This window comes from Erwinia persicina, assembly GCF_019844095.1.
Taxonomy (GTDB): domain Bacteria; phylum Pseudomonadota; class Gammaproteobacteria; order Enterobacterales; family Enterobacteriaceae; genus Erwinia; species Erwinia persicina.
Genome location: NZ_CP082141.1, coordinates 1,033,765 through 1,090,982 on the forward strand (window position 1 = coordinate 1,033,765; position 57,218 = coordinate 1,090,982).

Consider the following 57,218-nt stretch of genomic DNA (forward strand, 5'->3'; position numbering starts at 1 on the left):
CACCCACATGGCATATCGCCCAGGTGATCATCAACCGCCATCAAAGCGATCTTGATCCTTACCGGCTGGCGGAAGAAAAAACGGCGCTGCTCAAAACCATGCTGTATGACAGCGTGCAGCCGCTCCCGCTGGTGGAAGTGGTCAGAGCGTACAAAGGGCGTCGCCCGATGGCGGTGGGCACCGGCAGTGAGCATTCAGTGGCCGTCGGACTGTTACAGCACCTTGGGCTCCTCAGTTATTTTGATGCCATTGTCGCAGCAGATGATGTTAAACGTCATAAGCCAGAACCTGATACATTCCTGCGTTGCGCTGAGTTAATCGGCGTAACGCCTGCACGCTGTGTGGTGTTCGAGGATGCTGACTATGGTCTTCAGGCCGCCTGCGCAGCCGGCATGGATGCCGTGGATGTCAGACGGCTGTGAGTGAATGGCTCGCTTACGGTTCGATGTTTGCCAGTAGTTTTCTGAGTGCCACGTTATTGCCTGGCAGTTCAGAAGCCTTACTGGTGGGATTACTGCTGGCAGGAAAGGTTTCTGTCAGTTTGGTTGTCCTGATTGCCGCGCTGGGGAATACGCTGGGCGGTGTGACCAACATCATAGTGGGTCGCCTGCTTCCCGTAAAAAGTCAGGGGCGATGGCACAACACAGCAACGGCGTGGCTGCACCGATTCGGGCCTGCTGCGCTGCTTTTTAGCTGGTTACCCGTGTTGGGTGACCTGCTGTGCGTTCTTGCTGGCTGGCTGCGTTTCGCCTGGCTACCGACGGTGATCTTTCTCGCTATCGGTAAAACCTTGCGTTATGTGCTGCTGGCAGCCGCAACACTACAGGGCATGGAATGGTGGCATTGATTCGCTTTAAGGCGGCGCTGCGATTAACATTATGCTGAACAATAATAAATTTTTCTCTGAGCGGGAGGTCAATTTGATCCCGGACGTATCACAGGCGCTTTCCTGGCTGGAAGCTCATCCTGACGCACTTAAAGGTATTGGTCGCGGTATAGAGCGCGAAACGCTGCGCGTTATGCCGGATGGGCACCTTGCCACTACCGGACACCCGGCTTCTCTTGGTTCCGCTTTGACCCATAAGTGGATTACCACGGACTTTGCAGAAGCACTGCTGGAATTTATCACACCGGTCGATCAGGATATTGATCATCTGCTGGCATTTTTACGCGATATCCACCGCCACGTTGCCCGTGAACTGGGGGAGGAGCGTATGTGGCCGATGAGCATGCCGTGCATGATGGATCCCAATCAGGATATCGAACTGGCACAGTATGGCCGTTCCAATATCGGTCAGATGAAGACGTTGTATCGCCAGGGGCTGAAAAACCGTTATGGCGCACTGATGCAGATTATCTCTGGCGTACACTACAACTTCTCGCTTCCGCTCTCTTTCTGGCAGGCGTGGGCAGGGGTCAAAGACGCTGAGAGCGGTAAAGAGGCCATTTCAGATGGCTATCTGCGCCTGATCCGCAACTATTATCGTTTTGGCTGGGTGATCCCTTATCTTTTCGGCGCGTCTCCAGCCATCTGCTCCTCTTTCCTGCAGGGCAAGGAGAGCGCACTGCCGTTTGAACGTAGCGATAAGGGAATGTTATCACTGCCTTATGCCACCTCGTTACGTCTCAGCGACCTTGGGTATACCAATAAATCCCAGAGCAACCTCGGCATTACCTTCAATAATCTTCCTGACTACATTACCGGTCTGAAAGCGGCGATTAAAACGCCTTCTGAAGAGTTTGCGGCAATGGGCGTCAAAGATGAGCTGGGGAACTGGTTACAGTTGAATACGAATGTGCTGCAGATTGAGAATGAGCTGTACGCACCTATCCGGCCCAAGCGTGTCACCCGTTCCGGGGAAGCGCCTTCTGACGCGTTACAGCGCGGGGGCATTGAATATATTGAAGTTCGCTCACTGGACATTAATCCGTTTTCTCCGATTGGCGTCGATGCCAATCAGGTACGCTTCCTCGACCTGTTCCTGATCTGGTGTACGCTGGCGGATGCCCCGGAGATGAACAGTGCAGAGCTGGCCTGTACGCGTAAGAACTGGAACCGGGTGATCCTTGAAGGACGCAAGCCAGGCCAGACCATCGGCATGGGATGTGAAGAATCTCAGCATCTGCTGGTGGATGTGGGCAAGGCCCTGTTCAGCGATCTGCGCCGTGTGGCGGAAACGCTCGACAGCCAGAGCGATGAGCACCATTATCAGGACGTGTGTGACCGTCTCGTGGCGTCATTTGACGATCCCGACCTGACCTACTCTGCGCGATTCCTGCAGACGCTGAAAGAGAACGGCATCGGTGGTGCCGGTCTGGCGCTGGCAGAACAGTATCGTGCTCAGTTAAGCGAAGAGTCTTATGAGGTGCTGACGGAACAGCAGTTTAGCGATGAAGCGCAGCGTTCTAAGGTGAGTCAGCAGGATATCGAAGAAAGTGATACGCTTGACCTGGAAACCTTTTTGCAAGGTAAGCGTTAAGCGGCACAAAAGAAAAAGGCCACATTACTGTGGCCCAAATTACATCTCTGTTGTCAGGGATGAGATGATGATAACAAATGCGCGTCTTTCATATATTCAGACGTACAGAGTTTGAAAAAGTTTCATCGGTTCAAAAATAAATTCATTAGTTGAGGTAACAAGTATGCCATTGCTGGATAGCTTTACCGTCGATCACACCATCATGGCCGCTCCCGCTGTGCGCGTAGCCAAAACCATGAAGACCCCTGCTGGTGATACCATCACCGTATTCGATCTGCGTTTCTGCCGCCCGAATATCGAGATCCTGACCGAGCGTGGTATCCATACGCTGGAGCATCTGTTCGCAGGCTTTATGCGCGATCACCTGAATGGTGACGGCGTGGAAATCATTGATATCTCCCCAATGGGCTGCCGTACCGGTTTCTATATGAGCCTGATTGGTACGCCGGACGAGCAGCGTGTGGCAAAAGCATGGAAGGCCGCGATGGCTGACGTGCTGAAGGTAAAAAACCAGAGTGATATCCCCGAGCTGAATATTTATCAGTGTGGGACCTGCGAAATGCATTCACTGGATGAAGCGCAGGATATCGCGCGCAACATCATCGACAACGACATTCGCGTTAACCGTAACGATGAACTGGCGCTGCCGAAAGAGAAGCTGAAAGAGCTGCACATCTAGTTGATGTGTCTGGTTGATCGAAAAAAGGCCGGCCCCGACGGTATGCAGGGGCCGGCCTTTTTTTAACCTTCTGAACACTTTCCGCTTACGACCCCACTGATTCCTTCAGCGACGTCTGCGGGGTGATGCGAACCTGCTTAATCATGTTGTCCTGCACGTCGAGAATGTCGACGGCGTAATGATCGATTTGCACCGTGGTGTTGGCCAGCGGGATATCCTGTAACGCTTCCAGAATCATACCGTTAATGGTGCGGGCTTCTTCTTCCGGCAGCGTCCAGTTAAAGGCTTTGTTCAGCTCACGCACGTTAGCGCTGCCTTCAATTAACACCGAACCGTCATTCTGCGGCATCACCTCTTCAGCCAGCGAAGGGGACATTGAAGTCGTAAAATCACCGACAATCTCTTCCAGAATATCTTCAATGGTTACCAGCCCTTTAATATCACCGTATTCGTCGATCACCAGGCCCACTTTTTCCTTATTGCGCTGGAATTTAACCAGTTGCACGTTAAGCGGTGTCCCTTCAGGCACGAAGTAAATCTCATCTGCCGCCCGCAGCATCACCTCTTTGGTGAACTCTTTTTTCTCGGTCATCAGGCGATAGGCTTCGCGCACGCGCAGCATACTCATGGCATTGTCGAGAGAGTCACGGTAAAGCACAATGCGGCCGTGTGGGGAGTGAGTTAACTGGCGCACAATAGACTTCCAGTCGTCGTTGATGTTGATGCCGACAATTTCGTTACGCGGCACCATGATGTCATCAACGTTGACTTTTTCCAGGTCGAGCACGGACAGCAGCATATCCTGATTACGGCGTGACATCAGTGAGCGCGACTCGTAAACAATCGTACGTAGCTCCTCTTTGCTCAATGCGGCACTGGCTGCGCCATCGCTTCTAATCCCTACCATGCGCATCAGCATGCGGGTAATGGTGTTCAGCAACCACACAAGTGGCATCATCACCACCTGCAGCGGTCCCAGCAGGAAACTGCTGGGGAAGGCCACTTTCTCCGGGTAGAGTGCGGCAATTGTTTTCGGCAGTACCTCAGCGAAAACCAGCACGAGGAAGGTCAGAATACCGGTAGCAATCGCCACGCCGGCATCGCCATACAACCGCATTCCGACAATGGTCCCCAGCGCGGAAGCCAGGATGTTGACCAGGTTATTACCAATCAGCACCAGGCTAATCAGGCGGTCAGGACGACGCAGTAATTTTTCGACACGACGGGCGGCACGGTCGCCATTTTTGGCCTGGTGGCGCAGTTTATAGCGATTGAGGGTCATCATGCCGGTTTCTGAACCGGAGAAGTACGCTGACACCAAAATCATAATGACCAGCGTAACGATGAGGGTCGTGGTTGAAACGTGTTCCAAGGGAGGTCCTTGTGGTGGTCAATCAGGAGGAAAGAAAATGCTGCAACATGCGGCTACCGAAATAGGCCATGGTCAGTAAAAAGGCACCGCCACAGTTAAACCACACCACGCGGCGACCGCGCCAGCCTTCATGGTAGTGGCCCCACAGCAGCACAATGTAGAGGAACCAGGCCAGAATAGAGAGCACGGCTTTGTCGATATTCTCACGACTGAACAGATCCTGCATATAGAACAGGCCGGTACAGAGCACCAGCGTCAGCAGTACGACGCCTATCTGCGTGATATGGAACATTTTACGTTCAATGGTCATCAGCGGAGGGATATCGTTGTTGAACGCCAGCTTCTTATTCTTCAACAGCCAGTCAATCCAGGCAAGCTGTAAGGCGTACAGCGCGGCAATAATCAGCGTGGCATAAGCAAAGAGCGCAAGGCCAATATGCACCATCATACCCGGCGTGGTTTCCAGGTGCGTGATAAAAGCATTCGGTACGAACGTGGCAAAAGCCAGATTGATCAGTGCAAAACTGTAAACGACAGGTAACAATATCCAGCCACGGTTGCGCGAGGCAACGATGGTCATAATGGCGCAAATCAGCAGACTTACCAGCGAACCGATGTTAAGCAGGCTCAGATTTTGCCCGCCGTCCGGTCCAAAAATACGCTGTTCCAGCGCCACCGCATGGCACACCAGGGCCACAACGGCAGACAGAACCGCCAGTCGACGCCAGGTGCTGTTTTTCCGCAGCAGGCTGGGAACGATAAGTGCAAGGCTGAATGAGTAGGCAAGTAGCGCCAGAATCGCAATGACAGACATAGATTTCGTCAGGTACAGACCAGATGAGAAAAAAGTCAGTATAGCGCCAGCGGCTGCTGGCTCCAAACGATCTCATCGCATATGGCTGAGATCCCGCCATCTCTATGTTATAATCCGCGCCATTGTGTCGCTGAGGCGGCCTCTCATTACGTTGAGCGAGAGACGATGTTTGATAATTTAACCGACAGACTGTCGCAGAGCCTGCGCAATATCAGTGGCCGCGGGCGTCTGACAGAAGACAATATTAAAGACACGCTGCGCGAAGTTCGCATGGCGTTGCTGGAAGCAGACGTTGCGCTGCCGGTCGTTCGTGACTTCATTGGGCGCGTTAAAGAACGCGCAGTGGGTCATGAAGTAAACAAAAGTCTGACCCCAGGTCAGGAGTTCGTCAAGATCGTCAAAAACGAGCTGGTTGCCGCGATGGGGGAAGAGAACAACACTCTGAACCTGGCCGCTCAGCCGCCAGCCGTGGTGCTGATGGCCGGTTTGCAGGGGGCGGGTAAAACTACCAGCGTCGGCAAACTGGGGAAATTCCTGCGTGAAAAGCACAAGAAAAAAGTGCTGGTGGTGTCCGCCGACGTCTATCGCCCGGCGGCGATTAAACAGCTGGAAACCCTGGCCGAGCAGGTAGGGGTTGATTTTTGTCCGTCAGACCTCAGCCAGAAGCCGGTCGATATCGTTAAAAGCGCGCTGCAACAGGCGAAGCTGAAATTCTACGATGTGCTGCTGGTGGATACCGCCGGTCGACTGCACGTTGATGAAGCGATGATGGACGAGATCAAACAGATCCACGCCGCGATTAATCCGGTGGAAACGCTGTTTGTGGTCGATGCCATGACGGGGCAGGATGCCGCCAATACGGCGAAAGCGTTCAATGAAGCGCTGCCGCTGACAGGGGTGGTTCTGACCAAGGTTGACGGTGATGCCCGTGGTGGTGCAGCGCTGTCGATTCGTCATATTACCGGTAAGCCGATTAAATTTATGGGTATCGGTGAAAAGACCGAAGCCCTCGAACCGTTCTATCCGGACCGTATTGCCTCGCGTATCCTTGGCATGGGCGACATGCTGTCGCTGATTGAAGATATCGAAAGCAAGGTCGACCGTGCTCAGGCAGAAAAGCTGGCCAGCAAGCTGAAGAAGGGGGATGGCTTCGATCTGAACGACTTCCTCGACCAGCTGAAGCAGATGCGTAACATGGGCGGTATGGCCAGCCTGATGGGCAAACTGCCGGGCATGGGGCAACTGCCGGATAACGTTAAATCGCAGATGGATGACAAAGTGCTGGTGCGAATGGAAGCGATGATTAACTCAATGACGCGTAAAGAGCGCGAAAAACCTGAGATTATCAAAGGCTCCCGCAAGCGCCGCATTGCCACAGGTTCAGGTATGCAGGTGCAGGACGTTAACCGCTTATTGAAGCAGTTCGACGACATGCAGCGCATGATGAAGAAGATGAAGAAGGGCGGTATGGCGAAGATGATGCGCGGTATGAAAGGTATGATGCCGCCGGGCTTCCCAGGCCGTTAAGCCAGCCGGAAAACCACTCAGGCGAATTAGATTGCTTTTTGCGCCAAAATGAGTAAAATTTTCGGGCTTTTTATATTGCATCCGGGCCCCGTTCCCTCAATGGGGCCCGGCTGTTTTATTAACTAAAGAGGATGTTATGGTAACAATTCGTTTGGCACGTCACGGCGCTAAAAAGCGTCCGTTTTATCAGGTAGTCGTAACCGACAGCCGTAATGCTCGCAACGGTCGCTTCATCGAGCGCGTTGGTTTCTTCAACCCGATCGCTTCAGGTCAGGCTGAACCACTGCGTCTGGATCTGGACCGCATTGAGCACTGGGTTGGCCAGGGCGCTACTCTGTCTGATCGCGTTAACGCGCTGATCAAACAAGCTAAGAAAGCAGCTTAATCTGTCACGGTGGTCAACATGAGCAAGCAACTCACCTCGCAGCCTCCCGCTAACCCGTTAATTCTGGGGAAGATGGGCTCGGCTTACGGTATTCGTGGTTGGCTCAAAGTGTTTTCCTCCACCGAAGACGCCGAAAGCATTTTTGACTATCAGCCGTGGTTTATCCAGCGGGCGGGTCAATGGCAGCTTGTCGAGCTGGAAGGCTGGAAGCGCCACAATCAGGACATGATCATCAAAGTCAAAGGCATTGACGATCGTGATGCTGCGGGTCTGCTGACGAATTGCGAAATTGTCGTGGGCTCAGAGCAACTGCCGGAACTGGATAGCGGTGACTACTACTGGAAAGACCTTATGGGCTGCCAGGTGGTGACCACTGAAGGTTACGAACTGGGTAAAGTCATCGATATGATGGAAACCGGTTCGAACGACGTTCTCGTCGTGAAGGCAAACCTGAAGGATGCATTTGGTGCGCAGGAGCGGCTAATTCCGTTCCTCGATGAACAGGTTATCAAGAATGTCGATCTCACTACTCGTACCATTAAAGTAGATTGGGATCCTGGTTTTTGAGCTCCGAACAAAACGGTAATACTCCGGCGCAAAGTATGTGGATTGGCATAATCAGCCTGTTTCCTGAAATGTTTCGCGCAATTACCGAATACGGAGTAACTGGTCGGGCAGTAAAAAATGGCCTGCTCAACATTCAGAGCTGGAGTCCTCGTGACTTCGCTCATGACCGGCACCGTACCGTGGATGAACGTCCTTACGGCGGCGGACCGGGAATGTTAATGATGGTTCAACCCTTACGGGATGCCATCCACGCAGCAAAAGCGGCGGCAGGAGAAGGGGCCCGGGTGATTTATCTGTCACCTCAGGGGCGCAAACTCGATCAAGATGGGGTTTGTGAGCTGGCGACCCACCAGAAGTTAATTCTGGTCTGTGGTCGCTATGAAGGGATTGATGAGCGTGTAATCAAAACCGAAATCGATGAAGAATGGTCGATTGGAGATTACGTACTCAGCGGTGGCGAGCTGCCAGCGATGACGCTGATTGACTCAGTATCCCGGTTTATTCCGGGGGTACTGGGAAAACAGGCCTCAGCCGAAGAAGATTCATTTTCTGACGGTTTGCTGGATTGCCCCCACTACACCCGCCCTGAAGTGTTAGAAGGGATGGAAGTACCGCCAGTTTTACTGTCGGGCAACCATGCTGATATTCGCCGGTGGCGCCTGAAACAGTCGCTGGGCCGTACCTGGCTTAGAAGACCTGAACTTCTGGAAAACCTGGCTCTGACTGAAGAGCAAGCAAAGTTGCTGGCTGAGTTCCAACGGGAACACACCCAGGCAACAAAACGATGATACGGTTGAACGGCCATAGCGCTTAGTTCACCTTAACTATCAGTTTACCCAGGATAAGAGATTTAATTATGAGCAACATTATTAAGCAGATCGAACAAGAACAGTTGAAACAGGACGTACCTTCATTCCGTCCGGGTGATTCCGTGGAAGTGAAAGTATGGGTCGTTGAAGGTGCTAAAAAGCGTCTGCAGGCATTCGAGGGCGTGGTTATCGCTATTCGTAACCGCGGTCTGCACTCTGCATTCACTGTTCGCAAAATTTCTAACGGCGAAGGCGTAGAGCGTGTATTCCAGACTCACTCCCCGGTAATCGACACGATTACTGTGAAACGTCGTGGTGCTGTGCGTAAAGCCAAACTGTACTACCTGCGTGAGCGTACTGGTAAGTCTGCACGTATCAAAGAACGTCTGGGCGCTTAAGCGACATCTGATAGTTAATAGCAATAAAGGGGCTGACCAGCAGGTCGGCCCCTTTTTTTATCCTTTTTTGGCCGACAGCATACCTGAATGACACATCCTGCCTCCTGCCTGCCGCTAAAAAAAATTAAAAGCCGTTTGCCGCTGATTTTTAAGCTGATCTAAAACAAAATCCGCGTATGTTTGAGTCATCCCTCTCTTTCCAGGAGTTCTTTTTGCTATGCGTTCTTCGCCCAGCCCTTCCACCGGCGTGTCGATGAAAATTGCCGGTGCCCTGACCTCAACGCTGATGATGGCCTGTGTCAAAGGACTTGATGGCGGTATTCCGGTCGGAGAAGTGATCTTCTTTCGTTCCTTCGTGGCACTCATCCCGCTGTTTATCTGGCTGTGGTGCCAGGGGAATATTCTGGACGGCATCCGCACGCGTAACGTAAAAGGACATTTTATACGCGGGCTGGCGGGGACGGGCGGGCTGTACTTTAGCTATCTGGCCCTGATCTATATCTCCCTGACCGACGTCACGGCAATCAACTATGCGGCTCCACTGTTTACCGTCATCATGGCGGCGATCTTTCTGCGGGAGAAAGTTAAATATCACCGCTGGGTCGCGGTAATCGCCGGGTTTGCGGGGATCCTGGTGATGCTGTCCGGCCAGCTGTTCTTTTCTTCCGGGGGGGCTTTCACCACGATAAGCTGGCTGTCGACGCTGGGCATGGTGCTGGCCCTGATGGCAGCAGTCTGTATTGCCACAGCCTCCATCCAGATACGCTATCTCAACGGTATTGAAAAGCCGGGGGCTATTGCCTTCTGGTTTGCTATCACCACCACGCTGACCTCGTTGCTCACGCTGTGGTTCGGCTGGTCAGTACCCAGTGGCAGGCAACTGCTGTTACTGCTGGGCTGTGGCCTGTTAGGCGGCATCACCCAGATATTACTGACGCTGAGCCTGAAATACGCAGATGCCTCCCTGCTGGCCCCGTTTGACTACAGTACGCTGCTCTGGTCAGTGTTTATCGGTTATCTGTTCTGGGATACGCTGCCGGAGTCTGCCACCATAATTGGCGCAGGTCTGGTGGTTACCGGCGGTATCATCTCAATGTATTTTGAACGGCGTCAGCGTCGGGCGATCACGCCGTTGAATGTCAGCGGCTAACGACCTGCATCAATAGCGATAAGGCGGGGCTGGCCATGAGGCCGGCATTATTACTTTTTTCAACATGATGACGAATGTTTCACAGGATGTTAGGATATTTCTTAACTTAAGAGAGGGAATACCCGGATGACAGGGCCAGAGTGGGGGCCGGGGCTGCAGAGGTTTCATGGCGAAAAGATATGTACTGCTACTGTCGATCCTGCTGGGTGTCATCAGTTTACCGCTAAGAAGTGAAATGTCGTCTGTAAAGCCAGAGGGGGCTTCTGCGTCTGACGTACGCCAGACGGTAGCGGGGATGATCAGTTATACCCGCTGGCCCCACCTGAACGGCTTACCCCGGTTATGTGTTTTCCGTTCCGCTCACTATGCTTCAGTGCTGATCAGCGCCTCTGTCCAGCATCCCCCCGCTGTATGGAATGCGGTTCAGGTCGATGATGTTCAGCAGGCGCTGACCTCACAGTGTGATGTCCTCTATTTTGGTCGTGAATCCTCACATCAGCAGGTTGAACTGATTAACAGCTATCAGCCACGTCCCCTGCTGACCATTGCCGAACAAACCCCTGATTGCGCAGTCGGTAGCGCATTCTGCCTCAAGTTTATTAACCACCGCGTCAGTTTCTCGGTCAATCTCGACTCACTGGGTCGAAGCGGCGTTCGGGTGCATCCCGATGTATTAATGCTGGCCTCTTCAGGGAGTGAAAGACATGGATAAATTTTCAGCAGAGAAGAGCAGGCCCAGCTTTCGTAAAATGCTGGCACGTATCAGTGTGATCAGCGCAGTGACGACGATGATTGTCGCGTGGCTGTTCATCTCTGCCACCTCAATGCTGTCGTTTCGCCAGTACGCCGACAAGAACCTGCAGCTGCTGGCCTACACCGTCAGCCACAGTCTGGAAGCTGCGGTCGTCTTTGGTGATGGCAACGCGGCGATGGAAACGCTGGTGGAACTGGGTAAGCAGGGACAGTTCTCTTCGGCTATTGTGGCAGACAGTAAAGGTAAGGTACTGGCGCACTGGGGGCAGGATAATGAGCACTCGCTGCGTGCCGATCCGCTGGCCCGGCTGGTCTCTGGCTGGCTGTTCCCGAAACCCGTTCAGCAACCGATCCTGCATAACGGGGCGGAAATCGGCACTATCACGCTGACCGGAGAAGACGCCACCGTGACCGATTTTGTTTATCGTTCCCTAAGCGTACTGACCCTCTGCCTGCTGCTCGCCTCGGTAGTGGCATTTCTGCTGACCCGTCATCTGTTCAGTGGCCTTATCGCCGCCCTAAGAAACATGACGGGCGTGGTGCATGACATTCGTGCGACGCGTAATTTCTCTCAACGGGTTCCCCCGTCAAAAATCGATGAGCTGCACGTTTTTGGTGAGGATTTTAACAGCCTGTTAAATGAGATTGAAAAATGGCAGCGGCGTGAGAAAAAGGAGCGCGACTCACTGCTGAAACGTGCGTTACACGACCCCCTTACCGGATTGGCAAATCGCTCAGCTTTCCGCAGCGCGCTGGACAGCGTGCTCAGTGACAGTGAGCGCAAAACGCATACCGCACTGCTGTTTATGGATGGCGATAATTTCAAAGACATCAACGACACCTGGGGGCACGCTGCCGGGGATGAAGTGTTGATGGCGATAGCAGGGCGGCTGCTTGAGTGCGCGGCTAATACCTATCTGGTATGCCGCTTTGGTGGAGATGAGTTTGCCATGATCCTCGATGAGGTGAATCACCATGAGGATATAGAGAAGGTGATTGATACCATCAATATGCGGATGGACGAGCCAATCGTTCTTAACTCCGGTGAGTCTGTCGTTATGACGTTAAGTATTGGTTACGCGGTGGCCAGTCAGGCGGCAACGGCAGAAGACATTATGGACGCAGCCGATCGCAGCATGTATCTGGAAAAACAGCAGCACCATCAGCGTGCGGCTGGCTAATAAGAATCAGGAGAAAGACGATGAAGATATTACGCATGATGGCCGGCGTGCTGTTGGCGCTGGTGCTGGCGGGGTGCCAGACTGCGCCGCCGGGTAAATTTACGGCAGATCAGATCAGCGCTATGCGCGCCCAGGGCTTTACCGAAGTCCCGGAGGGGTGGATGCTGGGGATCTCGGAAAAAATTCTGTTTGGTAAAAACAAGGCTGAACTGACGCCGGAAAGTGTGGCAACCGTTCAGCACATGGCAAAAATGCTGTCTGCCAGTGGCCTGCATCATGCCCGTCTTGATGGCCATACCGATAACTATGGTGACGAGAAGTACAATGAGGCACTTTCGCTGAAGCGGGCCAATGCGGTGGCCGATGCATGGGCCAGCGGGGCCGGCGTGCCGCGCAGCAATATCACCACGCGCGGCCTGGGTGCCCGTGATCCGGTGCGAAGCAATAAGACCTCGCAGGGCCGTGCGGAAAACCGTCGGGTCGCGGTGGTTATCAGCGCTCCCTGACGCTGACGTTGTCATGCCGTTCGCTGGCTGACCGGATACGCCGGCGAGCGGGATGATTAGCTAGCGGCGCGGAGCAGTTCGACGACCAGCGGGGAAAGTTCGTTGCGTAAGGCAGCCCGTTCGGACTGGAACAGGGTGGCAGCATAAAATTTGTGATCTGGCAGTTCAACTGCCCGGACATCCCCCTCCCGATCGTAAGCGGTGATCCGCAGCGGATAACGTTTAAGGTCGGCCACAAAATCCGCATTCACCCCATAGTTACAGTGATATCCTTCACTGATCTCCGTCCTTCCGTAAGCCCGCGCCAGCAGCGTGTCCGGCTCAATGACGATATCGCCGTTTTTTTCAACCAGTGAACAGGTTAATGGCGCAATCACCAGGCGGCCACCGCTGTCAGTTTCAGCATGTCCGGCATCGCTCCAGCCCATCACATTGCGTGCATATTCCACAATGGCGTACTGGAACCCGCCACAGGAGCCCAGAAACGGGATATTGTTTTCACGGGCGTAGCGAAGGGTAAGGAAGGCCCCGTCATCATTGTTATAAGGGCTGCCGGGGATCAGCCAGAAAGCATCATAATCCAGCAAAGCGTGACGGTCGGTAATCGCTGCGGTCGGCAGCCAGTGTGGCGTGACATCAAGGTTTAGGAAATGTGCAGCAAGCGTGATGGCTTTAGGGATGGCCTGATGCGAAACGGCATCGGCGCGGTAGTCACCAACCAGAGCTAAACGAACCATGGGTATGTCCTGTGCAGGTAAAAAAGGATGCTACTGCACTGCGGCAATGCTGGCAAGACGCCAGCGTTATTCGTATGCTGGAAAATTGCCACTGCAAGGAGAACGATGTGACGCAGAGAACCAATCAGTACGGCCAACCCGTCGGCGAGCCATTGCCTTACTGGCAGCCTGTTCCCGTCCCGCAAGCCACCATGATGGTCGGGCTTTATTGCCGGCTGGAACCTCTTGATACCGCACGACACGGTGAAGATCTTTATACCGCCTTTGCCTCTGCCCCCGACGACAGTGACTGGACATGGCTGACGGAAGACCGTCCCGCCTCACTGCCTGCCTTTCAGGTCTGGCTCAGTCAGCGTGCGGCAGAGTCCGGGTTTGTGACCTTTACCATTATCTGCGCAAAGCGCAACAAACCGGTTGGGCTGGTGTCGTATTTACGGATTGATCCGGCCAATGGATCGCTGGAGATCGGCGGAGTGACCTGGTCTCCCCTGATGAAACGCACGGTAACAGGCACCGAGGCCCTGTGGCTGATGCTCAATAATACCTTTACCCTTGGCTATCGCCGCTGTGAATGGAAGTGTGATGCTCTCAATGCGCCTTCGCGGCAGGCGGCACTCCGTCTCGGCTTTACTTACGAGGGAACCTTCCGTCAGGTGATGGTGCGTAAGGGACGTTCACGGGATTCCCACTGGTTTTCTATCATCGACAGCGAATGGCCGGCGGTTAACCAGGCGCTCACCCGGTGGCTGTCTGCGGAGAATATCGATGCCAGCGGACAGCAGCGCCAGTCACTGGGAACCCTGATGCGGGCGCTGAAGCCGGTAGATGGCGGTATTGACCGGCCCGCTGTCTAATACAATCAGGCCGTAACGAAGGGCCGCCAGCTCTGCGCCAACGCTGGTGGCCACCGCACGACTGGCGATATTACTCTCTGCCGCCAGAATTTCGATAACATCGATGTCAGGCTGTTTAAAGGCTTCTTCAGCGATCTGCCGCACAGCCTGACGGGCAATGCCTTTACGCTGTTCGCTGCTGCGTACCCAATAGCCCAGTGCGGCCGGAATGCCTGGCCCCGTACTGTAGCGCAGACCTACCCCGCCCAACAGATGGCCATCTCCGGCAAACAGGCCTGACTCACTGGCGACCCCCTGACGACGCTGCCAGTGCGTGTAGCTGAACCACCGACGGGCTTCGTCCGGCGTATAACCCTCATGGGCCCAGACCATCCAGGGTTTCAGACTTTCTACGGATTCCCGCACGGCGTCAGCAAAGGGCACGGCATCGGCATGTTCAAAAGGTCGTACGATGATTTCCATTGCTCTCTCCGGTGGCAGTTCACAGGCCGGAATTATAGATCGTTCCGGCACTTCAGGCAGTGCTAACTGGGTAAGTGAAGCCAGAGTGATATTGAGTGTAATTTTTTATTTACACATTCACTTGTGGTGGTGTTGTTATGTTTTTTGTTATCTATATGTTTTTTATATAATTAATTGATATTTTATCGGTTGTAATTTTTGGTGGTAATAAAAGTGTACAACTTGTGATTGTGTTATGTACGTATTCTGGTACAGTTATCAGCAACCTCAATGAGGATCCCTTTTAAACGAATCACCCAGGATAACGATCATGCAAAAAGATGCGCTGAATAACGTTCATATCGCTGACGAACAGATTCTGATTACCCCGGAAGAGCTGAAAAAACAGTTTCCGCTGAACAGCGTACTGGAAGGGCAGATTGCCGCTTCACGCCAGACCATTTCTGACATTATCAGCGGGAAAGACCACCGTCTGCTGGTGGTCTGCGGTCCCTGCTCAATTCACGATCCTGAGGCCGCGCTCGCCTATGCCCGCGACTTAAAAGCTCTTGCGGACCAGGTTGACGATCAGCTTTACATCGTGATGCGCGTCTATTTTGAAAAGCCACGGACGACGGTGGGCTGGAAAGGGCTGATCAACGATCCGCATATGGATAACACCTTCGATATGGAAGCCGGTCTGCATATGGCGCGTCAGCTACTGTTGAAACTGGTCGAAATGGGACTGCCCCTGGCTACAGAGGCGCTGGATCCTAACAGCCCGCAATACCTTGGCGACCTGTTCAGCTGGTCAGCGATTGGTGCGCGGACAACGGAATCGCAGACACACCGTGAAATGGCTTCCGGTCTGTCTATGCCGGTGGGCTTCAAAAACGGTACCGATGGCAGCCTGGGCACCGCGATCAACGCGATGCGCGCAGCAGCAATGCCGCACCGTTTTGTGGGGATTAACCAGGCAGGGCAGGTATGCCTGCTGCAAACACAGGGTAATCCGGACGGACACGTGATCCTTCGCGGTGGGAAAAGCCCGAATTACGGCCCGAACGATGTGGCGCAGTGTGAAAAAGAAATGCAGCAGGCGGGACTCCGTCCTTCCTTGATGATAGATTGCAGTCATGGCAATTCTAACAAAGATTTCCGTCGCCAGTCCGGCGTGGCTGAGTCTGCCGTAGCGCAGATCAAAGATGGTAACCGTTCCATTATTGGCCTGATGCTGGAAAGCAATATCCACGAAGGCAACCAGTCTTCCGAGCAGCCGCGTAGTGATATGCGCTACGGCGTTTCCGTGACCGATGCGTGCATCAACTGGGAAACGACTGAACACCTGCTGCGTGATATTCATCAGGATTTGACCGGGGTACTGGCGGCGCGTCTGTCGCAAGAGGGTTAATGAGTTATGGTGGCTGAACTGACCGCACTACGCGATCAAATCGATGTAGTGGACAAAGCGCTGCTGGACCTGCTGGCAAAACGGCTGGCGCTGGTGGCCGAAGTGGGCGAAGTCAAAAGCCGCTACGGATTACCGATTTACGTCCCTGAGCGTGAGGCTACTATGCTGGCATCGCGCCGGGCAGAGGCTGAAAAGCTGGGTGTCCCCCCGGATCTCATTGAGGATGTGCTGCGCCGCGTGATGCGGGAATCCTACACCAGCGAAAATGATAAAGGCTTTAAAACGCTTTGTCCTGAACTGCGTCCGGTGGTGATTGTAGGCGGTAAAGGACAGATGGGACGCCTCTTTGAAAAGATGCTCACGCTGTCCGGTTATCAGGTGCAGATCCTCGATAAAGGGGACTGGGATAACGCGGAAGCGATGCTGTCCAACGCGGGTATGGTGATTATCAGTGTGCCAATCCATCTGACCGAGCAGGTGATCGGTCAGCTGCCGCCGCTGCCGCAGGACTGTATTCTGGTTGATCTGGCATCGGTAAAAAACAAACCGCTGCAGGCGATGCTGGCGGCTCACGCCGGACCTGTTCTGGGATTACATCCGATGTTCGGTCCGGATAGCGGCAGCCTGGCAAAGCAGGTTGTGGTGTGGTGCGATGGGCGTCAGCCGGAAGCCTATCAGTGGTTCCTGGAGCAGATTCAGGTGTGGGGCGCACGCCTGCACCGCATCAGCGCAGTGGAGCACGATCAGAACATGGCGTTTATTCAGGCGCTGCGTCACTTCGCGACTTTCGCTTATGGCCTGCATCTGGCGGAGGAAAATGTACAGCTCGATCAGCTGCTGGCACTCTCGTCACCGATCTACCGGCTGGAGCTGGCAATGGTCGGACGGCTGTTTGCACAGGATCCTCAGCTGTATGCGGATATCATCATGTCGTCAGAAAATAATCTGGCGCTGATCAAACGCTACTATCAGCGCTTTGGTGAGGCGATTAAGCTGCTTGAGCAGGGCGATAAGCAGGCGTTTATCGACAGCTTCCGCCGTGTGGAGCACTGGTTTGGTGACCATGCTCAACGTTTCCAGGCAGAAAGCCGTACGCTGCTGCGCCAGGCAAACGACAGCAGAGCATAAGTGTTATGTATGCCCAGCTGTCACGGGCTGACCCAAACAGAAGGTCAGCCCGTGACAGCACCAAATCCCGCCGCGACGAAAATCTTTTGCCCCGCATGCGTTAACAACATCTCGGCCAGTTTTTTCCCGGCAGGGCGGCACACGGCATAACCATAGTCAGCCCGCGTCTGCCATTCAGCAGGGATGAACACGGTGCTGATGCCGTCTGCTGCCTGCAGCATCTGCGCATAGCTTTGATAGCCAATAAAAATATCTGCCTGGCCCGACTGAATGATCCACTGTGACGCCCGTTTACCCGGCGGGACGGGCGATGACTTTTCTCCCCCAACAAGCGTCAGTGCCCGTTGCTTTAACTGTTCACCCAGTGTGGCATATTGCCGCTCAATACGATCGAACAGCAGCCAGGTATAATCACCGCACGGATCGCATCCCGGCGTTGAGGTTGCAATGCGCAGCGCCGGGTTGCCCAGCAGTTCGAGCCAGGGGGCGGGAGGGATGCGGTGAGAAACGCTCAGGCACAACAGATTGTGGCAACATACTCCGACATCCTGTGCCCGCCCGGCCCGCTTTAGCGCCAGCGGGTGCATCATGCTGGCGGAGACGAAAAGATCGCATTGTTCACCCCGTTCAATGCGCTGGCGCAGTAAACCTGCCGGACCAAACTGCGTCACGATGCCCGCCGGATAATGATGCTGGAACGCACTGATGATGGCAGGCCAGACGTCACGCAGGCTGCCTGCTGCCAGCACCTGTAAAGGGGGCATCAGTTGCCGCCGCGATAGTGTGTGCGGTAAAAACGCTGATACCACTGGTCTGCCTGCTGCTGCATATCAATATCGGCAAATCTCGCCGGATAGAGTTTCTTCGCCATCCACAGTTCACCCAGTGCCATGGCTTCCGGCATCGGATATCCCCAGGCCTTAGCATATTCCGGCATCAGATAAACCCGATGGTTTTTAACGGCATCCACGGCCTGCCAGGCGGGCTGCTGTGCGATCTCGTCAATCACCCGTGGATAGCGATCCTGCACAAAAATGACCTGTGGGTTCCATGCCAGAATCTGCTCCATGGAAACCTGCTTATAGCCTTTGACCGTGGCGGCGGCGACGTTGATCGCGCCAGCATGGGCCATCATCAGACCGGTATATTTACCGGTACCGTAGGTCGTCAGGTCAGGGTTGGCCATATACACGCGAACGCGCGCTTTGCCGGGGATATCCTGCAGCCGGCGGGCTACCTGCTGGCGCTGGCTGAACGTGGCGGTAATCAGTTTTTCTGCCTGCGGTTGCTGACCCACCACGTCCCCGATCAGACGAATGCCCTGCGCAATACCCTCATTATAGGCTTGCTCTTCGTTTTTCAGCTGTGGGTTGAGCTGTCTCGCCTGTTGCGTATCGCTGCGCAGAGAGATGGCAACCACCGCGATGCCCAGGCTCTGGATCTGATCGATCATCTCCTGTGGTGCATAATTGGTGACAAAGACCACCTGGGGATGCAGGGCTACCAGCTTTTCCAGATCCACATGAGTAAGATCGCCCAGTGTGGGCAGGGTATTGAGTTCGGGGACCAGCCGGCTATAGTCATCGCCAAGCTGTTGTTTCCAGTTGCTGAGGATACCCACTATCTTATCTGTCGCATTCAGCTCTACCAGCAGGTTTAACGTCTGATGTTGCAGAACCACGACCCGATCGACCCGATCGGGAAGGGCTACCTGCCTGCCCAGCTGGTCGGTCACCTGCCTGGAAGCCTGGACGGAAAAGGTCATAAAGACGCTAAGGAGTAATGCAGGATAAAAGCGGGTGAGGGGGGTCATAAGCGTTGCCCGAGTATCGTTATATATCTAATGATATAGCGATAGGTGCATCAGCGTAAATATTTCTCTGCGGGAAAGGCGAAAACCGCCAGCGTTAAAGCACTGGCGGACAAAACTTACTGCGGATCGACTGCGACAACATTCTCGCTGGGATAGCAGCCGAGTACTTTGAGGGAACGGGTCATTGGCGTCAGTTCACGCAGCGCCTGCTGCACGTCTTCGGTATTCAGGTTGCCCTGGAAATCGATATAGAACATCTCCTGCCACGGATTGCCGTTAATCGGACGTGATTCCAGTTTACTCATGGTCAGGTTGTGCTTACGCAGTACCAGCAGGGCCTCAACCAGCGCACCTGCCTGCTGACCTGTGGCCATAATCAGCGTGGTTTTCGCCGGAACCTGCAATGACACCTCAACCGGCTTGCGCGCCAGCACGATGAAGCGGGTAATATTCTGACGCTGATTGGCCAGATTGCGTTCCAGCACCTGCAAACCGTACAGTTCACCGCCTGCTTCGCTGCCCAGTGCGGCCACCTTCGGTGAATTCATCGCCGCCACTCTTTCCATCGCAGCGGCGGTACTTTCGGTGTACTCAATTTTCCAGTGCGGGTAGCGGTTAATAAACTGGCTGCACTGCTGGAACGGCTGCGGATGGCTGTACACCGTTTCAATCTCCTGCAGCGTGGTTTGACCGGTGACCAGCACACAGTGATCGATAGGCAGGGTGATCTCGCCGACAATGGACAGGCTGGTGTGCTGCAGCAGGTCATAGACATCGTTTATCGATCCCGAAGTCGTGTTCTCTACGGGTAATACGGCATAGTCTGCCAGCCCGGTTTCTACCTGATTAAAGATATCGTGAAACTTCAGGCAGCCACTCTCAATAAAATTATCAAAATGGCGTGCAGCGTAGTGACGTGAGGCCAGATGCGAATACGAGCCTTTTGGCCCGAGGAAGGCGATACGCGCGGAGTGAGGGTTGGTGTTGTTCAGATGCTTTTGCAGCAGCGCCTGCTGCGTCAGCACGGAGTCTTCAATGATTAGTTGAAAGAGACGTGTGATGTAATGTGCATCCAGCTTGTGGCTTTTACCCAGCGTGATCAGGTGTTCAAGCAGGTCTCGTTCCCGGTCGATGTCGCGTACGGGGCGATGCGTGGCCATTTTGGCCTCGGCAACTTCAACGGCCAGTGCGCGGCGGCGAGCCAGCAGTGACAACAGCTCTTCGTCCAGTGCGCTGATCTTACCGCGCAGAGCCAGCAAAGGATTTTCGGGATTCATATTTGCTACCTGTCAGATGTGGCTAAAAAAAAAGCCTCCCGCTGGGGAGGCTTTATTGTTCGTCTTCGCATTGCTTCTTACACGACGAATAGCCTCCCGGTCAGGGGAAGGTAAAGAAGGTAAAAAAGAATGCGAAGAAAAACGAAGATTGTTTCATTAGGCTATCCATGATGTCAGAGGGGATAAAGTAACCGCTGCAATTTCATTCTGTCAATAAAAAACGCGCCCTGAGGCGCGTTATCACTGTTTTAGCAGATTACTCTTCGTCAGTTTCAACCACACTGAGATCTTTAACACTGGCAGAGGCGCGACGCGCTTCACCCTTATGCTGAACCTTGTTCAGCTGACGTTCCAGTTTGTTAATCAGATCGTTGATTGCCGTGTACATATCTTCATGCTTGGCGCTGGCGACCAGCGGGCCGTTTGGCGTGTTAATGTTGGCATCGGCAACAAATTCTTTCGGCTCTTTTGACAGAACGATGTGCGGGTTAATCAGATGAGTTTGCCACTTTTCAAGCTTGGCGAGACGGTCTTCGACATGTTGGCGGATAGCCGGAGTGATGTCCATTTGCTTACTGGTAATGTTCAGAACCATAGTGCTTACCTCTCTGTCATTTCCGTCTTGGTGAACCCAGCATACCGCGAAAAGGGTAAAAAAGTGTGATCAAAATCACGTTATTTTGTCACTTTTTGTCAAGGACAAGAAAAGTGTGAGGCGGAAGGATAAATCGGACTCTGAGGGTTGTCGGGGGGCGTTTTCAATGGCATTGTTGACCGGTTGAACTGACTGGAAATGGAGGGCCACATCCGTTTCCAGGCCAAAAAAAGGCAGCCCGCAGGCTGCCTTTTTTATGACTTCAGACTTAAGCCTGATTGGCGGCGATGATTTTTGCCACGCGATCGGCCTCAGCATTTAACTGCAGCTGACGGTAAGCATTTTCCATCAGTGGCAGTGCGTTTCGTGTAGCCTGTGTATCCGGGTAATCTTTCAGCATTTGTTCCACGCGGTTAACCACAGCGACATATGCCTCACGTTTAGTGTAGAATTCCGCCACAGACAGTTCGTATTTCGCCAGACGATCTTTCAGGAACACCAGGCGTTTGCGTGCATCCGTCGCATACTGGCTGTTTGGATAGCCACGCAGCAGCTGCGAGAAGTCTTTAAAGGCATCACGCGCATGGGTGGGATCGCGGTCTGAACGGTCTATACCAAAAAAGCCCTGCAGTGCACTGTCATCCAGCGCCATATCCGTCAGACCACGCATATAGATTACGTAGTCCACGTTTGGATGCGTAGGATTCAGACGCATAAAGCGGTCAATGGCGGCTTGCGCCAGTGGCAAATCGGCATTTTTATAGTAAGCGTAGATCAGGTCTAGCTGAACTTGCTGGGAGTAAGGGCCGAATGGATAGCGGTTATCGAGCGCTTCCAGTTGCGTTATTGCTCCTTTAAAGTTACCGTCCTGCAGTTTTTGCTGGGCAGTGGCATAGATCTCGGAAGGCGGGCTGTCAGGCACCACATCCTTGGAGCCGGAACATCCAGCTAATGCCAGGCTCAACGTGGCTGCAGCCACCAGATATTTCATACGCGTCATGACGATTTGCTTATCCTCAGAGTGTTATTCAGGAAGCTGTCCGTTAAGCTTCCGGTAGTGACCAGGTACGATAGCACATTATATTAAACGGCATCGCCGTGAAAACCCAACGTTAACGAAGAAGCTGTTTATTTATGGCACAACAAGTAAAACTCAATGCAACGGTATCCGAATCGCAACTCGGACAACGGTTAGATCAGGCTTTGGCCGAATTGTTCCCTGATTATTCCCGTTCTCGCATAAAAGAATGGATCCTCGACCGCCGCATCACCGTCAATGGTGCAATAATCGACAAACCGAAAGAAAAAGTGCTCGGCGGTGAGCAAATTACTCTCGATGCTGAAATTGATGAAGAAGCCCGCTGGGAAGCCCAGGACATTGCCCTGAATATCGTCTACGAAGATGACGATATTCTGGTGATCAATAAACCGCGCGACCTGGTCGTACATCCGGGGGCCGGTAATCCTGACGGCACGGTGCTGAATGCACTGCTGCACCATTTCCCGGCGATTGCCGATGTGCCTCGTGCCGGTATTGTGCACCGTCTGGATAAAGACACCACGGGCCTGATGGTAGTGGCAAAAACGGTACCGGCGCAGACGCACCTGGTGGAGTCGCTGCAGCTGCGCGAGTTTACCCGTGAATATGAAGCCGTTGCTATTGGTCGCATGACGGCGGGCGGTACGGTCGATCAGCCCATCAGCCGCCATTCGACGAAGCGTACTCACATGGCAGTACACCCGATGGGCAAACCGGCCACCACGCACTACCGTATTATGGAGCACTTCCGTGCCCATACGCGGCTGCGTCTGCGGCTGGAAACCGGACGTACGCACCAGATCCGTGTGCATATGTCGCATATCAATCATCCGCTGGTGGGTGACCCGCTTTATGGCGGCCGTCCTCGCCCACCAAAAGGGGCCTCCGAAGCCTTTATCAGCACTTTGCGTGGTTTCGACCGTCAGGCTTTACATGCCACGATGCTGCGTCTCTATCACCCGATCACCGGGATTGAGATGGAATGGCATGCGCCTCTGCCTCAGGACATGGTTGAGTTGATCAATGCCCTGAAGGCCGATACCGAAGAGTTCAAAGAGCAGCTGGACTGGTAATGAGCCTGATTATTCCCGGCTGGCAGGTTCCGGCCAGCGTGCGAGCGTGCAGCAGCACACGTCAGGGGGGCGTAAGCCAGGCTCCCTGGGAAAGCCTCAACCTCGGCGCGCACGTGGGCGACGACGAGCAGCATGTGCAGACCAACCGTCAGCGCCTGCTGGAGCTTGGCGATCTGCCCTCCATGCCGCAGTGGCTGGAGCAGGTACATGGCACAGAGGTGCTGACACTGGACTGGAAGGTCCCGCCATCACTGCGGGCGGATGCGGCTTATAGCCGGACGCCGGGTGTGGTTTGTGCCGTGATGACCGCCGACTGTCTTCCGGTATTGTTCTGTTCCCAGGACGGTCAGGAAGTCGCCGCTGCTCATGCCGGCTGGCGGGGGCTGTGTAATGGGGTACTCGAAGAGACATTAAATGCTTTTTCTGCCCCTCCCTCACAGATTTTTGCCTGGCTGGGCCCCGCAATAGGCGCAGAAGCATTTGAGGTCGGACAGGAAGTCCGCGAGGCCTTTATCGCACAAAATCCAGGCGACTCAGTGGCTTTCCGCCCGGCGGGTGAAAAGTTTTATGCCGATTTATCGCTGTTGGCAAAACATCGTCTTCAGGTCTGCGGAGTGCGTCACGTCTGGGATGCTGGCCAGTGTACCTATACACAGCCTGAGCAATTTTTCTCCTTCCGACGCGATGGCGTCACTGGCCGTATGGCAAGTTTGATCTGGCTGATATAACCTAGCGCCATAAGACGGTCCGGATTGATGTTTTTTTCTCCAAAATGTCAGGCCATTAACCTTGAAAAATTTGAGGGATGACCTCATTTAATCTCCAGTAGCAATTTGACCTGATAGGGGGAAATTATGCGTCTGGATCGTCTTACTAACAAATTCCAACTGGCACTCGCCGACGCTCAGTCACTGGCTCTTGGCCGCGACAACCAATTTATCGAACCTCTGCATCTGATGAGCGCACTGCTTAATCAGGAAGGCGGATCCGTTCGTCCATTACTCACGACCGCAGGCCTTGACGTTGCATCACTGCGCACCGGCATTGAACAGGCCCTGAGCCGTTTACCGCAGGTGGAAGGCAGCGATGGTGATGTTCAGCCTTCTGCCGACTTAGTGCGGGTACTTAACCTGTGCGACAAGTTGGCCCAAAAGCGGGGCGATAATTTTATTTCATCAGAACTGTTCGTTCTGGCGGCGCTCGACTCCCGTGGTTCGCTGGCTGACCTGTTAAAGTCTGCCGGTGCCACCAGTGACAAACTGAGCAAAGCCATTGAGCAGATGCGGGGAGGAGACAGCGTGAACGACCAGGGAGCAGAAGATCAGCGGCAGGCACTGAAAAAATACACCATCGATCTGACTGAACGGGCGGAGCTGGGTAAGCTGGACCCGGTCATCGGGCGTGACGAAGAGATCCGCCGTACCATTCAGGTGCTGCAACGCCGTACTAAAAACAACCCGGTACTGATCGGTGAGCCTGGCGTGGGTAAAACGGCCATTGTCGAAGGCCTCGCGCAGCGCATCATCAACGGAGAAGTGCCTGAAGGGCTGAAAGGCCGTCGTGTGCTGGCGCTTGATATGGGGGCGCTGGTCGCCGGGGCGAAATATCGCGGTGAATTTGAAGAGCGCCTGAAAGGGGTGCTGAGCGACCTGTCTAAGCAGGAAGGCAACGTCATTCTGTTTATTGACGAGCTGCATACAATGGTCGGTGCAGGTAAGGCCGATGGGGCAATGGATGCCGGTAATATGCTGAAGCCAGCGCTGGCGCGAGGAGAGCTGCACTGTGTGGGCGCGACCACGCTGGATGAGTATCGTCAGTATATAGAGAAGGATGCTGCGCTGGAGCGGCGTTTCCAGAAGGTCTTCGTTGCTGAACCGACTGTGGAAGATACCATCGCGATCCTGCGTGGCTTAAAAGAACGTTATGAGCTGCATCACCATGTGCAGATCACTGACCCGGCGATTGTGGCGGCGGCGACGCTCTCTCACCGCTACATTGCCGACCGTAAGTTACCGGACAAGGCGATTGACCTGATTGATGAGGCCGCGTCCAGCATTCGTATGCAGATTGACTCGAAGCCGGAATCACTGGACAGATTAGAGCGTCGTATTATTCAGCTGAAGCTGGAACAGCAGGCGCTGAAGAAAGAGTCTGACGATGCAAGTATCAAACGGCTGGAGATGCTGGAAACCGAACTGAACCAGAAAGAGCGTGAATACTCTGAGCTGGAAGAAGAGTGGAAAGCAGAAAAAGCGGAACTGTCTGGCACCCAGCATATTAAAGCCGAGCTGGAGCAGGCGAAGCTGGCAATGGAACAGGCGCGTCGTCAGGGCGATCTCGGGCAGATGTCTGAGCTGCAGTACGGAAAAATTCCGGAGCTGGAAAAACAGCTGGCGGCGGCCACGCAGAATGAAGGCAAGACGATGCGACTGCTGCGTAACCGCGTAACGGACGTCGAGATTGCCGGTGTGCTGGCGCGCTGGACTGGGATCCCTGTCGACCGGATGATGGAAGGTGAGCGCGACAAACTACTGCGTATGGAGGAGGAGCTGCACACCCGGGTGATTGGGCAGAATGAAGCGGTGGAAGCGGTATCGAATGCGATTCGCCGCAGCCGTGCCGGACTGGCCGATCCTAACCGCCCGATTGGGTCATTCCTGTTCCTCGGCCCGACGGGGGTGGGTAAAACAGAGCTCTGTAAAGCGCTGGCTAACTTTATGTTCGACAGTGACGACGCGATGGTGCGTATCGACATGTCCGAATTTATGGAAAAACATTCGGTATCGCGTCTTGTCGGGGCACCTCCTGGCTATGTCGGATATGAAGAAGGCGGTTATCTGACTGAGGCGGTTCGCCGTCGCCCTTATTCTGTCATCCTGCTGGATGAGGTAGAGAAGGCGCATCCGGATGTGTTTAACATCCTGCTGCAGGTGCTGGACGATGGTCGTCTTACTGACGGGCAGGGCAGAACGGTCGACTTCCGTAATACGGTCGTGATAATGACCTCGAATCTGGGTTCAGACTTAATCCAGGAGCGCTTCGGTGCGTTGAGCTACGGCGATATGAAAGAGATGGTGCTGTCAGTCGTCAGTCAGAACTTCCGTCCGGAGTTTATCAACCGTATTGATGAGCTGGTGGTGTTCCATCCGCTGGGTGAACAGCATATTGCTTCTATTGCCCGCATCCAGCTGGCTCGCCTGTATCAGCGACTGGAAGATCGTGGCTATGCTCTGCATATCTCCGAAGAGGCGCTGAAGAAACTGGGCGAAAATGGTTATGACCCGGTCTATGGGGCAAGGCCGCTGAAACGCGCTATTCAGCAGCAGATAGAAAACCCGCTGGCTCAGCAGATCCTGTCTGGTGCGCTGGTTCCGGGCAAAACCATAGAAATGGATGTCGAGGACGGCGTTATCGTCGCCCATCAATAATTGACGCAAGCAACAGAAATGGGCCTTTGGCCCATTTCTGTTTATTAAAGCAGCATAAAACGAGGTTAAAGTGCAGTTTTGGGTGAAAAGTAATCACTTGAAAGTATTTTTGCAATTTACCCTTGTCAGCTGCCAGAAAATCCCTATACTGCGCCTCCACTGACACGGAACAACGGCTTACAGGCCACCGGGTCAGCAGCGTCAGGTAACTGATAGCGCCGGAAAAAACTTCTCAAAAAGAAGTTGACTCCGAAGGAGGAAAGCGTAATATACGCCACCTCGCGGCAGGAAGCTCCTGCACTGCTCGCAACGCTCTTTAACAATTTATCAGACAATCTGTGTGGGCACTCGCAGGATTGATATCAGTCACCTCCGGGTGACAAAAAATATCAAGTCTTAAGAGTGAACACATAATGAAATTCATTATGACGTTTTACACTTGAGCATCGCTGCACTTGTTGCAGCAAATCGAACTTTTAATTGAAGAGTTTGATCATGGCTCAGATTGAACGCTGGCGGCAGGCCTAACACATGCAAGTCGAACGGTAGCACAGAGAGCTTGCTCTCGGGTGACGAGTGGCGGACGGGTGAGTAATGTCTGGGAAACTGCCTGATGGAGGGGGATAACTACTGGAAACGGTAGCTAATACCGCATAACGTCTTCGGACCAAAGTGGGGGACCTTCGGGCCTCACACCATCGGATGTGCCCAGATGGGATTAGCTAGTAGGTGGGGTAACGGCTCACCTAGGCGACGATCCCTAGCTGGTCTGAGAGGATGACCAGCCACACTGGAACTGAGACACGGTCCAGACTCCTACGGGAGGCAGCAGTGGGGAATATTGCACAATGGGCGCAAGCCTGATGCAGCCATGCCGCGTGTATGAAGAAGGCCTTCGGGTTGTAAAGTACTTTCAGTGGGGAGGAAGGCGATGAAGTTAATAACTTCGTCGATTGACGTTACCCGCAGAAGAAGCACCGGCTAACTCCGTGCCAGCAGCCGCGGTAATACGGAGGGTGCAAGCGTTAATCGGAATTACTGGGCGTAAAGCGCACGCAGGCGGTCTGTCAAGTCGGATGTGAAATCCCCGGGCTCAACCTGGGAACTGCATTCGAAACTGGCAGGCTAGAGTCTTGTAGAGGGGGGTAGAATTCCAGGTGTAGCGGTGAAATGCGTAGAGATCTGGAGGAATACCGGTGGCGAAGGCGGCCCCCTGGACAAAGACTGACGCTCAGGTGCGAAAGCGTGGGGAGCAAACAGGATTAGATACCCTGGTAGTCCACGCCGTAAACGATGTCGACTTGGAGGTTGTGCCCTTGAGGCGTGGCTTCCGGAGCTAACGCGTTAAGTCGACCGCCTGGGGAGTACGGCCGCAAGGTTAAAACTCAAATGAATTGACGGGGGCCCGCACAAGCGGTGGAGCATGTGGTTTAATTCGATGCAACGCGAAGAACCTTACCTGGCCTTGACATCCACGGAATTTGGCAGAGATGCCTTAGTGCCTTCGGGAACCGTGAGACAGGTGCTGCATGGCTGTCGTCAGCTCGTGTTGTGAAATGTTGGGTTAAGTCCCGCAACGAGCGCAACCCTTATCCTTTGTTGCCAGCACGTAATGGTGGGAACTCAAAGGAGACTGCCGGTGATAAACCGGAGGAAGGTGGGGATGACGTCAAGTCATCATGGCCCTTACGGCCAGGGCTACACACGTGCTACAATGGCGCATACAAAGAGAAGCGACCTCGCGAGAGCAAGCGGACCTCATAAAGTGCGTCGTAGTCCGGATCGGAGTCTGCAACTCGACTCCGTGAAGTCGGAATCGCTAGTAATCGTAGATCAGAATGCTACGGTGAATACGTTCCCGGGCCTTGTACACACCGCCCGTCACACCATGGGAGTGGGTTGCAAAAGAAGTAGGTAGCTTAACCTTCGGGAGGGCGCTTACCACTTTGTGATTCATGACTGGGGTGAAGTCGTAACAAGGTAACCGTAGGGGAACCTGCGGTTGGATCACCTCCTTACCTGAAGATACCTTCCCGCGTAGTGTCCACACAGATTGTCTGATAGAAGTAACGAGCAATAGTAGTATCAGAGTCCCCATCGTCTAGAGGCCCAGGACACTGCCCTTTCACGGCTGTAACAGGGGTTCGAATCCCCTTGGGGACGCCATACCGGTAACGAAGTGAAAGTCGTTATCACCGTATCTCAAAACTGACTTTAACGAGTCACGTTTGAGATATTTGCTCTTTAACAATCCGGAACAAGCTGAAAATTGAAACGACATGTCGTTTTCATTCTCCGTAATAAGAATGAAATCTACGATATGTTCGAGTCTCTCAAATGCTCGCAACGACAACACGTGTTCCGTATGGGACGCTTGTGGGTTGTGAGGTTAAGCGACTAAGCGTACACGGTGGATGCCTAGGCAGTCAGAGGCGATGAAGGGCGTGCTAATCTGCGATAAGCGTCGGTAAGGTGATATGAACCGCAACAACCGACGATACCCGAATGGGGAAACCCAGTGTGATACGTCACACTATCATGTCATGAATACATAGTGGCATGAGGCGAACCGGGGGAACTGAAACATCTAAGTACCCCGAGGAAAAGAAATCAACCGAGATTCCCCCAGTAGCGGCGAGCGAACGGGGAACAGCCCAGAACCTGAATCAGTTTGTGCATTAGTGGAAGCGTCTGGAAAGTCGCAGGGTACAGGGTGATACTCCCGTACACAAAAATGCACTTACTGTGAGTTCGATGAGTAGGGCGGGACACGTGACATCCTGTCTGAATATGGGGGACCATCCTCCAAGGCTAAATACTCCTGACTGACCGATAGTGAACCAGTACCGTGAGGGAAAGGCGAAAAGAACCCCGGCGAGGGGAGTGAAACAGAACCTGAAACCGTGTACGTACAAGCAGTGGGAGCCTACTTGTTAGGTGACTGCGTACCTTTTGTATAATGGGTCAGCGACTTATATTCTGTAGCAAGGTTAACCGTATAGGGGAGCCGAAGGGAAACCGAGTCTTAACTGGGCGTTAAGTTGCAGGGTATAGACCCGAAACCCGGTGATCTAGCCATGGGCAGGTTGAAGGTTGGGTAACACTAACTGGAGGACCGAACCGACTAATGTTGAAAAATTAGCGGATGACTTGTGGCTGGGGGTGAAAGGCCAATCAAACCGGGAGATAGCTGGTTCTCCCCGAAAGCTATTTAGGTAGCGCCTCGTGAACTCATCTTCGGGGGTAGAGCACTGTTTCGGCTAGGGGGCCATCCCGGCTTACCAACCCGATGCAAACTGCGAATACCGAAGAATGTTATCACGGGAGACACACGGCGGGTGCTAACGTCCGTCGTGAAGAGGGAAACAACCCAGACCGCCAGCTAAGGTCCCAAAGTCATGGTTAAGTGGGAAACGATGTGGGAAGGCACAGACAGCCAGGATGTTGGCTTAGAAGCAGCCATCATTTAAAGAAAGCGTAATAGCTCACTGGTCGAGTCGGCCTGCGCGGAAGATGTAACGGGGCTAAACCATGCACCGAAGCTGCGGCAGCGACACGCAAGTGTTGTTGGGTAGGGGAGCGTTCTGTAAGCCGTCGAAGGTGGACTGTGAGGTCTGCTGGAGGTATCAGAAGTGCGAATGCTGACATAAGTAACGATAAAGCGGGTGAAAAGCCCGCTCGCCGGAAGACCAAGGGTTCCTGTCCAACGTTAATCGGGGCAGGGTGAGTCGACCCCTAAGGCGAGGCCGAAAGGCGTAGTCGATGGGAAACAGGTTAATATTCCTGTACTCGGTGTTACTGCGAAGGGGGGACGGAGAAGGCTATGTTAGCCGGGCGACGGTTGTCCCGGTTTAAGCGTGTAGGCTTGAGTTCCAGGCAAATCCGGAACTCTTTAAGGCTGAGGCGTGATGACGAGGCACTACGGTGCTGAAGTAACAAATGCCCTGCTTCCAGGAAAAGCCTCTAAGCATCAGGTAACATCGAATCGTACCCCAAACCGACACAGGTGGTCAGGTAGAGAATACCAAGGCGCTTGAGAGAACTCGGGTGAAGGAACTAGGCAAAATGGTGCCGTAACTTCGGGAGAAGGCACGCTGCCGGTAGGTGAAAGGACTTGCTCCTGGAGCTGAAGGCAGTCGAAGATACCAGCTGGCTGCAACTGTTTATTAAAAACACAGCACTGTGCAAACACGAAAGTGGACGTATACGGTGTGACGCCTGCCCGGTGCCGGAAGGTTAATTGATGGGGTTATCCGCAAGGAGAAGCTCTTGATCGAAGCCCCGGTAAACGGCGGCCGTAACTATAACGGTCCTAAGGTAGCGAAATTCCTTGTCGGGTAAGTTCCGACCTGCACGAATGGCGTAATGATGGCCAGGCTGTCTCCACCCGAGACTCAGTGAAATTGAACTCGCTGTGAAGATGCAGTGTACCCGCGGCAAGACGGAAAGACCCCGTGAACCTTTACTACAGCTTGACACTGAACATTGAGCCTTGATGTGTAGGATAGGTGGGAGGCTTTGAAGCGTGGACGCCAGTCTGCGTGGAGCCAACCTTGAAATACCACCCTTTAACGTTTGATGTTCTAACCTGGCGCCGTAATCCGGCGTGGGGACAGTGTCTGGTGGGTAGTTTGACTGGGGCGGTCTCCTCCTAAAGAGTAACGGAGGAGCACGAAGGTTAGCTAATCACGGTCGGACATCGTGAGGTTAGTGCAATGGCATAAGCTAGCTTGACTGCGAGAGTGACGGCTCGAGCAGGTGCGAAAGCAGGTCATAGTGATCCGGTGGTTCTGAATGGAAGGGCCATCGCTCAACGGATAAAAGGTACTCCGGGGATAACAGGCTGATACCGCCCAAGAGTTCATATCGACGGCGGTGTTTGGCACCTCGATGTCGGCTCATCACATCCTGGGGCTGAAGTAGGTCCCAAGGGTACGGCTGTTCGCCGTTTAAAGTGGTACGCGAGCTGGGTTTAGAACGTCGTGAGACAGTTCGGTCCCTATCTGCCGTGGGCGCTGGAGAATTGAGAGGGGTTGCTCCTAGTACGAGAGGACCGGAGTGAACGCACCGCTGGTGTTCGGGTTGTCATGCCAATGGCATTGCCCGGTAGCTAAGTGCGGAAAAGATAAGCGCTGAAAGCATCTAAGCGCGAAACTTGCCTCGAGATGAATTCTCCCTGGGGCCCTGAGCCCCCTGAAGGGACGTTGAAGACTACGACGTTGATAGGCCGGGTGTGTAAGCGCAGCGATGCGTTGAGCTAACCGGTACTAATGACCCGTGAGGCTTAACCTTACAACGCCAGAAGCGTTCTGGCGCGCGTTCGAGAGACGCAAAACAATTTTCAGCCTGTTCCCGGAATTGAGTCCGAAGGATTTTGCGCTGTGACAAGGCGGCCAGTGAAGTGAGAGAAGGAGCATACAGAAGTATGTGACTGAGCTTACGAGCGCAGGCAACGCCGTCAGAGCACAAAAGACACAGGACAGAGCACAAAGAATTTGCCTGGCGGCTTTAGCGCGGTGGTCCCACCTGACCCCATGCCGAACTCAGAAGTGAAACGCCGTAGCGCCGATGGTAGTGTGGGGTCTCCCCATGCGAGAGTAGGGAACTGCCAGGCATCAAATAAAGCAATAACCCCGACCGAAAGGCCGGGGTTTTTTGCGTTTAGCGGGGATAATTCCCCATCGATCTCTCCCCCCTGACTTAATCTCCTCCCAAAAGATCGTTCGTTTCCCCTGTCTGCCCCGTTTAATCGCCAAATTCGGAATTTCCTGCCTGTTTCCAGCGTGTTCGCTGATATGACCACGCTATTCCTTATGCAATAATCCATGCTGACTCACAAAATTAACAACCCATCCTTATAAAACAATTTCATAACAAAACAGCATTTGAGTTAATTGATATCTATACTCTTTGGCGCTTGTTCAAAGCAAGGAAAGAACTCACGAGGTTATTAATGGCAGAGTCCATCACTGAAAATAATTTGCACGCGACAGCGTCAATGACTACTCGTCAACGTGTCTGGGCCATCGTAGGGGCGTCCTCCGGTAATCTGGTCGAATGGTTCGACTTCTATGTTTATTCATTCTGCTCGCTGTACTTCGCTCATATCTTCTTCCCCAGCGGTAATGCGACAACGCAGCTGCTCCAGACGGCGGGGGTGTTCGCCGCCGGTTTCCTGATGCGCCCTATTGGTGGCTGGCTGTTTGGCTATATTGGTGACAGGCACGGGCGTAAAAGCTCCATGCTAATTTCAGTCTGTATGATGTGCTTTGGATCGCTGGTGATCGCCTGTTTGCCTGGGTATGAGACGATAGGGGTCTGGGCGCCGGCTCTGCTTTTGCTGGCCCGATTGTTTCAGGGGCTGTCGGTAGGCGGGGAATATGGTACCAGTGCGACCTACATGAGCGAAGTGGCGGTAGAAGGGCGAAAGGGATTTTATGCGTCATTTCAGTATGTGACATTGATAGGTGGCCAGCTGATGGCGCTGCTGACCGTCGTTGTGTTGCAGCAGATCCTTTCTGACGAAGAACTGCGTTCCTGGGGCTGGCGGATACCCTTTGCGCTGGGTGCCGTGCTGGCCGTGGTCGCACTCTATTTACGTCGTTCCCTGAATGAAACCTCCGATAAAACCACGCGCAGCCATAAAGATGCCGGCTCACTGAAAGGACTGTGGAAACACCGGCGTGCCTTTATCATGGTACTGGGCTTTACCGCTGGCGGGTCGTTGAGCTTTTACACCTTTACGACGTATATGCAGAAATATCTGGTGAACACTGCCGGTATGGATCATAAAGCCGCCAGCGGTCTGATGACCGGCGCGCTGTTTATCTTTATGCTGCTGCAGCCATTTTTTGGTGCGCTATCAGATAAGATCGGACGGCGTAACTCCATGCTGATCTTCGGGGGACTGGCTGCGGTCTGTACCGTACCGATCCTGACCCTGTTGCAGAGCGTGACGAGTCCGGCAGCCGCTTTTATGCTGGTCATGCTGGCGCTGGTGATCACCAGTTTCTACACATCGATCAGCGGGATCCTTAAGGCGGAAATGTTCCCACCGGAGGTGCGGGCGCTGGGTGTGGGGTTGTCTTATGCCGTGGCAAACGCGCTGTTTGGCGGATCGGCGGAATATGTGGCGCTGTCGCTGAAGGCGGCTGGCAGCGAAACCAGTTTCTTCTGGTATGTCTCTGGAATGGGGGCCATTGCCTTCCTGGTTTCGCTGATGCTGCACCGACGCGGTAAAGGGTTAAAACTGTAACTAGCGGTCAAGATTCCATAATGCATAGCCGGTGGCAGCACCGGCTACATCCCAGCTGAAATCTTTCCAGCTCCAGCCACTTCCTCCTTCCCTGCTGTCGAACAGTTCTTTCGCCGCCCCCAGGCCGATCGCGAACATGAGCCCGACGCTGCCGCTGCGGTCTTTGTGCCAGTTCTGACGTTCACCATAGGCATTACCGGCGGCGGAAAGAAAGGCGGAGGAGATAAAGTGCTGGGCTTTATCACGCCCGGTCCAGTCATCCTGCGCCATATGAGTACAGCCACTGCAAATGACGATAACGGCCAGCAGGCAGGTGCGCATATAGACTCCATAAAAAAGCCCCGACATTGCGGGGCCAGTGCAGGGAGTATAGCTGCTGATTAAAGAATACGGCTGATGAGCCGGTCAATACGGATGCGGCGAAGCCGGCGGATAAGTTTCCGCACTTTCACCGGGTAGTCAGCGATACTTTCCAGATCGTGGAAATGCTCTACCGTTGTCGTATGTTGGCGGATCAGCGCCAGTTCACGGTCGCGCTGCTCCGTCAGCTGCTGAAGCGGATCGTGGATCAGGACAGCATTTTCCAGGTCCAGTCGCCATGCACGGGGGTTCAGGTTATTACCCGTCACCATCATCCACTCGTCATCCACCCACAGTCCTTTCAGATGGTAGCTGTTTTCGCCATCTTTCCACAGGCGTACCGTCAGCTGGCCGCTATTGACGTAATACTGCAGTCGGCTGAGGAAGCGGCGCAGGTTAATTTCGTACAGGTAGGGTAGTGCGCCGATGATTTTAAACGGCTGGTCTTCAGGGATATAGAAGTCGTTAGCGGTTTTATCGCCCACGATAATCTCCACCTCTTTCCCCTGACGCAGCAGATAGATAATGTTACGCACCAGGATGGCGGGCAGATTGAAATACGGCGTACAGATAGTCAGTTTCTGCTCGGCGCAGGGCATCAGGTGGAAGATCGTTTTGTTCAGCAGGCTGCGCTTGCCAAGACCGACCAGCGGGGTAACGGCCAGCTCTTCGTTGTTGGCATCGCCGTCAAACTGGTAATCAAAGCCACGCAAATCCTGACGGAACTGGCGGGTTTCATTCTTGATTTCCGGACTTTTGGGGCGCTCATGCTGGTCAAGCCGATTGACGGCTTCCGCCTGAATGAGATTGGTTTCAATCCAGTCGAACATCGTATCAGCCAGGGTACGGTTGCCGATCAGCTGGTAACGGTCATAGCGGTAACGCTCATGCTGGTGCAGATAAACGTCATTGAAGCTGGCCCCGGTATAGAAAACGGTGTCGTCGATAATCGACCCTTTCAGGTGCAGCACACCGAGCGCTTCCCGCGTGTTGACCGGAATACCATACACCGGGATCGCCAGCCCGGGATGACGGGCGGCCATATCACAGTACCAGTCCGCGTTAGTGGCACAGGCTGCTGCGCCGATGCGTCCGCGCTGGGCACGGTGCCAGTCAACGAGGACACGAATGTCCAGTTCCGGACGCTGCTGTTTTGCCGCGTAGAGCGCAGAGAGGATCGCCTGGCCACCCTCATCATTTTCCAGATAAAGAGCCACTATGCAGATGCGCCGGGTCGCCGACGCAATGCTTCTAAGCAGCGTCTCGCGAAAATCCGCCGGGGAATACAGCGTGGTGAAATCAGCAACTGACTGAGCTATTTTAGGCAGTTGCGCAAGGTGCTGTTGGTGTTTATTACGCTTAAATTTTGACAACATCACAGTGCGTTTCTTCTCTGTTCATAGAATGGCCTTTTGCCATAAAATCAGGACCCTAACCGCGAATAATACCATTAGTTGGTTCTGATAGTATCAGATTTACTTTTCGGCTCCGATCGGGTCACTTTGCAGATGCAGTGAGAGCCCGACAATGCCGTCTTCCATCTGGACGTCAACGGCAAACCCCAGCTTACGTGCCAGGGTCACCATACCTCTGTTGTTCGGCATAGTGATACCGTTCAGCTGTTGCAGGCCGTGCTGTCGGGTATAGATAATCATCTTCTCCAGCAATCGCCGGCCCAGGCCAAGCCCTTTCAGATCCGAGCGCACCAGCACTGAGAATTCTGCATCAATATTGTCGGCATCAGAGATGGCGCGCGTCACGCCAATAATCTCATCCTGACCCTTATGCTGGCGAACGGCGACGATAGCCATTTCCCGATCGTAGTCGATCTGCGTCATGTTCGCCAAATCATCGTGGGTGAACTCATTGATCTCACTGAAATAGCGGTAATAAAGATCTTCTTTCGTCACCTGAGCAATGAACTGCTGCAATAAGGGCTCATCCTCTGGCAGGATGGGGCGGAAAAGGCACTGCTGGCCATTTTTCAACTGTACGGCTTCTTCCAGCTCGTGAGGGTAGGGGCGTATTGCCAGCCGCGCTTCGGCATCACCGTGGAACGTTGCCAGCTGCAACGTCACATCCAGCAGCGTAAAATCCTCATGACTCGCCAGCAGCGGATGGATATCCAGTCGGACGATCTCCGGGCAGTCAACGATCAGGTTTGACACCTGAACCAGCACCTGGCTCAGGCCAACAATATCCAGCGGATGAAGTGCGCTGCGGCCACGAATTTTTCCCTGCTTGATCGCCTGGATCACCAGATAGCGCGCCAGGGTCATATTCAGCGGCGGCAGGGCGATGACCGCCTGACGGTCAGCGTGCCAGGTGACCCCGCCTTCCCCCAGCATGATCACCGGTCCGAAGAGCGGATCCTGCTCCACCACAACCCGCAGTTCCTGGGCCCCGGCGCGGTTCGCCATACTCTGTACCAGCAAACCGTGAATGCGCGCCTGCGGCCAGGCCATTTTTACACGGTCAAAAATGGCATTGGCCGCCTGCTCTACCTCGTCTGGCGTGCGCAGATACAGCATAACGCCCTGGACCTCTGATTTATGAGGTATATCCGGTGAACGGAGCTTCAGCGCGACAGGATAGCCAATCTGCCCGGCAATATGCACGGCCTCCGTGCTGTCACTGGCAATCCAGGTCGGCAGCGTGCTCAGACCGTAGGCCTGCAGAATGGGCTGCACCTCATGCGTGTCCAGTGATGTGGCACCGTCCTGCAGCGCCTGGTGGATCAGGCGGTGTGCGTCCGCCGTATTGGCGGTCAGGTTCGCGGGTAGCGCGGGAGTTTCACGCAGCTGCTTCTGGTTACGCCGGTACGCCACCATGTGCATAAAGGCGGTTACGGTGCCTTCCGGTGTTCGGTAGGTTGGGACACCAGCATCATTAAACAGACGGCGGGCTTCCAGTGAAGAGTACTCTCCACACCAGTTGGTCAGTAGCGTAAGCTGTTTGCCCCGTGGATGCTGTTTCACCAGGGCAATGATTTGTTGGGCGGTGAGCGTTGGCGGCGCTGCCGCACTGGGGGCGTGGATAATCAGAATGGCATCCAGGTCGTGGCTGTCCAGCAGTAATGTCAGCGCCGCTAAATAGCGTGCCGGGGTGGCATCATCTTTCAAATCCAGCGGGTTGCCCGGGGTGACACTGTCTGGCAGCTGTGCGCCCAGTTCAGTAAGTAAAGGCTCACTTAACGTGGCGAGCTTGCCATTGCGGGCATAGAGCGCATCCAGCGCCAACGCAGCCGGCGCCGCCCCGTTACTGATAATCATCAGTCGCTCTCCGCGCAGCGGACGCATATGACTGAGGGTTTCTACCGCTGAGAACAGTTCATGGGTATCCTGCACGCGTAACAGTCCAGCCCGCTGGATAGCGGCATCCCACGCAGCATCCATCCCGCCGTGAGTTTTCAGCAATAGCTGGGCCTGAGGACTGCGACCACTTTTAATGACCAGAATAGGCTTATTACGGGAGGCACTGCGGGCTGCAGAGACAAAACGGCGCGCATCGCTGAGATGCTCCAGGTAAAGCAGAATAGCGCTGGTTTTGCCATCGCGAGCCAGGAAGTCCAGCAGGTCGTCGGCATCAATATCCAGGCTGTCACCGAGCGCAATAAACCATGAGAAGCCCAGCTGACGCTGTTGCGCCCAGTCGAGGATGGTGTTAGAAACGGCGGCTGACTGGGAAATAAAGGCCAGCTTACCTGGCGTTATGGGGACTGGCGAGAAGCTGGCATTCAGCCCCTGCCACGGTGCCAGCAGGCCCAGGCTGTTAGGCCCCAACAGGCGGATTTGCCAGCGGCTGGCGCAGGCCTTCAGCGCTGCCAGTTGGTCGTCAGGCGCTGAGAGAATAATGCAGGCCTTGCATCCGCGCTCCCCCAGCGCCGTAAGCAGCTCAAGATTACGTCTGGCATGGGTGCAGATAATCGCGAGGTCGGGAGACAGCGGCAGGCTGGGAATGTCCGGCCAGGCCAGCACGCCGCATACGGCCTGGTATTTGGGCGTGACGGGAAGAACCGGGCCGCTGAAGCCACCGGCCAGCAGATTCCGCATCATCAGATACCCGGCTCGCTCAGGCCGGGTGGAGGCACCGATTACCGCAATAGATTTCGGTTTCAGCAGGGCTTCTAATCCACGTTGACTCATCTCCGCTCCCTTCGAATATCACCCGGTCATGCTGGCGGGTAAAGTAGTTTGAGTCTACTCCGGGTCTGCCGGAGATGCTGGCCGGGCTGTCAGTTACTTGATCACTGACAGAATTTCATCATCACTTTCAGCCATCTGCTGCGGATGATGGGGTTTTCCTGCGAGATAGCGCTGACGAAAGAGATCAAAATGGCGGAACAGGGCTTCACCGGCCGCGACATCGCCGGCCTGCAGCAGCAGCTCGGCGGCGACCTCGGCCGTGCAGTGCTGACCTTCGGCGTGCGCCACGCGTAACTGATAATTGGAGGGGCGGGTCAGGTTCAGTGACATCACGGGCAGGTTATCCAGCCAGGGACTTTTACGGAACATTTTGCGGGCTTCAGTCCAGGTGCCGTCCAGCATGATAAACAGCGGAGGCTTGCCGTTGACGGGGGGCGAATTCAGTACCGGCCTGCCGGCATCGGCATAGGATGCCGGGAACACCACCACCGGCTGATAATGCGGATTGCGGACTGCCTCCAGCAGAGCTGGATCGGGCTCGGTGCGTGACCAGCCAAACGCCAGCGTATCTGGCAGAATATCGGCAATCAGTCTGCCGGTATTGCTGGGTTTCATCGGTTCGCTGTCAAACATCACCAGGCAAAAACGGCTGCGGGCTGCCTGGGGAGCAAGGGTGTCGCACAGGCAGTTTTTTTGCGGCAACAGGCAACGCTGGCAGCGCGTAATGCGGTTACCACGGGCAAGAAAAGGGCGAGTGGCACGGGCCAGACGTGCGGCACGTAGCAACAGAACAGCGTTATCGTTCATCAGCAGTCATCAACAGAAAAACGCTATTCTAACGGATTAACGCCGGGCATGCCCGGCGTGATGCTTACAGATTTTCGTCCAGCCAGGCTTCAAACGGTGCTTTCGGCATCGCGCCGTTCAGCATGTCGGCCATCTCGCCCTGCTTAAAGATCATAATGGTCGGAATACTGCGGATACGGAAGCGGGCGCTCAGCTCCGGTTCAGCTTCGGTATTAACTTTCAGGAAGCGGATGCTGCCGTTACGCTCCTGTGCCACCGACTCATACACCGGGGCGAAGTTAACGCAGGGGCCACACCACGGCGCCCAGAAGTCGATCACGACCGGCAGATCGTCCTGCAGATATTTATCCAGCGTCGCCGCTGTCGCATTGACCACATGGCCATCAAACAGCTCGTGACCGCAACGGCCGCATTTTGCGCCGTCAGTCAGCCGCTCGGCAGGCACGCGGTTGGTTGCCTGGCAGGATGCACAAACCGTATTCATTATTCACCTCAGTTCAGGAGTAAGTGATTACTTACTGCAATTCTCAGTAAATCAGCCCACATTATGCGGGCGGGGAATGAGGCTAACAACGCGATTTGTTCAATGGGTATAATAGGTAATGTCTCATAACGATGTTGCGGATAAACGGCTACGGGCTTTTATTGGAAGTTGATAGCTAAGTGCTGCCACATCAGGTAATCTGCGCGCTTCGCGCTCAGGCCAGGTGGAGGAAAAATGAACGACGAATTTAAAGGTAAGAGCGGCAAGGTCAAAGTGATGTATGTCCGCGGTGATGACGAGAGCAGCAACAAGGGCGGGAATCCCCGTACCGGTAAAGGTGCTCCACGTCCACAGGACGGCGTACGCCGTCCATCACGTAATGCAGACAGCAAGCCACGTGGCGGGCGCGATCGCGACGAAGGGCATTCTGACTCTCCGTGGCGTACCGTTTCCCGTGCGCCGAATGCGGCCCCCGCAGCTGACGATAAGCCGGATCACGGTGGCATCAGCGGTAAAAGCTACATCGATCCAGAGCAGATACGCCGCCAGCGTATGGAAGAGACGCGTGTGTATGGCGAAAACGCCTGCCAGGCACTGTTCCAGAGCCGCCCGGAAAGTATCGTACGTGCCTGGTTTATCCAGAGCGTCACGCCTCGTTTCCGCGAAGCTCTGAAATATATGGCAGCTAACCGTAAGGCTTACCACACCGTGGATGAAGCCGAGCTGCAGAAAGCCTCAGGAACGGAACACCACGGTGGTGTCTGCTTCCTGATCAAAAAGCGTGTCGGAATGCCAGTAAGCCAGTGGCTGTCAACGGCGGGTGAAAAAGACTGCGTGCTGGCGCTGGAAGACATCGGCAACCCGCACAACCTGGGCGGTATCATGCGCAGCTGTGCGCACTTCGGTGTGCAGGGATTGCTGGTGGATGATGCCTCCATGCTGGAGTCGGGCGCCGCTGTGCGTACCGCAGAAGGCGGTGCTGAACACGTTCAGGCGATTAGCGGTGAAAATTTTGCTGCCGGTCTGAGCGCGTTCCGTAAGGCGGGTTACACCATTGTGACTACGTCCAGCCATAAAGGGGTTCCACTGTCTCGTGCAGAACTGCCGGCTAAAATGGTGCTGGTACTGGGGCAGGAGCGTGATGGTCTGTCAGACAGCACCTTCGATCAGGGCGACCTGAGCGTCTCAATTGGTGGTACGGGGAAAGTGGAAAGCCTTAACGTTTCCGTGGCAACCGGTGTACTGCTGGCCGAATGGTGGCGTCAAAACGCCTGACAGGGCACTGAATAAAAAGGGCGACCGCTGGGGTCGCCCTTTTTTTATACCTGCTATTTAATGGGCACCGCCGCCGCCGCCGCCCGCACCAAACGGTGGCCGGGCAAACCACACCAGAACCAGCAGCAACAGGAATACGCCAGCCGAGGCCCAGAAGATCTCATTGGCTGAGATAATCAGCCCCTGATTGGTGATCTGCTGCGCCAGGTATGCCGAGGCCTGATCGTGAGTCATCCCCATCTGTTCCAGCTTCGCATACATCTGTTGCGAATTGGTGCTGTAGGGCGTTACGGACTCCGTCAGATGGGCGTGATGCAGCGACTCGCGATCGCTCCACATGGTGGTGGTGATCGAGGTACCAATCGAACCCGCCAGCGTTCGGGTAAAGTTCGACAGGCTCGATGCCGCCGCCAGGCGTTCCGGTGGCAGCCCTGACAGAGTGATGGTGGTCAGTGGCATAAAGAAGCAGGCCACGGCGAAGCCCTGGATAAACTGCGGCCAGGCTGATGCAGCAAAATCCATCCCCGGTTCAAAGGTATAGGCGCGCCAGTAGAAGCACACTGCATACATAATAAAGCTGAAGGTCACCAGCCGTCGCATATCCAGCTTGTGCGCGAAGCGGCCGATAATTGGCGACAGGATCACCGGGATAATCCCCACCGGCGCAGAGGCCAGCCCCGCCCAGGTGGCGGTGTAACCATACACCTCCTGCAACAGCTGCGGCAGCAGGACAATAGAGCCGAAGTAGAGCATATAGGCGAGGCTGATCGACAGGCAACCGATGGTGAAATTACGCGATTTAAACAGCGACAAATCCACGATCGGGTGATCGTCGGTTAACTCCCACACCAGTAGCACCACCAGGGCTACGACGGCTATCACCGTTAATGTAATGATTTCATTGGAGCTGAACCAGTCGAGCTCTTTCCCGCGATCCAGCATGACCTGAAGGCAGCCAATGCCGACGACCAGCAGGACCAGGCCCACGGTGTCGATGGGGCGGATGACGGTTTCGGTTTCGCGGTTGCGCAGTGTCTGCAGGGCCAGGATTACCACCACCACGCCGATGGGCACGTTGATGAAGAAGATCCATCCCCAGTGATAATTATCGCTAATCCAGCCGCCGAGGATCGGGCCGCAGATCGGTGCGACGATCACCGTCATTGCCCACAGGGAAAGCGCCACGCTGCGCTTAGCCGGGGGATAGTTATTTAACAGCAGGCTCTGTGACAGCGGGATCAGCGGACCAGCGACGATCCCCTGGATCACGCGGAAGAAGATCAGCATGGTCAGGCTTTCGGACATGCCGCACAGCCATGAGGCGGCGGCAAACGCCACCGTCGACCACATAAACAGCTTCACTTCCCCAAAACGCTTGGCCAGCCAGCCGGTGATCGGGATCGAAATGGCGTTTGCCACGCCAAATGAGGTGATCACCCATGTGCCCTGAGAGTTAGAGGCCCCCAGGTTGCCGGCAATGGTCGGTATTGCCACGTTAGCAATCGTGGAATCCAGCACCTGCATAAAAGTAGCCAGCGACAGCGCAATGGTCATCAGAACCAGCTGCGTGCCTTCAAGCGGTTTACGTGCCATAACAGTCTCCCGCCGTGTTAACCGGCATTGGCACGGATGATTTCGGCAATCAGCTGGTTCGCTGGTGTCAGATCCCGGGCCAGTGCATCACTCTCATAGGCTGGTTTGCTGCGCACGCTGGTGGCCAGCACGGCCCCTTCGCTGTTGCTGGTATCCACTTTTACCAGCGTCGACAGGCCGATGCGCAGCGGGTGTTTTGCCACTTCCTGCGGGTCGAGCTCAATACGCACCGGCAGGCGCTGAACGACTTTGATCCAGTTCCCGGTGGCATTTTGCGCCGGTAGCAGAGAGAAGACGCTGCCCGTACCCATATCAAGGCCGACGACTTTGCCGTGGTACACCACATCATCCCCGTAGATATCACTGACTACGGTAGCCGGCTGACCAATACGCACGCCAGCCAGCTGAGTCTCTTTGAAGTTGGCATCCACCCAGAGATTCGTTGCCGGCACGATCGCCAGCAGCGGCGTAGTGGTGCCAATCTGTGAGCCAACCTGAACGCTGCGGCGTGAGACGTAGCCATCGATCGGACTGATGACCTCGGTGCGCTGTAATGCCAGCCAGGCATCACGCAGAGCGGCGGCATTCTGTTTCACGGCGGGCTGGTTTTCCAGCGAGGTATCCAGAATCATCGCCTGGTTGGCATTGTACTGCTGAGTTGCCACATCAAGCTGTGCTTTGGCAGTAGCCACCGCATCACGGGCATGTTGCAGATCTTCTCTACCAATCAGGTTTGACGCGCCCAGCGGTTCGCGACGGCGCAAATCTGCCTGCGCCTGTTCAAGTGCCGTCTTTTGCAGCGCGATAGTTGCCTGATACTGTTTACCGTTAATAATCAGCTGGTGCGTCTGACGTACGCTGGTGGCCAGGGCCGTCTGCGCTTTTTCAAACGCCTGTTCGGCATCGGTGCGATCCAGCGTGACCAGTACGTCGCCTTTTTTCACGAAGTCCGTATCGTCGAACCAGACTTTATTCACACTCCCGGCGACCTGAGCCATGACCTGCGCCTGGTTTCCGGCAACGTAAGCATCATCCGTTTCCTGAAAGTGGCGTAAAACCAGGAACCAGTAAGCCGCCCAGCCCACACCAATAATAACGAACACGATAGCCAGAAAAATCAGAGCTTTTTTGCGCGTCTTTTTCTTGTTTTTTGGCTGCTGCGGGTCTTGTGTTACCGCGCTTTCACTCATGACTTTCTCCTGATCTTCTTGCCAACGGGCCCGCTGTCCTCCCTGAATGGCGGACGCCCGAGTCTAAAATGCCAGCGTTATTAGCGCTGGCATGAATGTATTTCCAGGGGCTTAAAGTAGCGATTTCCAGTTAACGGTGTGTCGCACAATATGCTATTAGTGGAACAACTATCTGGAAAGAGACGCAACGACCTCTTCTTCGTCCATTTTATCGAGGCGAGTCAGAAGCTTACGGGTGATACCTTCCAGCTGTGATTTTTCTGAGCTACTCAGCGCAGACCACAACAGCTGCAGACACTGATGCTGAGGGGGGAGAAGCTGGCGCAGAAATTCATGCCCTTTAGGGGTTAAATGTAAATGCAGACAGCGGCGGTCGTTATCGCTCTCACGGCGTTCAATCCAGCCACGTTTTTCCAGCTCATCGGCTATACGCGTCGCATTCGTTCGCGAGGATCCCAGGGCGGCGCTCAGTTCTGATGGCTGAATGCTGTGATTTTCCTGCGCATCCAGCGTGATCAGTGCCATAAACAGCGTTTCGTTAATCCCCTGCGCCTTCAGCATTTTATTGCGGTTATCCAGCAACTTACTTTGCATATGCATACAAAGGCGGGTCAGCATGATCTCCTGTAAAGGGAAATCCTTCTGGCGATTAGCACGAAAATTCAGCATCTGTTCAATGGGCGAAAACGAACTTTCCATTATAAAGGAACCTCACTAGTTGCAACTGGTATAATAACGGTAATGACTATTAAAGTGAAAGCACTTCTTACAGCCGGTGAATTTTTCACGATGCTGTAGCCATCATTAGTAGTTTCCGGATCATTCCATAACCCAGCGCGCTCAACAGCACCGTCAACACGGGCTGTGCGTCAATTCGAAGAGAAAAGAGGCCTGAAGCAGACAGGGCTTCGGACGGGTTCAAACCGGACGGGCTGGCATTGACCCTGCTCAGGCAGCCGGTAACGTCAGGCTGGGTGGCAGGCGGACTTTGATGCCAGCGGAGACAGGCCAGATTGTTATGCTCAACCATGAGCGGGTGCGACTCTGCTGTTACTGTATAATTTCATCTGAAAACATAACCAACCTGAATAAATTGCGCCTAACCTTACCAGAGTACGAAATGTCTTAACAGGCGACTGTCGCTGAAAAAACTTCATTTTTAATGCGAAAAATCAATGCGCCCTGGCCTCATGATGCTGACTTCGCCACCAGCTGAATAGATTAACGACGGTTAACAGATAACCGGCGGCACAGACGCCATACCAGCCTGCTGCCTGATAGGCTGAGGCAGAGAGCAGTGAGCCCAACGCGCCACCAATAAAGTAACTGGTCATATAACCGGAGGTCAGACGGTTACGCGCTTCCGGCATATGACGGTAAATGACGCTTTGATTAGTAATATGCACCCCCTGTACGGCGAGGTCGAGTAGGATAATCCCGATAATCAGCGCCACCAGAGAGTGGGCCCCGAGCGCGGTCATTCCCCATGACGCCAGCAGAATAAGCAGCCCGATGCTGGTCGTCAGACGGGCCTTTCCTTTATCAGCCAGCGCCCCGGCCTGGCGGGCCGCGAGTGCCCCGGCAGCACCAACCAGACCGAGCAGGCCGATTTCGCCCTCTGAATAGTTCCACTCTGGCGATGACAGTAAAAACGCCATAGAGGTCCAGAGTACGCTGAAGTTAGCAAAGATCAGGCTGCCGGTAATGGCCCTCGTGCGCAGAACAGGGTGCCGGGCATAGAGGCTGAAGACAGACCCCAGCAACTGACCATAATTTAGCGGCACCGACTGTTTTAAACGTGGCAGCCAGCGCCAGAGAGCAAGGGCCATCAGCACCATCATCACGCTGGCGACCCAGTACACCGTCCGCCAGCCGCCAAGCTGTGCCAGGCCACCCGCCACGGTACGTGCCAGCAGGATCCCCAGCAGCAGGCCGCTCATGACCGTCCCCACCACTTTGCCGCGCTTCTCCGGAGCCGCAAGCGTGGCGGCCAGCGGGACAAGGATCTGTGCCACGACGGAGAATAATCCGGTCAGCACGGTGCCCAGCAGCAGTAATGGCAGCGATGACGAAAGCGCGATAATGACCATACCGCCCGCAGCCAGCAGGCTCATTGATACGATCAGCCCCCGCCGCTCCAGCATATCGCCCAGCGGAACCAGCAGAAGTAGCCCGGCCGCATAGCCCAGCTGTGCCGTGGTGACGATAAACCCGGCCTGATGAAATGACAGCGAAAAGGTGTGTGCAATGGTCGCCAGCAGGGGCTGAACATAATAGTTACAGGCCACGGAGAGACCGGTGGCGATTGACATCAGGGCGACGAGGGCAGGGTTCAGACCAGGATGGGGGGATTTCATAACAACCCATATGAGTGTGAGAATTGTCTTATTGGCTAATAATAACCCAAATAACTATTTCACTCACATGATTATTGACAGGACAAACCAGTTCAGCACCGGGCTACGCTGTGCTGCCTGATAAGAAAAGGGCCGACCAGAAAAGAAGGCCGACCCTGCACGCGTCTTAGCGCGACGAAAACAGCGGGGGCCACCGTGGTAACGGCTGCCCCGGGCGGGGAATTACTGACCCGCCGCCAGCGCGTCTTTCACCCAGCCGTCAAACTGTGCCTGGTGCGCTTTGATCCAGCCGTCAACGTGAGCATTGATATCCGCTTCGGAAGACTGACCCTGATGCATACGTGAGTTCTGGGCATTGATGTCCGTGATCGGCAGCTTCATTTCAGAGAACAGCTTGGCCGCCGCCGGATTTTTCTCCGCCCAGGCTTTATTGGCGACAATGTGCATGGTGTTGACCGGGAAGCCATAATTAGCGCCGTTTGGCAGCTTGGTATCCACGTCTTTCTGCTCGCCAGGCATCGACGAGAACGGCACCTGCAGCCAGACCACGTCGCGTCCCGGCACCATCACATCACTCACCCAGTAAGGCGTCCAGGTATAGTAGAGCACTGGCTTACCTTCTTTGAAGCGGGTAATGGTATCTGCAATCATCGCGGAGTAATTCCCCTGATTGTGCTCTACGCTTTTGCTCAAATCGAAGGCATTAATCTGGTGGTTAATCACGGCTTCACAGCCCCAGCCTGGGGTACAGCCTGTCAGGTCTGCTTTACCGTCACTATTGGTATCAAAGAGCTTCGCCAGCTTGGGATCTTTCAATTGCTCAATATTGGTGATGTGGTATTTCTCAGCGGTTTTTTTATCGATCAGATAACCCTGTGCGGCGCCCTGCACATACGTCCCCTGACGATAGAGTTTGGCATCGCCGCCGGAGGCTTTGTACATATCATCATGCAGTGGCTGCCAGTTCACCGCGGTGAAGGTGGCATCACCCGACGCCAGGGAGGTGTAACCCACGTTGTAGTCAACTTCGCTGGGTGCCTCGACGGTATATCCCAGTTTTTCCAGCGCGCGGCTGACCAGCAGTGTCTGGAAAGTTTCTTCTGTAATGGTGCTTTGTACTGGCTTCACCGTAATGCCTTTACCCGGCAGATCGGCGGCGGAAACCTGAGCAGCGGCCAGCGTAGTGAACGCGGCGGCCAGCAGTGTCATTTTTCTCATAGTCATAAGTACCTTCTTATTATTCAGTTTTACAGAATGGGCGGGTGAGCAGACCCAGAGGGCCGCTGGCGTACCAGCGACGGTTGCCACGGCTTCGGCTGTCGCGTCCCAGCGACTGCGTCAGGCGGTCAAGAATAATGGCCAGAATGACAATGCCGACACCCCCCACAGTAGCCAGGCCCATATCCAGGCGGCCGATGCCGCGCAGCACCATCTGACCCAGACCGCCAACGGCGATCATCGAGGCGATAACCACCATCGACAGCGCCAGCATCAGCGTCTGATTGACCCCGGCCATAATGGTCGGCATCGCCAGTGGAAGCTGCACTTTGAACAGCATCTGGCGCGGGCTGGCACCAAAAGATTCTGCGGCTTCGATCAGGTCAGCAGGGACCTGTTTAATCCCGAGGATAGTCAGGCGGACAATCGGCGGCAGGGCAAAGATAATCGTCACCACCACGCCCGGGACGTTACCGATACCGAACAGCATGACGATAGGTACCAGATAAACGAAGGCGGGTGTTGTCTGCATGGCATCCAGCAGGGGGCGGATAATTTTGGCTGCCCTCTGACTTCGGGCCAGCCAGATCCCCATCGGCAGACCAATAATGATGCAGAACAGCAGGGCGGTCAGCACCAGCGCCAGCGTCACCATGGCCTGTGACCAGGCCCCTATCGCGCCAATGGCCACCAGAGACACCAGAGTGGCCACCCCCATGCCGAAGCTGGAAAGCTGCCAGGCGATCAGTGCAAACACGATAATCGCCACCGGCGCAGGCATACCCAGCAGCAGATTCTGGAAGGCGCTGAGGATATAGTCCACCGGCAGACGAATGCCCTGGAACAGCGGACGGAAGTGCGTCACCACCCAATCGATGGCCGTGGTCACCCAACTGTCGAGCGGGATCAGCGTTTTGTGAAAGGGATCGAGGAGGTTAAAATGCTCTGCCTGGGGAGCGGGAGCACTGTTCAGCCAGTCACTGCCAGCGGCGGCATCATGGCCGCCGGCCGGGGCGGCACCCCAGGCATCACCACCGCCACTGGCCGCCGCATCGTGAGCAGGCTGGCTGGTGGTGGTGGCATCTGTGGGATTACCCCAGGGATCGCTGCTGCTGGCTGCGGCCTGTCCGTTCTCTGCCGGTGCGGCGTTTTGTGTGGTGCTGGTATCCCACGGGTTACTGGTTTGTTCACTCATGGCTGGCCTCCATCACGGTCTAATGCCTGCAACAACATACCTTTGGAAATAATGCCGACGTACTGACCTTCTTCACCGACAATCGGTACCGCACAGGGCGCCTGCGCTACATGAGAGAGCAGATCGCTTAATGAGGTTTCGGCGGGCATGGCGGCCGGACTTTCCAGCAGCGCATGATCCAGGCCTTCACCGGCGGCCAGGGCGGCTTTCAGTGAGTCGATGGAAACCGTGCCGACGAAGCGCTGTTTTTCCAGCACATAACCGTATTCGCGGTCGTTATCCTGCAGCAGCTTGATAGCCGAACGTGGGCCAAAGCCGGGGGCCTTACGGATCAATGCGGCTGCGCTACGGCGGGCAATATCTTTCGCACTGAAGACGTGGCTGATATCCACGCCACGGAAGAAGGTTCGCACGTAATCGTTGGCCGGGTTATTGAGGATTTCATCCGGCGTACCGACCTGGATCACCTCTCCGCCCTGCATAATGGCAATGCGATCACCGATACGCATGGCTTCATCAAGATCATGGGAAATAAAGACGATGGTGCGCTGGTGGCGGGACTGCAATTTCACCAGTTCATCCTGCATTTCGGTACGGATTAACGGATCGAGCGCGGAGAAAGCCTCATCCATTAATAATATATCGGGATTAATGGCCAGCGCGCGGGCTAATCCGACGCGCTGACGCATCCCACCGGAGAGTTCATCAGGATAGGCATGAGCATAATTATCCAGACCGACCTGACGCAGCGCATCCAGGGCTTTTTCCTGTCGCTCCTGCAGAGGGATTCCGGCTAATTCCATACCAAAGGCCGCATTATTTAATACCGTCATGTGCGGCATTAATGCGAAGGACTGAAATACCATGCTGATCTTATTTCTTCGGACCTGTCGTAATGCGCTGTCGGATATTTTGGCAATATCCTCACCGTCAATAATGACCTGACCGCGGGTGGGTTCAATCAGACGATTGAGAAGGCGAACCATAGTGGATTTTCCGGAACCGGATAACCCCATGATGACAAAAATCTCGCCTTCTTCAATGGCCAGACTGGCGTCTTTCACGCCAAGAGAGAGTCCGGTTTTTTCCAGAAGTGCTTCTTTGCTGATCCCTTTTTCGATGTACTTAAATGCGCGCTCGGGGTTTTCCCCAAAAACTTTATATAAATTCTTAACTTCAAGTTTAATAGCCATGCATTAATTAATTTCCTGGTGATTGGTTAGTTTTATCTATTTTACTCTTCTGTGTAGTTAAATATTAACGGCCTATACCGTAGCATACTGAGAATCTGAGACAACCCTAAATAGCCCGAGTGAATATGATGGATGAGATGCCAGTCCCGGCTAATGCCAGAGCAGATAAGGGATGAGAGCCAATGAGGGGAGTCTGAAAAAAATGAATATCTCGCTAAGAATCATCCCCTGTATCGCCAAATTAGCCTGCTGCGGACGGGGGAGTAACGGTGAAATATCGTCAGGAAACTGCCATATTTATGTCATCTAAAAAGAAGTGAGAGGCTGAAAACTAATAATTAATTAAAGCGGTAATCAAAGAAAGAGGGCTGCCATTGGCAGCCATCGTTGAAAAGATTAAAAGTCCCAGTCTGCGTCCTCGGTGTCAACGGCTTTCCCCATCACATACGAGGAACCGGAGCCAGAGAAGAAATCGTGGTTCTCATCGGCGTTGGGTGACAGCGCAGAGAGGATAGCGGGATTAACATCGGTCATCTCAGCCGGGAAGAGCGCCTCATAGCCGAGATTCATCAGCGCCTTATTCGCGTTGTAATGCAGGAATTTTTTGACATCCTCCTGCCAGCCCACGCCCTGGTACAGATCATCGGTATACGCCAGTTCATTCTCATACAGCGCCAGCAGCAGCTCAACGGCAAACTGTTGCAGCTCCTCTTTCCGGGCCGGGCTTTGCGTCTCCAGGGCTTTCTGATATTTGTAGCCAATATAATACCCATGCACGGCTTCATCTTTGATAATCAGACGAATGAGATCGGCCGTGTTGGTCAGCTTGCCCCGACTTGACCAGTACATGGGCAGATAGAACCCGGAATAAAACAGGAAGGATTCAAGGAAGACGCTGGCAATCTTTTTCTTTAGGGGATCGTTCTCATAATAGTGCTGAAGAATAATCTCCGCCTTACGTTGCAAAGGGGCATTTTCTTCGCTCCAGGCGTAGGCCGCATCCACATCGCTGGTGTGGCAGAGCGTGGAGAAGATGGAACTGTAGGAGCGGGCATGAACCGCCTCCATAAAGCTGATATTCGACATGACGGCTTCTTCGTGCGGTGTCAGCGCATCCGCCATCAGCGCCGGTGCGCCGAGGGTGTTCTGAATGGTATCCAGCAGGGTCAGGCCGGTGAACACGCGAATCGTCAGCTGCTGCTCATCGTGAGTCAGTGAGTTCCACGCCGGTATGTCGTTGGAAAGCGGCACTTTTTCCGGCAGCCAGAAGTTGCTGGTCAGGCGGTTCCAGACCTCCAGATCTTTGTCGTCTTCGATTTTGTTCCAGTTAATGGCGTGAACTTTTTTTAATTTCATAGGGGTGTCTTATTTGCGGGCCGGCAATGCCAGCCCGTGATAGAAAAGGGGACTACAGCGAGCAGGATACGCAGCCTTCCACTTCCGTGCCCTGCAGCGCCATCTGGCGCAGACGAATGTAGTACAGCGTTTTGATGCCTTTCTTCCAGGCGTAGATCTGCGCTTTATTGATATCGCGCGTGGTGGCGGTATCGCGGAAGAACAGCGTCAGGGAAAGCCCCTGATCAACATGGCGGGTGGCTTCGGCGTAAGTGTCGATGATCGCTTCCGGGCCAATATCGTACGCATCCCGATAGAACGCCTGATTATCATTATTCATAAACGGTGCCGGGTAATAGACGCGGCCGGTTTTGCCTTCTTTACGGATCTCGATGCGCGACACAATCGGATGAATACTCGAAGTGGCGTGGTTGATATAGGAGATCGACCCCGTTGGCGGTATCGCCTGTAAATTCTGGTTGTACAACCCGTGCTGCATCACGGCGTCTTTCAGTGCCTGCCACTCTGACTGTGTCGGCACCGCAATCCCGGCGCTGGCGAACAGTGCGGCAACCTTCGGCGTGCGCGGCTGCCAGTGCTGCTCAACATACTGGTTAAAATATTCGCCAGTGGCATAGCGTGAATTTTCAAAGCCGCTGAAGCGGGTGCCACGTTCGCGAGCCAGCAGGTTTGAAGTGCGCAGGGCGTGGTAGGTCACTGTGTAGAAATAGATGTTGGTGAAGTCCAGCCCTTCTTCGGACCCGTACTGAATACGTTCACGCGCCAGGTAGCCGTGCAGATTCATCTGCCCCAGGCCGATAGCGTGCGACTGCGCATTACCCTGTTCGATAGACGGCACCGAGTGGATGTGGCTCTGGTCAGACACCGCCGTCAGGCCGCGCACCGCAATCTCAATGGTGTGGGCGAAGTCCGCCGAATCCATTGCATGGGCAATATTCAGTGAACCCAGATTGCAGGAGATATCCTTGCCGATACGCTTATAGCTGAGATCGTCGTGGTATTCGGTCGGGGTGTTCACTTGCAGGATCTCAGAACACAGGTTGCTCATATTAATGCGGCCGTGAATCGGATTGGCGCGATTCACGGTATCTTCAAACATGATGTACGGGTAGCCGGACTCAAACTGAATTTCGGCCAGCGTCTGGAAGAACTCGCGTGGGTTAATAAAGGTGCGGCGGATACGCTCATCGGCCAGCATCTCCTCATACTTCTCGCTGATGCTGATATCGGCAAACGGCAGGCCATAAAGGCGCTCGACATCATACGGTGAGAACAGCGCCATCGGCTGATTGTCTTTAGCCAGCTGGAACGTCACATCGGGGATCACCACGCCAAGAGAGAGCGTCTTGATACGAATTTTTTCGTCGGCGTTTTCGCGTTTGGTATCGAGGAATCGCAAAATATCCGGGTGGTGTGCATTCAGATAGACCGCTCCAGCCCCCTGACGTGCGCCAAGTTGGTTAGCGTAAGAGAAGGCATCTTCCAGCATCTTCATCACCGGGATAACGCCAGAAGACTGATTTTCAATGCGCTTGATCGGCGCGCCCGACTCCCGCAGGTTGGAAAGCAGGAACGCCACGCCGCCGCCACGTTTGGACAGTTGCAGCGCCGAATTCACCGCGCGGCCAATCGACTCCATATTGTCTTCAATGCGCAGCAGGAAGCACGAAACCAGCTCACCGCGCTGCTGTTTACCGCAGTTGAGGAAGGTGGGGGTGGCCGGCTGGAAACGACCGGCGAGGATCTCATCGGTCAACGCAAGTGCCAGTGCCTGGTCCCCTTTTGCCAGTGTCAGGGCGACCATACAGACACGTTCAGTGAAGCCTTCCAGATAGCGTTTACCGTCGAAAGTTTTCAGCGTATAGCTGGTGTAAAATTTCCAGGCACCCAGGAACGTCTGGAAGCGGAAGCGTCGTTCATAAGCCTGTTGGAACAGCGAACAGACAAACTCAAACGGGTAGGCATTCAGGACGTCAGCTTCGTAATAGCCTTCAGACACCATGTATTGCAGACGTTCAGCAATGGAGTTGAACTGAACGCTGTTAGGGATCACGTGCTGGATAAAATACTGGCGCGTGGCCTCACGGTCTTTTTCAAACTGAATATGACCGTCGGCATCGTAAAGATTCAGCATCGCGTTAAGCGCATGATAATCCGGTACTGTCGCCGTGGCCTCTATGAGTGTGCTGTCTGTTGCTGCCAAAATTGGGTTACTCCCTTGTAGACGTTAGCGAGATCGTCAGAGGTCCCCATCAGCTCGAAGCGATAGAGGTAAGGCACCTGACATTTACGCGCGATAATGTCGCCAGCCAGGCAGTAAGCCTCGCCAAAATTGCGGTTGCCGGCGGCGATGACGCCGCGGATCAACTGACGATTATGGGTATCGTTTAAAAACTGGATAACCTGTCTGGGGACGGCACCCTGTGCCGTTCCCCCTCCATAGCTGGGCACCACCAGAATATAGGGCTGATCAACCTGCAGACGCTGCGCACAGTCCACGGGGATGCGCACAGCGGGCAGGTTCAGACGGGTGATGAAACGATGGGTATTCTCAGACAGGCTGGAAAAGTACACCAGCGTGGTCATGACGTTACCCCTGTGCTGCGACCTGATGGCTCAGCGCCATAATTTTGTCCGGGCGAAAGCCACTCCAGTGATCCTGCTCGGCCATCACCACGGGAACCTGGCGATAGCCGAGAGATTTCAGCGTCTCAACGTGTGCCGGTTCGTTGTCCAGATTGATCAGTTGATAATCAATGCCTTTTTTATCCATGGCATTTTTCGTTGCATTGCACTGGACACAGTTATCTTTAGTGTAAATAATAATGCGCATGATTCGTATTCACCTTATGGGCCGGTTATACCACGTTTCTGGCGCTGATAGACTGCCCGGTGAGCGCCGCCACTGCCACACCATGTTGTGTGGTTCTGATGGTTTGAATACTAGATATAGTGCGTTAAGAATGCAACCACACAACATATAGGTTTTTCGTATTTATTTACTCAGCTCACACACAAGCCTTGCGCCACAAGGCGTCAACCGGTTTAAAAAAATTTATGCCAAAAAAAAGCCCGCGGATTTCGCCACGGGCTTTCTGATAATGCCTGTTTTTTGTACTATCTGCCGGCCGTGCTGGTCGCAATCAGCGCGCCGACAATAATACCCAGCGCGGCGCCGATGCCCACCCCGTGCCAGGGTTTTTCGCGCACATAGTCATCCACGTGACCGCCAGCATCTCTGGCTGCCTGGGTGACGCGGTTCCGGCCGTGAAGTTTAGCCCGGGTTTCTTTCAGCAGGGATTCGGCCCGTAACCGTGCATGGTCTGCTTCTTCTTTTGATTTGCTGCCCCAGGACTTCAACAGATCGTCCAGGCTGTCGGCCAGCAGAGAAACATCCTGATTCAGGTCGATTTCGTCATTTTTTGGTGTCCGGTTGAACATTTTTTGCTCCCTCAGTCTGAAATAGTACTATTAAGTATAGAACAGGCTCACAAAACGCCATGCTGTCCGTGGCGTTTATGGACTAATCCGAAAGCCCTGACTGCGCCGCCTGTTGTAAGGTTGCGGGGTTAGCAGACTGAGAGGAGCAAGCATGTATTTACGACCTGATGAGGTAGCTCGCGTACTGGAAAAAGCGGGATTTGAAATGGATGCGGTCACCGCAAAAACCTACGGCTACCGCCGCGGAGACGACTATGTTTATGTCAACCGTGAAGCGCGTCTGGGTCGAACTGCGCTGGTGATCCACCCCACGCTGAAAGAGCGAAGTCAGGCGATTACCGCAGCATCCTCGGATGTGAAAACCTGCGATCACTATGTGCGCTTCCCGATGTATCTGGCGGGAGAAAACAACGATCATTACGGGATCCCCCACGGTTTCAGTTCGCGCATGGCGCTGGAACGCTATCTGGAAAGGATGTTTGGCTAATTTTTCAACGCGTTGCATTCACCGGGCTGAATCGGTATAACGCGGGCAACTGGCCATAAAGGCGTCCCTACGGATTGACAGCATCATGCAACAGCAACAGCAGGCCCCCAGGCAGTTCAAACGCAGTATGAAAGCACGCCATCTGGTGATGCTTTCTCTCGGTGGCGTGATTGGCACCGGACTCTTTTTTAATACCGGTTATATCATCTCCACAACAGGTGCCGCTGGCACGCTGCTGGCCTATCTGATCGGAGCGCTGGTGGTCTGGCTGGTGATGCTCAGCCTGGGGGAGCTTTCCGTGGCGATGCCTGAAACCGGTGCTTTCCACGTCTATGCGACGCGCTACCTCAGCCCGGCCACGGGCTACACCGTTGCCTGGCTGTACTGGCTGACGTGGACGGTGGCACTGGGCTCCAGCCTGACCGCCGCCGGTTTCTGCATGCAGTACTGGTTCCCCCATTCTCCGGTCTGGCTGTGGTGTCTGCTGTTCTGTGTGTTGATATTTTTGCTGAATATCATCTCCTCGCGCTTCTTTGCAGAAGCCGAGTTCTGGTTCTCTGTCGTCAAAGTGATCACCATCCTGGCGTTTCTGATGCTGGGTGGGGCGGCAATGTTCGGCTTTATTCCGTTGCGGGACGGCACCCCGGCACCGTTTTTCCATCATCTCACTGCGTCGGGCTGGTTCCCGCACGGCGTGCTGCCGATCCTGATGACCATGGTGGCGGTCAACTTTGCTTTCTCCGGCACGGAGCTGATCGGCATTGCGGCTGGTGAGACGGAAGAGCCGCATAAAGTCCTGCCGCTGGCGATCCGTACCACGGTGGTGCGTCTGATTATTTTCTTTGTGGGGACGGTACTGATCCTCGCCAGTCTGATCCCGATGGATCAGGCCGGGATTGTGAAAAGCCCCTTTGTGATGGTTTTCGAAAAGATCGGCCTGCCGTACGCGGCTGATGTGATTAACTTTGTGATCCTGACGGCGATCCTCTCTGCCGCCAACTCCGGACTCTATGCCTCTGGCCGCATGCTGTGGTCGCTGGCGAATCAGCAGACGCTGCCTGCCTGCTTTTCCCGCCTGACACGGCGCGGTATTCCGCTGGTGGCGCTCTCTGTCAGTATGCTGGGCGGGCTGCTGGCGCTGCTTTCCAGCGTGGTGGCTGCGGATACGGTGTTCGTTGCGCTGTCGGCCATATCCGGGTTTGCCGTGGTGGCGGTGTGGATGAGTATTTGTGCCTCACACTACCGTTTTCGACGCGCGTGGCTGCAGGAAGGGCACCGCGAAAGCGAGCTGAAGTACCGCGCGCCCTGGTTCCCGCTGACGCCTCTGCTGGGCTTCAGCCTGTGCCTGCTGGCGTGTATCGGGCTGGCATTTGACCCCGACCAGCGTATCGCGCTGTGGTGCGGCCTGCCGTTTGTGGCGCTGTGCTATGCGGTACACTGGCTGACGCAGCGACGCCGCAAGCGCCTGCCGGAACCGCGCCCCGTCCCGGGCATCAATGGCTGAATAAACCCCCAATTAGCTGCGCTATTAGCCCGCTAGTTTGCCGAAGGTGGCGCGTAGACTCTTAGCATGATGGATTCAGGCAGGATAAATGATGAAACGGCTGATTGCAGCGCTGGCAGCAGCGTGGATGTTAAGTGGCTGCGCCACGATTGTCGGTAGCGAAACGCAGGACGTCACCTTACAGACGCAGCCTCCGGGGGTGAAGTTTGTCGTGCAGGACGAAACCGGTAAGGCGGTTGCCGAAGGCTATACGCCGAAAACCGTGACACTGATGAAGTCCAACGGTAACTACTTTGGCAAGAAGAAGTACCTGGTTATGCTGGAGCGCCAGGGCTATGTGCCGCAGACACTGCCGCTGAAAGAGAGCGCCAACCTGTGGTATCTGCTGGGAAATATCCCGCTGCTCGGCTTCCCGGGCTGGCTGGTCGTCGACCCGTTCTATGGGGGGATGTATAAGATTGAACCGGAACGCGTCCAGACCATTATGAATCCGGTTGGCGCGCGCGGCGGCTGATTCAACAACGGCAGGTCGGGTCATCCCACCTGCCGTTTTTTTATTTACTGCGCGGTGGTTTTTACCATGCTGTGTGCCGGTTTGAATTTTTCCAGATACTGATGCTGGAAGATGCACATGCGAATGGTGTTACGGTATTCACCGTTGATAAAGAATTCGTGGATCAGCTCACCTTCAATTTCAAAGCCCAGCTTGCGGTAAATATGGATCGCCTTTTCGTTCTCTTTATCGACGATCAGGTAGAGTTTATACAGGTTCAGCACCGAAAAACCGTATTCCATTGCCAGCTTCGCTGCCTTACTGGCCAGGCCTTTGCCCTGATGGCTGGGGGCGATAATAATCTGAAATTCTGCACGACGGTGGATGTGGTTAATTTCTACCAGCTCCACCAGCCCGGCGTTACTCCCATCATGTTCAACGACAAATC

The 57,218-nt window shown here is 54.5% G+C and carries 52 protein-coding genes, 1 tRNA gene, 3 rRNA genes and 1 other annotated feature (2 of these 57 only partly in view); of the genes, 28 read left to right on the top strand and 28 right to left on the bottom strand.

Features of this window, described 5'->3' with window-relative positions:
* The 4 genes from yqaB to luxS all read left to right on the top strand — a co-directional run.
* Positions 1–422: the 3' portion of a fructose-1-phosphate/6-phosphogluconate phosphatase gene (gene yqaB / locus K6L24_RS04675; protein WP_062744167.1), read on the top strand. It extends 145 nt beyond the left edge of the window; only the last 422 of its 567 coding nucleotides appear in the window; the start codon falls outside the window, past its left edge; its stop codon occupies positions 420–422.
* Positions 419–847, top strand: coding sequence for a YqaA family protein (locus K6L24_RS04680; protein WP_062744166.1), 429 nt, complete (start codon positions 419–421; stop codon positions 845–847). The genes yqaB and K6L24_RS04680 overlap by 4 nt, the downstream gene beginning before the upstream one ends.
* Positions 848–878: 31 nt before the next feature.
* A complete protein-coding gene (gshA, locus tag K6L24_RS04685; protein ID WP_222681990.1) occupies positions 879–2,480 on the top strand; it encodes a glutamate--cysteine ligase in 1,602 nt (533 codons plus the stop codon).
* 163 nt (positions 2,481–2,643) lie between these two features.
* The gene (luxS, locus tag K6L24_RS04690) at positions 2,644–3,159 is read left to right on the top strand and encodes an S-ribosylhomocysteine lyase (protein ID WP_062744165.1); all 516 of its coding nucleotides are present in this window, start codon (positions 2,644–2,646) and stop codon (positions 3,157–3,159) included.
* A gap of 85 nt (positions 3,160–3,244) precedes the next feature.
* On the opposite strand, the gene K6L24_RS04695 is transcribed toward luxS, so the two are convergent.
* Complete coding sequence (locus tag K6L24_RS04695) at positions 3,245–4,531, bottom strand: HlyC/CorC family transporter (protein WP_062744164.1); 1,287 nt, start codon at positions 4,529–4,531, stop codon at positions 3,245–3,247.
* Positions 4,532–4,553: 22 nt separating this feature from the next.
* Positions 4,554–5,345, bottom strand: coding sequence for a cytochrome C assembly family protein (locus tag K6L24_RS04700; RefSeq protein WP_062744163.1), 792 nt, complete (start codon positions 5,343–5,345; stop codon positions 4,554–4,556).
* A 165-nt stretch (positions 5,346–5,510) separates the two neighbouring features.
* Between K6L24_RS04700 and ffh the strand changes: the two genes are divergently transcribed.
* From ffh to K6L24_RS04745, 9 genes are all read left to right on the top strand, one after another.
* Positions 5,511–6,872: a signal recognition particle protein gene (gene ffh / locus K6L24_RS04705; RefSeq protein ID WP_222681991.1), complete on the top strand. Its 1,362-nt coding sequence runs from the start codon at positions 5,511–5,513 to the stop codon at positions 6,870–6,872.
* A gap of 136 nt (positions 6,873–7,008) precedes the next feature.
* On the top strand, positions 7,009–7,257 hold the full coding sequence (rpsP, locus tag K6L24_RS04710; RefSeq protein ID WP_004155935.1) for a 30S ribosomal protein S16: 249 nt from the start codon (positions 7,009–7,011) through the stop codon (positions 7,255–7,257).
* 18 nt (positions 7,258–7,275) lie between these two features.
* Positions 7,276–7,824: a ribosome maturation factor RimM gene (gene rimM / locus K6L24_RS04715; protein WP_062744161.1), complete on the top strand. Its 549-nt coding sequence runs from the start codon at positions 7,276–7,278 to the stop codon at positions 7,822–7,824.
* A gap of 35 nt (positions 7,825–7,859) precedes the next feature.
* A complete protein-coding gene (gene trmD / locus K6L24_RS04720; protein WP_118663369.1) occupies positions 7,860–8,612 on the top strand; it encodes a tRNA (guanosine(37)-N1)-methyltransferase TrmD in 753 nt (250 codons plus the stop codon).
* Between the two features lie 68 nt (positions 8,613–8,680).
* Positions 8,681–9,031, top strand: coding sequence for a 50S ribosomal protein L19 (gene rplS / locus K6L24_RS04725; protein WP_062744160.1), 351 nt, complete (start codon positions 8,681–8,683; stop codon positions 9,029–9,031).
* A gap of 217 nt (positions 9,032–9,248) precedes the next feature.
* The gene (locus tag K6L24_RS04730; protein ID WP_062744159.1) at positions 9,249–10,181 is read left to right on the top strand and encodes a DMT family transporter; all 933 of its coding nucleotides are present in this window, start codon (positions 9,249–9,251) and stop codon (positions 10,179–10,181) included.
* 166 nt (positions 10,182–10,347) lie between these two features.
* Positions 10,348–10,893, top strand: coding sequence for a regulatory sequestration protein YfiR (gene yfiR, locus K6L24_RS04735; RefSeq protein ID WP_062744158.1), 546 nt, complete (start codon positions 10,348–10,350; stop codon positions 10,891–10,893).
* Positions 10,886–12,115 (top strand): diguanylate cyclase DgcN/YfiN, encoded by a 1,230-nt coding sequence (dgcN, locus tag K6L24_RS04740; protein ID WP_118663373.1) that lies wholly within the window; start codon positions 10,886–10,888, stop codon positions 12,113–12,115. Before yfiR ends, dgcN begins: the two co-directional genes overlap by 8 nt.
* A gap of 20 nt (positions 12,116–12,135) precedes the next feature.
* Positions 12,136–12,621, top strand: coding sequence for an OmpA family protein (locus K6L24_RS04745; RefSeq protein ID WP_222681992.1), 486 nt, complete (start codon positions 12,136–12,138; stop codon positions 12,619–12,621).
* A 56-nt stretch (positions 12,622–12,677) separates the two neighbouring features.
* On the opposite strand, the gene K6L24_RS04750 is transcribed toward K6L24_RS04745, so the two are convergent.
* Positions 12,678–13,358, bottom strand: a complete 681-nt coding sequence (locus tag K6L24_RS04750; RefSeq protein ID WP_062744155.1) for a CTP synthase C-terminal region-related (seleno)protein — start codon at positions 13,356–13,358, stop codon at positions 12,678–12,680.
* Positions 13,359–13,465: 107 nt separating this feature from the next.
* Between K6L24_RS04750 and K6L24_RS04755 the strand changes: the two genes are divergently transcribed.
* Positions 13,466–14,212, top strand: coding sequence for a GNAT family N-acetyltransferase (locus tag K6L24_RS04755; protein ID WP_118663375.1), 747 nt, complete (start codon positions 13,466–13,468; stop codon positions 14,210–14,212).
* Here K6L24_RS04755 and K6L24_RS04760 read toward each other — a convergent pair.
* Positions 14,147–14,674 carry a GNAT family N-acetyltransferase gene (locus tag K6L24_RS04760; RefSeq protein WP_222681993.1) on the bottom strand — a complete coding sequence of 176 codons (528 nt, stop codon included), beginning with the start codon at positions 14,672–14,674 and terminating at the stop codon, positions 14,147–14,149. The genes K6L24_RS04755 and K6L24_RS04760 overlap by 66 nt on opposite strands.
* A 310-nt stretch (positions 14,675–14,984) precedes the next feature.
* On the opposite strand from K6L24_RS04760, the gene K6L24_RS04765 reads away from it, so the two are divergent.
* Complete coding sequence (locus K6L24_RS04765) at positions 14,985–16,064, top strand: 3-deoxy-7-phosphoheptulonate synthase (protein WP_222681994.1); 1,080 nt, start codon at positions 14,985–14,987, stop codon at positions 16,062–16,064.
* A gap of 6 nt (positions 16,065–16,070) precedes the next feature.
* The gene (gene tyrA, locus K6L24_RS04770; protein WP_062744152.1) at positions 16,071–17,192 is read left to right on the top strand and encodes a bifunctional chorismate mutase/prephenate dehydrogenase; all 1,122 of its coding nucleotides are present in this window, start codon (positions 16,071–16,073) and stop codon (positions 17,190–17,192) included.
* 44 nt (positions 17,193–17,236) lie between these two features.
* On the opposite strand, the gene K6L24_RS04775 is transcribed toward tyrA, so the two are convergent.
* The 6 genes from K6L24_RS04775 to bamD all read right to left on the bottom strand — a co-directional run bounded on the left by K6L24_RS04775 (position 17,237) and on the right by bamD (position 21,877).
* Entirely contained in the window at positions 17,237–17,956 is a 720-nt protein-coding gene (locus K6L24_RS04775; protein ID WP_062744151.1) for a substrate-binding domain-containing protein, read from the bottom strand.
* Positions 17,956–19,005 (bottom strand): ABC transporter substrate-binding protein, encoded by a 1,050-nt coding sequence (locus tag K6L24_RS04780; protein ID WP_222681995.1) that lies wholly within the window; start codon positions 19,003–19,005, stop codon positions 17,956–17,958. Before K6L24_RS04780 ends, K6L24_RS04775 begins: the two co-directional genes overlap by 1 nt.
* 116 nt (positions 19,006–19,121) lie before the next feature.
* Positions 19,122–20,282: a bifunctional chorismate mutase/prephenate dehydratase gene (gene pheA, locus K6L24_RS04785; protein ID WP_062744150.1), complete on the bottom strand. Its 1,161-nt coding sequence runs from the start codon at positions 20,280–20,282 to the stop codon at positions 19,122–19,124.
* 24 nt (positions 20,283–20,306) lie between these two features.
* Positions 20,307–20,440 (bottom strand) — a sequence feature (Phe leader region).
* Positions 20,383–20,451, bottom strand: a complete 69-nt coding sequence (gene pheL, locus K6L24_RS22450; RefSeq protein WP_187510489.1) for a pheA operon leader peptide PheL — start codon at positions 20,449–20,451, stop codon at positions 20,383–20,385. (Overlaps the previous feature by 58 nt.)
* Before the next feature lie 87 nt (positions 20,452–20,538).
* Positions 20,539–20,877: a ribosome-associated translation inhibitor RaiA gene (raiA, locus tag K6L24_RS04795; RefSeq protein WP_062744149.1), complete on the bottom strand. Its 339-nt coding sequence runs from the start codon at positions 20,875–20,877 to the stop codon at positions 20,539–20,541.
* A 268-nt stretch (positions 20,878–21,145) separates the two neighbouring features.
* On the bottom strand, positions 21,146–21,877 hold the full coding sequence (gene bamD, locus K6L24_RS04800; RefSeq protein ID WP_062744148.1) for an outer membrane protein assembly factor BamD: 732 nt from the start codon (positions 21,875–21,877) through the stop codon (positions 21,146–21,148).
* Between the two features lie 134 nt (positions 21,878–22,011).
* Between bamD and rluD the strand changes: the two genes are divergently transcribed.
* The 8 genes from rluD (at position 22,012) to K6L24_RS04840 (ending at position 33,672) form a co-directional block, all read left to right on the top strand.
* Positions 22,012–22,989: a 23S rRNA pseudouridine(1911/1915/1917) synthase RluD gene (gene rluD, locus K6L24_RS04805; protein ID WP_118663382.1), complete on the top strand. Its 978-nt coding sequence runs from the start codon at positions 22,012–22,014 to the stop codon at positions 22,987–22,989.
* On the top strand, positions 22,989–23,717 hold the full coding sequence (yfiH, locus tag K6L24_RS04810) for a purine nucleoside phosphorylase YfiH (RefSeq protein WP_222681996.1): 729 nt from the start codon (positions 22,989–22,991) through the stop codon (positions 23,715–23,717). Before rluD ends, yfiH begins: the two co-directional genes overlap by 1 nt.
* Positions 23,718–23,843: 126 nt before the next feature.
* Positions 23,844–26,417 (top strand): ATP-dependent chaperone ClpB, encoded by a 2,574-nt coding sequence (gene clpB / locus K6L24_RS04815; RefSeq protein WP_118663384.1) that lies wholly within the window; start codon positions 23,844–23,846, stop codon positions 26,415–26,417.
* Positions 26,418–26,894: 477 nt separating this feature from the next.
* A 16S ribosomal RNA gene (locus K6L24_RS04820) occupies positions 26,895–28,435 on the top strand.
* 72 nt (positions 28,436–28,507) lie between these two features.
* A tRNA-Glu gene (locus K6L24_RS04825) sits at positions 28,508–28,583 on the top strand.
* Positions 28,584–28,804: 221 nt separating this feature from the next.
* A 23S ribosomal RNA gene (locus K6L24_RS04830) occupies positions 28,805–31,709 on the top strand.
* A gap of 206 nt (positions 31,710–31,915) precedes the next feature.
* Positions 31,916–32,031: ribosomal RNA gene (rrf, locus tag K6L24_RS04835) — 5S ribosomal RNA — on the top strand.
* The 16S, 23S and 5S rRNA genes sit together here with 1 tRNA gene alongside, the layout of an rRNA operon.
* A gap of 339 nt (positions 32,032–32,370) precedes the next feature.
* A complete protein-coding gene (locus K6L24_RS04840) occupies positions 32,371–33,672 on the top strand; it encodes an MFS transporter (protein ID WP_118663386.1) in 1,302 nt (433 codons plus the stop codon).
* On the opposite strand, the gene K6L24_RS04845 is transcribed toward K6L24_RS04840, so the two are convergent.
* The 5 genes from K6L24_RS04845 to trxC form a co-directional block, all read right to left on the bottom strand.
* The gene (locus K6L24_RS04845; RefSeq protein ID WP_118663388.1) at positions 33,673–33,993 is read right to left on the bottom strand and encodes a YfiM family lipoprotein; all 321 of its coding nucleotides are present in this window, start codon (positions 33,991–33,993) and stop codon (positions 33,673–33,675) included.
* Between the two features lie 59 nt (positions 33,994–34,052).
* Positions 34,053–35,408, bottom strand: a complete 1,356-nt coding sequence (gene pssA / locus K6L24_RS04850; RefSeq protein ID WP_245006712.1) for a CDP-diacylglycerol--serine O-phosphatidyltransferase — start codon at positions 35,406–35,408, stop codon at positions 34,053–34,055.
* A gap of 99 nt (positions 35,409–35,507) precedes the next feature.
* A complete protein-coding gene (locus tag K6L24_RS04860; RefSeq protein WP_222681998.1) occupies positions 35,508–38,177 on the bottom strand; it encodes a bifunctional acetate--CoA ligase family protein/GNAT family N-acetyltransferase in 2,670 nt (889 codons plus the stop codon).
* A gap of 93 nt (positions 38,178–38,270) precedes the next feature.
* Positions 38,271–38,984, bottom strand: a complete 714-nt coding sequence (locus tag K6L24_RS04865; protein WP_062744550.1) for a tRNA-uridine aminocarboxypropyltransferase — start codon at positions 38,982–38,984, stop codon at positions 38,271–38,273.
* 64 nt (positions 38,985–39,048) lie between these two features.
* Positions 39,049–39,468, bottom strand: coding sequence for a thioredoxin TrxC (trxC, locus tag K6L24_RS04870; protein ID WP_062744551.1), 420 nt, complete (start codon positions 39,466–39,468; stop codon positions 39,049–39,051).
* Positions 39,469–39,702: 234 nt separating this feature from the next.
* Between trxC and K6L24_RS04875 the strand changes: the two genes are divergently transcribed.
* Positions 39,703–40,743: a tRNA/rRNA methyltransferase gene (locus tag K6L24_RS04875; RefSeq protein WP_222681999.1), complete on the top strand. Its 1,041-nt coding sequence runs from the start codon at positions 39,703–39,705 to the stop codon at positions 40,741–40,743.
* Between the two features lie 57 nt (positions 40,744–40,800).
* Here K6L24_RS04875 and emrB read toward each other — a convergent pair whose 3' ends face one another.
* From emrB to K6L24_RS04935, 12 genes are all read right to left on the bottom strand, one after another.
* Entirely contained in the window at positions 40,801–42,336 is a 1,536-nt protein-coding gene (gene emrB / locus K6L24_RS04880; RefSeq protein WP_062744553.1) for a multidrug efflux MFS transporter permease subunit EmrB, read from the bottom strand.
* A 17-nt stretch (positions 42,337–42,353) separates the two neighbouring features.
* Positions 42,354–43,526 (bottom strand): multidrug efflux MFS transporter periplasmic adaptor subunit EmrA, encoded by a 1,173-nt coding sequence (emrA, locus tag K6L24_RS04885; RefSeq protein WP_062744554.1) that lies wholly within the window; start codon positions 43,524–43,526, stop codon positions 42,354–42,356.
* 168 nt (positions 43,527–43,694) lie between these two features.
* On the bottom strand, positions 43,695–44,225 hold the full coding sequence (gene mprA, locus K6L24_RS04890; protein ID WP_062744555.1) for a transcriptional repressor MprA: 531 nt from the start codon (positions 44,223–44,225) through the stop codon (positions 43,695–43,697).
* Positions 44,226–44,698: 473 nt separating this feature from the next.
* Positions 44,699–45,883, bottom strand: coding sequence for an MFS transporter (locus K6L24_RS04895; RefSeq protein WP_222682000.1), 1,185 nt, complete (start codon positions 45,881–45,883; stop codon positions 44,699–44,701).
* Between the two features lie 222 nt (positions 45,884–46,105).
* Positions 46,106–47,101: a glycine betaine/L-proline ABC transporter substrate-binding protein ProX gene (gene proX / locus K6L24_RS04900; protein ID WP_222682295.1), complete on the bottom strand. Its 996-nt coding sequence runs from the start codon at positions 47,099–47,101 to the stop codon at positions 46,106–46,108.
* A gap of 19 nt (positions 47,102–47,120) precedes the next feature.
* Entirely contained in the window at positions 47,121–48,296 is a 1,176-nt protein-coding gene (proW, locus tag K6L24_RS04905; RefSeq protein WP_222682001.1) for a glycine betaine/L-proline ABC transporter permease ProW, read from the bottom strand.
* On the bottom strand, positions 48,293–49,489 hold the full coding sequence (gene proV / locus K6L24_RS04910) for a glycine betaine/L-proline ABC transporter ATP-binding protein ProV (RefSeq protein ID WP_062744560.1): 1,197 nt from the start codon (positions 49,487–49,489) through the stop codon (positions 48,293–48,295). The genes proW and proV overlap by 4 nt, the downstream gene beginning before the upstream one ends.
* 396 nt (positions 49,490–49,885) lie before the next feature.
* Positions 49,886–50,845 carry a class 1b ribonucleoside-diphosphate reductase subunit beta gene (gene nrdF / locus K6L24_RS04915; RefSeq protein ID WP_062744561.1) on the bottom strand — a complete coding sequence of 320 codons (960 nt, stop codon included), beginning with the start codon at positions 50,843–50,845 and terminating at the stop codon, positions 49,886–49,888.
* A 52-nt stretch (positions 50,846–50,897) separates the two neighbouring features.
* Complete coding sequence (gene nrdE, locus K6L24_RS04920; RefSeq protein ID WP_222682002.1) at positions 50,898–53,048, bottom strand: class 1b ribonucleoside-diphosphate reductase subunit alpha; 2,151 nt, start codon at positions 53,046–53,048, stop codon at positions 50,898–50,900.
* Entirely contained in the window at positions 53,021–53,431 is a 411-nt protein-coding gene (gene nrdI / locus K6L24_RS04925) for a class Ib ribonucleoside-diphosphate reductase assembly flavoprotein NrdI (protein WP_118663394.1), read from the bottom strand. Before nrdI ends, nrdE begins: the two co-directional genes overlap by 28 nt.
* A gap of 4 nt (positions 53,432–53,435) precedes the next feature.
* Positions 53,436–53,678 (bottom strand): glutaredoxin-like protein NrdH, encoded by a 243-nt coding sequence (gene nrdH / locus K6L24_RS04930; protein ID WP_062744564.1) that lies wholly within the window; start codon positions 53,676–53,678, stop codon positions 53,436–53,438.
* Positions 53,679–53,962: 284 nt separating this feature from the next.
* On the bottom strand, positions 53,963–54,286 hold the full coding sequence (locus K6L24_RS04935) for a DUF883 family protein (RefSeq protein WP_062744565.1): 324 nt from the start codon (positions 54,284–54,286) through the stop codon (positions 53,963–53,965).
* A gap of 151 nt (positions 54,287–54,437) precedes the next feature.
* Here K6L24_RS04935 and K6L24_RS04940 point away from each other — a divergent pair, with 151 nt between their 5' ends.
* The 3 genes from K6L24_RS04940 (at position 54,438) to K6L24_RS04950 (ending at position 56,791) form a co-directional block, all read left to right on the top strand.
* Positions 54,438–54,773: a DUF2002 family protein gene (locus K6L24_RS04940; protein ID WP_062744566.1), complete on the top strand. Its 336-nt coding sequence runs from the start codon at positions 54,438–54,440 to the stop codon at positions 54,771–54,773.
* An 85-nt stretch (positions 54,774–54,858) separates the two neighbouring features.
* Positions 54,859–56,277, top strand: coding sequence for an S-methylmethionine permease (gene mmuP / locus K6L24_RS04945; protein ID WP_062744567.1), 1,419 nt, complete (start codon positions 54,859–54,861; stop codon positions 56,275–56,277).
* Between the two features lie 91 nt (positions 56,278–56,368).
* Complete coding sequence (locus tag K6L24_RS04950) at positions 56,369–56,791, top strand: hypothetical protein (protein ID WP_062744568.1); 423 nt, start codon at positions 56,369–56,371, stop codon at positions 56,789–56,791.
* 44 nt (positions 56,792–56,835) lie between these two features.
* Here the strand turns inward: K6L24_RS04950 and speG are convergent, their stop codons facing one another.
* On the bottom strand, positions 56,836–57,218 hold the 3' portion of the coding sequence (speG, locus tag K6L24_RS04955) for a spermidine N1-acetyltransferase (RefSeq protein WP_062744569.1). 184 nt of this gene lie beyond the right edge of the window; only the last 383 of its 567 coding nucleotides appear in the window; its start codon lies off the right edge, out of view — the gene reads right to left on this strand; its stop codon occupies positions 56,836–56,838.

Excerpts from the sequence above, each read along its gene's own strand:
- gshA (WP_222681990.1), top strand. The coding sequence starts at position 879 with ATGCTGAACAATAATAAATTTTTCTCTGAGCGGGAGGTCAATTTGATC.
- luxS (WP_062744165.1), top strand. The coding sequence starts at position 2,644 with ATGCCATTGCTGGATAGCTTTACCGTCGATCACACCATCATGGCCGCT.
- K6L24_RS04700 (WP_062744163.1), bottom strand. The coding sequence starts at position 5,345 with ATGTCTGTCATTGCGATTCTGGCGCTACTTGCCTACTCATTCAGCCTT.
- ffh (WP_222681991.1), top strand. The coding sequence starts at position 5,511 with ATGTTTGATAATTTAACCGACAGACTGTCGCAGAGCCTGCGCAATATC.
- rpsP (WP_004155935.1), top strand. The coding sequence starts at position 7,009 with ATGGTAACAATTCGTTTGGCACGTCACGGCGCTAAAAAGCGTCCGTTT.
- rimM (WP_062744161.1), top strand. The coding sequence starts at position 7,276 with ATGAGCAAGCAACTCACCTCGCAGCCTCCCGCTAACCCGTTAATTCTG.
- trmD (WP_118663369.1), top strand. The coding sequence starts at position 7,860 with ATGTGGATTGGCATAATCAGCCTGTTTCCTGAAATGTTTCGCGCAATT.
- rplS (WP_062744160.1), top strand. The coding sequence starts at position 8,681 with ATGAGCAACATTATTAAGCAGATCGAACAAGAACAGTTGAAACAGGAC.
- K6L24_RS04730 (WP_062744159.1), top strand. The coding sequence starts at position 9,249 with ATGCGTTCTTCGCCCAGCCCTTCCACCGGCGTGTCGATGAAAATTGCC.
- yfiR (WP_062744158.1), top strand. The coding sequence starts at position 10,348 with ATGGCGAAAAGATATGTACTGCTACTGTCGATCCTGCTGGGTGTCATC.
- dgcN (WP_118663373.1), top strand. The coding sequence starts at position 10,886 with ATGGATAAATTTTCAGCAGAGAAGAGCAGGCCCAGCTTTCGTAAAATG.
- K6L24_RS04745 (WP_222681992.1), top strand. The coding sequence starts at position 12,136 with ATGAAGATATTACGCATGATGGCCGGCGTGCTGTTGGCGCTGGTGCTG.
- K6L24_RS04750 (WP_062744155.1), bottom strand. The coding sequence starts at position 13,358 with ATGGTTCGTTTAGCTCTGGTTGGTGACTACCGCGCCGATGCCGTTTCG.
- K6L24_RS04760 (WP_222681993.1), bottom strand. The coding sequence starts at position 14,674 with ATGGAAATCATCGTACGACCTTTTGAACATGCCGATGCCGTGCCCTTT.
- K6L24_RS04765 (WP_222681994.1), top strand. The coding sequence starts at position 14,985 with ATGCAAAAAGATGCGCTGAATAACGTTCATATCGCTGACGAACAGATT.
- tyrA (WP_062744152.1), top strand. The coding sequence starts at position 16,071 with ATGGTGGCTGAACTGACCGCACTACGCGATCAAATCGATGTAGTGGAC.
- K6L24_RS04775 (WP_062744151.1), bottom strand. The coding sequence starts at position 17,956 with ATGCCCCCTTTACAGGTGCTGGCAGCAGGCAGCCTGCGTGACGTCTGG.
- K6L24_RS04780 (WP_222681995.1), bottom strand. The coding sequence starts at position 19,005 with ATGACCCCCCTCACCCGCTTTTATCCTGCATTACTCCTTAGCGTCTTT.
- pheA (WP_062744150.1), bottom strand. The coding sequence starts at position 20,282 with ATGAATCCCGAAAATCCTTTGCTGGCTCTGCGCGGTAAGATCAGCGCA.
- raiA (WP_062744149.1), bottom strand. The coding sequence starts at position 20,877 with ATGGTTCTGAACATTACCAGTAAGCAAATGGACATCACTCCGGCTATC.
- bamD (WP_062744148.1), bottom strand. The coding sequence starts at position 21,877 with ATGACGCGTATGAAATATCTGGTGGCTGCAGCCACGTTGAGCCTGGCA.
- rluD (WP_118663382.1), top strand. The coding sequence starts at position 22,012 with ATGGCACAACAAGTAAAACTCAATGCAACGGTATCCGAATCGCAACTC.
- yfiH (WP_222681996.1), top strand. The coding sequence starts at position 22,989 with ATGAGCCTGATTATTCCCGGCTGGCAGGTTCCGGCCAGCGTGCGAGCG.
- clpB (WP_118663384.1), top strand. The coding sequence starts at position 23,844 with ATGCGTCTGGATCGTCTTACTAACAAATTCCAACTGGCACTCGCCGAC.
- K6L24_RS04840 (WP_118663386.1), top strand. The coding sequence starts at position 32,371 with ATGGCAGAGTCCATCACTGAAAATAATTTGCACGCGACAGCGTCAATG.
- K6L24_RS04845 (WP_118663388.1), bottom strand. The coding sequence starts at position 33,993 with ATGCGCACCTGCCTGCTGGCCGTTATCGTCATTTGCAGTGGCTGTACT.
- pssA (WP_245006712.1), bottom strand. The coding sequence starts at position 35,408 with ATGTTGTCAAAATTTAAGCGTAATAAACACCAACAGCACCTTGCGCAA.
- K6L24_RS04860 (WP_222681998.1), bottom strand. The coding sequence starts at position 38,177 with ATGAGTCAACGTGGATTAGAAGCCCTGCTGAAACCGAAATCTATTGCG.
- K6L24_RS04865 (WP_062744550.1), bottom strand. The coding sequence starts at position 38,984 with ATGAACGATAACGCTGTTCTGTTGCTACGTGCCGCACGTCTGGCCCGT.
- trxC (WP_062744551.1), bottom strand. The coding sequence starts at position 39,468 with ATGAATACGGTTTGTGCATCCTGCCAGGCAACCAACCGCGTGCCTGCC.
- K6L24_RS04875 (WP_222681999.1), top strand. The coding sequence starts at position 39,703 with ATGAACGACGAATTTAAAGGTAAGAGCGGCAAGGTCAAAGTGATGTAT.
- emrB (WP_062744553.1), bottom strand. The coding sequence starts at position 42,336 with ATGGCACGTAAACCGCTTGAAGGCACGCAGCTGGTTCTGATGACCATT.
- emrA (WP_062744554.1), bottom strand. The coding sequence starts at position 43,526 with ATGAGTGAAAGCGCGGTAACACAAGACCCGCAGCAGCCAAAAAACAAG.
- mprA (WP_062744555.1), bottom strand. The coding sequence starts at position 44,225 with ATGGAAAGTTCGTTTTCGCCCATTGAACAGATGCTGAATTTTCGTGCT.
- K6L24_RS04895 (WP_222682000.1), bottom strand. The coding sequence starts at position 45,883 with ATGAAATCCCCCCATCCTGGTCTGAACCCTGCCCTCGTCGCCCTGATG.
- proX (WP_222682295.1), bottom strand. The coding sequence starts at position 47,101 with ATGAGAAAAATGACACTGCTGGCCGCCGCGTTCACTACGCTGGCCGCT.
- proW (WP_222682001.1), bottom strand. The coding sequence starts at position 48,296 with ATGAGTGAACAAACCAGTAACCCGTGGGATACCAGCACCACACAAAAC.
- proV (WP_062744560.1), bottom strand. The coding sequence starts at position 49,489 with ATGGCTATTAAACTTGAAGTTAAGAATTTATATAAAGTTTTTGGGGAA.
- nrdF (WP_062744561.1), bottom strand. The coding sequence starts at position 50,845 with ATGAAATTAAAAAAAGTTCACGCCATTAACTGGAACAAAATCGAAGAC.
- nrdI (WP_118663394.1), bottom strand. The coding sequence starts at position 53,431 with ATGACCACGCTGGTGTACTTTTCCAGCCTGTCTGAGAATACCCATCGT.
- nrdH (WP_062744564.1), bottom strand. The coding sequence starts at position 53,678 with ATGCGCATTATTATTTACACTAAAGATAACTGTGTCCAGTGCAATGCA.
- K6L24_RS04935 (WP_062744565.1), bottom strand. The coding sequence starts at position 54,286 with ATGTTCAACCGGACACCAAAAAATGACGAAATCGACCTGAATCAGGAT.
- K6L24_RS04940 (WP_062744566.1), top strand. The coding sequence starts at position 54,438 with ATGTATTTACGACCTGATGAGGTAGCTCGCGTACTGGAAAAAGCGGGA.
- mmuP (WP_062744567.1), top strand. The coding sequence starts at position 54,859 with ATGCAACAGCAACAGCAGGCCCCCAGGCAGTTCAAACGCAGTATGAAA.
- K6L24_RS04950 (WP_062744568.1), top strand. The coding sequence starts at position 56,369 with ATGAAACGGCTGATTGCAGCGCTGGCAGCAGCGTGGATGTTAAGTGGC.